This window comes from Flavobacteriales bacterium (genome assembly GCA_016124845.1).
GTDB lineage: Bacteria > Bacteroidota > Bacteroidia > UBA10329 > UBA10329 > UBA10329.
Genome location: WGMW01000022.1, coordinates 1 through 57,671 on the forward strand (window position 1 = coordinate 1; position 57,671 = coordinate 57,671).

The 57,671-nt window shown below is 47.3% G+C and carries 48 protein-coding genes and 2 pseudogenes; 29 read left to right on the plus strand and 21 right to left on the minus strand.

Annotated features, from left to right (window positions below; all coding sequences use genetic code 11):
* Positions 1–1,018: 1,018 nt before the first annotated feature.
* Complete coding sequence (locus GC178_09735; protein MBI1287848.1) at positions 1,019–1,276, plus strand: type II toxin-antitoxin system ParD family antitoxin; 258 nt, start codon at positions 1,019–1,021, stop codon at positions 1,274–1,276.
* The gene (locus tag GC178_09740; GenBank protein MBI1287849.1) at positions 1,263–1,553 is read left to right on the plus strand and encodes a hypothetical protein; all 291 of its coding nucleotides are present in this window, start codon (positions 1,263–1,265) and stop codon (positions 1,551–1,553) included. The genes GC178_09735 and GC178_09740 overlap by 14 nt, the downstream gene beginning before the upstream one ends.
* Before the next feature lie 4 nt (positions 1,554–1,557).
* On the opposite strand, the gene GC178_09745 is transcribed toward GC178_09740, so the two are convergent.
* Positions 1,558–2,079: a gamma carbonic anhydrase family protein gene (locus GC178_09745; GenBank protein ID MBI1287850.1), complete on the minus strand. Its 522-nt coding sequence runs from the start codon at positions 2,077–2,079 to the stop codon at positions 1,558–1,560.
* Positions 2,080–3,486: 1,407 nt separating this feature from the next.
* Positions 3,487–3,648 (minus strand): annotated as a pseudogene (locus GC178_09750) (DUF3494 domain-containing protein).
* Between the two features lie 643 nt (positions 3,649–4,291).
* Here GC178_09750 and GC178_09755 point away from each other — a divergent pair.
* The 3 genes and pseudogenes from GC178_09755 to GC178_09765 all read left to right on the plus strand — a co-directional run bounded on the left by GC178_09755 (position 4,292) and on the right by GC178_09765 (position 6,735).
* Positions 4,292–5,344, plus strand: a pseudogene (locus tag GC178_09755) (PKD domain-containing protein).
* 324 nt (positions 5,345–5,668) lie between these two features.
* Positions 5,669–6,274 (plus strand): NifU family protein, encoded by a 606-nt coding sequence (locus GC178_09760; GenBank protein ID MBI1287851.1) that lies wholly within the window; start codon positions 5,669–5,671, stop codon positions 6,272–6,274.
* Complete coding sequence (locus GC178_09765) at positions 6,271–6,735, plus strand: YkgJ family cysteine cluster protein (GenBank protein MBI1287852.1); 465 nt, start codon at positions 6,271–6,273, stop codon at positions 6,733–6,735. The genes GC178_09760 and GC178_09765 overlap by 4 nt, the downstream gene beginning before the upstream one ends.
* Positions 6,736–6,796: 61 nt before the next feature.
* Here the strand turns inward: GC178_09765 and odhB are convergent, their stop codons facing one another.
* The 7 genes from odhB to GC178_09800 form a co-directional block, all read right to left on the minus strand.
* Positions 6,797–8,068 (minus strand): 2-oxoglutarate dehydrogenase complex dihydrolipoyllysine-residue succinyltransferase, encoded by a 1,272-nt coding sequence (gene odhB / locus GC178_09770; GenBank protein ID MBI1287853.1) that lies wholly within the window; start codon positions 8,066–8,068, stop codon positions 6,797–6,799.
* A 173-nt stretch (positions 8,069–8,241) separates the two neighbouring features.
* Positions 8,242–10,977 (minus strand): 2-oxoglutarate dehydrogenase E1 component, encoded by a 2,736-nt coding sequence (locus GC178_09775; GenBank protein MBI1287854.1) that lies wholly within the window; start codon positions 10,975–10,977, stop codon positions 8,242–8,244.
* A 93-nt stretch (positions 10,978–11,070) separates the two neighbouring features.
* A complete protein-coding gene (locus tag GC178_09780) occupies positions 11,071–11,451 on the minus strand; it encodes a hypothetical protein (GenBank protein ID MBI1287855.1) in 381 nt (126 codons plus the stop codon).
* A gap of 51 nt (positions 11,452–11,502) precedes the next feature.
* Positions 11,503–12,468, minus strand: coding sequence for a polyprenyl synthetase family protein (locus GC178_09785; GenBank protein ID MBI1287856.1), 966 nt, complete (start codon positions 12,466–12,468; stop codon positions 11,503–11,505).
* The gene (locus GC178_09790) at positions 12,469–13,434 is read right to left on the minus strand and encodes an NAD-dependent epimerase/dehydratase family protein (GenBank protein MBI1287857.1); all 966 of its coding nucleotides are present in this window, start codon (positions 13,432–13,434) and stop codon (positions 12,469–12,471) included. It lies immediately after the preceding gene.
* Positions 13,431–14,297: a glucose-1-phosphate thymidylyltransferase RfbA gene (rfbA, locus tag GC178_09795; GenBank protein MBI1287858.1), complete on the minus strand. Its 867-nt coding sequence runs from the start codon at positions 14,295–14,297 to the stop codon at positions 13,431–13,433. Before rfbA ends, GC178_09790 begins: the two co-directional genes overlap by 4 nt.
* Positions 14,294–16,684: an MMPL family transporter gene (locus GC178_09800; GenBank protein ID MBI1287859.1), complete on the minus strand. Its 2,391-nt coding sequence runs from the start codon at positions 16,682–16,684 to the stop codon at positions 14,294–14,296. The genes rfbA and GC178_09800 overlap by 4 nt, the downstream gene beginning before the upstream one ends.
* Positions 16,685–16,834: 150 nt before the next feature.
* Here GC178_09800 and GC178_09805 point away from each other — a divergent pair, with 150 nt between their 5' ends.
* The gene (locus GC178_09805) at positions 16,835–17,884 is read left to right on the plus strand and encodes a fatty acid desaturase (GenBank protein ID MBI1287860.1); all 1,050 of its coding nucleotides are present in this window, start codon (positions 16,835–16,837) and stop codon (positions 17,882–17,884) included.
* 100 nt (positions 17,885–17,984) lie between these two features.
* Complete coding sequence (locus GC178_09810; protein ID MBI1287861.1) at positions 17,985–18,557, plus strand: hypothetical protein; 573 nt, start codon at positions 17,985–17,987, stop codon at positions 18,555–18,557.
* 224 nt (positions 18,558–18,781) lie between these two features.
* Here GC178_09810 and GC178_09815 read toward each other — a convergent pair whose 3' ends face one another.
* Entirely contained in the window at positions 18,782–19,351 is a 570-nt protein-coding gene (locus GC178_09815; GenBank protein ID MBI1287862.1) for a DUF1287 domain-containing protein, read from the minus strand.
* 26 nt (positions 19,352–19,377) lie between these two features.
* On the opposite strand from GC178_09815, the gene GC178_09820 reads away from it, so the two are divergent.
* The gene (locus GC178_09820; protein MBI1287863.1) at positions 19,378–20,286 is read left to right on the plus strand and encodes an alpha/beta fold hydrolase; all 909 of its coding nucleotides are present in this window, start codon (positions 19,378–19,380) and stop codon (positions 20,284–20,286) included.
* On the plus strand, positions 20,244–20,879 hold the full coding sequence (locus GC178_09825; GenBank protein MBI1287864.1) for a 4'-phosphopantetheinyl transferase superfamily protein: 636 nt from the start codon (positions 20,244–20,246) through the stop codon (positions 20,877–20,879). The genes GC178_09820 and GC178_09825 overlap by 43 nt, the downstream gene beginning before the upstream one ends.
* Here the strand turns inward: GC178_09825 and cysQ are convergent.
* The 6 genes from cysQ to deoC form a co-directional block, all read right to left on the minus strand.
* Positions 20,876–21,667, minus strand: coding sequence for a 3'(2'),5'-bisphosphate nucleotidase CysQ (cysQ, locus tag GC178_09830; protein ID MBI1287865.1), 792 nt, complete (start codon positions 21,665–21,667; stop codon positions 20,876–20,878). The two genes, GC178_09825 and cysQ, sit on opposite strands and share 4 nt — an antisense overlap.
* 31 nt (positions 21,668–21,698) lie before the next feature.
* Positions 21,699–23,459 (minus strand): SLC13 family permease, encoded by a 1,761-nt coding sequence (locus GC178_09835; GenBank protein ID MBI1287866.1) that lies wholly within the window; start codon positions 23,457–23,459, stop codon positions 21,699–21,701.
* A gap of 5 nt (positions 23,460–23,464) precedes the next feature.
* Positions 23,465–24,337, minus strand: a complete 873-nt coding sequence (locus GC178_09840; protein ID MBI1287867.1) for an aldehyde dehydrogenase family protein — start codon at positions 24,335–24,337, stop codon at positions 23,465–23,467.
* A 108-nt stretch (positions 24,338–24,445) separates the two neighbouring features.
* Positions 24,446–24,823, minus strand: coding sequence for a GxxExxY protein (locus GC178_09845; GenBank protein ID MBI1287868.1), 378 nt, complete (start codon positions 24,821–24,823; stop codon positions 24,446–24,448).
* A 64-nt stretch (positions 24,824–24,887) separates the two neighbouring features.
* On the minus strand, positions 24,888–26,360 hold the full coding sequence (locus GC178_09850; protein ID MBI1287869.1) for an aldehyde dehydrogenase family protein: 1,473 nt from the start codon (positions 26,358–26,360) through the stop codon (positions 24,888–24,890).
* On the minus strand, positions 26,360–27,262 hold the full coding sequence (gene deoC / locus GC178_09855) for a deoxyribose-phosphate aldolase (GenBank protein ID MBI1287870.1): 903 nt from the start codon (positions 27,260–27,262) through the stop codon (positions 26,360–26,362). The genes GC178_09850 and deoC overlap by 1 nt, the downstream gene beginning before the upstream one ends.
* A 91-nt stretch (positions 27,263–27,353) precedes the next feature.
* On the opposite strand from deoC, the gene cysC reads away from it, so the two are divergent.
* From cysC to GC178_09945, 18 genes are all read left to right on the plus strand, one after another.
* A complete protein-coding gene (gene cysC / locus GC178_09860) occupies positions 27,354–27,953 on the plus strand; it encodes an adenylyl-sulfate kinase (protein MBI1287871.1) in 600 nt (199 codons plus the stop codon).
* Positions 27,954–27,956: 3 nt separating this feature from the next.
* Positions 27,957–28,862: a sulfate adenylyltransferase subunit CysD gene (cysD, locus tag GC178_09865; GenBank protein MBI1287872.1), complete on the plus strand. Its 906-nt coding sequence runs from the start codon at positions 27,957–27,959 to the stop codon at positions 28,860–28,862.
* 87 nt (positions 28,863–28,949) lie between these two features.
* On the plus strand, positions 28,950–30,191 hold the full coding sequence (gene cysN, locus GC178_09870) for a sulfate adenylyltransferase subunit CysN (protein MBI1287873.1): 1,242 nt from the start codon (positions 28,950–28,952) through the stop codon (positions 30,189–30,191).
* Positions 30,192–30,206: 15 nt separating this feature from the next.
* Positions 30,207–31,583: a D-glycero-beta-D-manno-heptose-7-phosphate kinase gene (gene rfaE1, locus GC178_09875; protein ID MBI1287874.1), complete on the plus strand. Its 1,377-nt coding sequence runs from the start codon at positions 30,207–30,209 to the stop codon at positions 31,581–31,583.
* Positions 31,583–32,524, plus strand: a complete 942-nt coding sequence (locus tag GC178_09880; GenBank protein ID MBI1287875.1) for an NAD-dependent epimerase/dehydratase family protein — start codon at positions 31,583–31,585, stop codon at positions 32,522–32,524. Before rfaE1 ends, GC178_09880 begins: the two co-directional genes overlap by 1 nt.
* Entirely contained in the window at positions 32,517–33,581 is a 1,065-nt protein-coding gene (gene gmd / locus GC178_09885) for a GDP-mannose 4,6-dehydratase (protein MBI1287876.1), read from the plus strand. Before GC178_09880 ends, gmd begins: the two co-directional genes overlap by 8 nt.
* A 166-nt stretch (positions 33,582–33,747) precedes the next feature.
* Positions 33,748–34,785, plus strand: a complete 1,038-nt coding sequence (locus GC178_09890) for a hypothetical protein (protein ID MBI1287877.1) — start codon at positions 33,748–33,750, stop codon at positions 34,783–34,785.
* Positions 34,782–36,035: a hypothetical protein gene (locus GC178_09895; protein MBI1287878.1), complete on the plus strand. Its 1,254-nt coding sequence runs from the start codon at positions 34,782–34,784 to the stop codon at positions 36,033–36,035. The genes GC178_09890 and GC178_09895 overlap by 4 nt, the downstream gene beginning before the upstream one ends.
* Positions 36,025–37,311 carry an oligosaccharide flippase family protein gene (locus tag GC178_09900; GenBank protein ID MBI1287879.1) on the plus strand — a complete coding sequence of 429 codons (1,287 nt, stop codon included), beginning with the start codon at positions 36,025–36,027 and terminating at the stop codon, positions 37,309–37,311. Before GC178_09895 ends, GC178_09900 begins: the two co-directional genes overlap by 11 nt.
* Entirely contained in the window at positions 37,308–38,378 is a 1,071-nt protein-coding gene (locus GC178_09905; protein ID MBI1287880.1) for a glycosyltransferase, read from the plus strand. Before GC178_09900 ends, GC178_09905 begins: the two co-directional genes overlap by 4 nt.
* Positions 38,378–39,583 carry a hypothetical protein gene (locus GC178_09910; protein MBI1287881.1) on the plus strand — a complete coding sequence of 402 codons (1,206 nt, stop codon included), beginning with the start codon at positions 38,378–38,380 and terminating at the stop codon, positions 39,581–39,583. Before GC178_09905 ends, GC178_09910 begins: the two co-directional genes overlap by 1 nt.
* A complete protein-coding gene (locus tag GC178_09915) occupies positions 39,543–40,055 on the plus strand; it encodes an acyltransferase (GenBank protein ID MBI1287882.1) in 513 nt (170 codons plus the stop codon). The genes GC178_09910 and GC178_09915 overlap by 41 nt, the downstream gene beginning before the upstream one ends.
* Positions 40,055–41,905, plus strand: coding sequence for an asparagine synthase (glutamine-hydrolyzing) (gene asnB / locus GC178_09920; GenBank protein ID MBI1287883.1), 1,851 nt, complete (start codon positions 40,055–40,057; stop codon positions 41,903–41,905). The genes GC178_09915 and asnB overlap by 1 nt, the downstream gene beginning before the upstream one ends.
* Before the next feature lie 3 nt (positions 41,906–41,908).
* Positions 41,909–42,754 carry a hypothetical protein gene (locus tag GC178_09925; GenBank protein MBI1287884.1) on the plus strand — a complete coding sequence of 282 codons (846 nt, stop codon included), beginning with the start codon at positions 41,909–41,911 and terminating at the stop codon, positions 42,752–42,754.
* A gap of 2 nt (positions 42,755–42,756) precedes the next feature.
* Positions 42,757–44,067, plus strand: coding sequence for a nucleotide sugar dehydrogenase (locus GC178_09930; GenBank protein ID MBI1287885.1), 1,311 nt, complete (start codon positions 42,757–42,759; stop codon positions 44,065–44,067).
* Position 44,068: 1 nt separating this feature from the next.
* Positions 44,069–45,262, plus strand: a complete 1,194-nt coding sequence (locus GC178_09935; GenBank protein ID MBI1287886.1) for a glycosyltransferase — start codon at positions 44,069–44,071, stop codon at positions 45,260–45,262.
* A 14-nt stretch (positions 45,263–45,276) separates the two neighbouring features.
* Positions 45,277–46,692, plus strand: a complete 1,416-nt coding sequence (locus GC178_09940) for an undecaprenyl-phosphate glucose phosphotransferase (GenBank protein ID MBI1287887.1) — start codon at positions 45,277–45,279, stop codon at positions 46,690–46,692.
* A complete protein-coding gene (locus GC178_09945) occupies positions 46,692–48,368 on the plus strand; it encodes a hypothetical protein (protein ID MBI1287888.1) in 1,677 nt (558 codons plus the stop codon). Before GC178_09940 ends, GC178_09945 begins: the two co-directional genes overlap by 1 nt.
* A 22-nt stretch (positions 48,369–48,390) precedes the next feature.
* Here the strand turns inward: GC178_09945 and GC178_09950 are convergent, their stop codons facing one another.
* From GC178_09950 to aspS, 3 genes are read right to left on the minus strand one after another with little or no spacing between them, the layout of a single operon-like run.
* The gene (locus GC178_09950; protein MBI1287889.1) at positions 48,391–50,802 is read right to left on the minus strand and encodes a polysaccharide biosynthesis tyrosine autokinase; all 2,412 of its coding nucleotides are present in this window, start codon (positions 50,800–50,802) and stop codon (positions 48,391–48,393) included.
* Positions 50,803–50,811: 9 nt separating this feature from the next.
* On the minus strand, positions 50,812–51,579 hold the full coding sequence (locus GC178_09955; GenBank protein ID MBI1287890.1) for a polysaccharide export protein: 768 nt from the start codon (positions 51,577–51,579) through the stop codon (positions 50,812–50,814).
* Positions 51,580–51,606: 27 nt separating this feature from the next.
* Positions 51,607–53,370 carry an aspartate--tRNA ligase gene (gene aspS / locus GC178_09960; protein MBI1287891.1) on the minus strand — a complete coding sequence of 588 codons (1,764 nt, stop codon included), beginning with the start codon at positions 53,368–53,370 and terminating at the stop codon, positions 51,607–51,609.
* Positions 53,371–53,883: 513 nt separating this feature from the next.
* Between aspS and GC178_09965 the strand changes: the two genes are divergently transcribed.
* Both GC178_09965 and GC178_09970 read left to right on the plus strand, forming a co-directional pair.
* Complete coding sequence (locus GC178_09965; protein MBI1287892.1) at positions 53,884–54,330, plus strand: nucleoside deaminase; 447 nt, start codon at positions 53,884–53,886, stop codon at positions 54,328–54,330.
* Complete coding sequence (locus tag GC178_09970) at positions 54,281–55,894, plus strand: T9SS type B sorting domain-containing protein (protein ID MBI1287893.1); 1,614 nt, start codon at positions 54,281–54,283, stop codon at positions 55,892–55,894. The genes GC178_09965 and GC178_09970 overlap by 50 nt, the downstream gene beginning before the upstream one ends.
* A 171-nt stretch (positions 55,895–56,065) precedes the next feature.
* On the opposite strand, the gene GC178_09975 is transcribed toward GC178_09970, so the two are convergent.
* On the minus strand, positions 56,066–56,986 hold the full coding sequence (locus GC178_09975; GenBank protein MBI1287894.1) for a hypothetical protein: 921 nt from the start codon (positions 56,984–56,986) through the stop codon (positions 56,066–56,068).
* A gap of 151 nt (positions 56,987–57,137) precedes the next feature.
* The gene (locus tag GC178_09980) at positions 57,138–57,644 is read right to left on the minus strand and encodes a hypothetical protein (GenBank protein ID MBI1287895.1); all 507 of its coding nucleotides are present in this window, start codon (positions 57,642–57,644) and stop codon (positions 57,138–57,140) included.
* Between the last annotated feature and the right edge of the window lie 27 nt (positions 57,645–57,671).

Sequence of the window (57,671 nt, forward strand, 5' to 3'; positions counted from 1 at the left end):
CAACTCTGAAAAATGGGTTGCAGAAAACTATCATATTACCAAGCTGACCAACTGCCTGAACTAAAGGCGGTACGCCAAAAAAATGAACTGACCTTAAAGTATAGTTTTGAAAAAGCACGTAGGAGTTATGTTTTCGGCTTCAACGGACAGGAAAAAGAAGATGAGAGAAAGAGCTAATAAGATCAGTTCGGAAACTGATCGTACTGAACACCACACGAGTGACCCTTCGGAACACTCGGGTGAGCGGGGGAATGAGAGACAATCGCATTTTGACGAGTGCTATCTTGGAATGGGAGTATTTATCATCTGGTTTTTAGCTCTGTTTCTTTTGATGACATTTACTATGGACTCTCATGCCCAAACTCGGGACTCTATTGAAATTCGAGTCTGTGATGAGATGCACCGTAAAAAAAGGGATTCTTTGGTTGAGATAGACCTTGTCATTTGTGGAGACACGATACAGTTTCCTTGGACAAAGGAGACGAAGTATCGCAGACCTACTTGTCTTGATGGAAAGAGTGACAACATAATTCCCGTAATCTTAAAAACTTGTCGATACATATACAGTTTTGCGATTCTACCGGAAGAGTGGGATCAGTGTCGCGATTTTACTTTTTGCATCACAGGAGAAAGAGGCAGGCATGGGACCTACGGTTATCATTATTATTATTGCTATAATGTGAGTTCTGCTGGCTATTGCCTCAGAACAAGAAGGTAAAGGCGACTGGCTACTTCCCCCGCTCGCGCAAGTCTTCGGAACGATGACTTGTGTGGAACAGAACACGATCAGTCTCTGACTGATCTATAAGAATGAGAGTCGTCAACTTTCAAAAAGTTGACGACCCTGATGCACGGATCCCCCCCCCCCCAATGTATCAAGTGTTCCGAAGGGTCGCTTGGTCGGAAGCAGGTACCACCTTACATACAGCTTCCTCTGCTTTTGAAGAACAACGCAAAGCAGCCGGTTCCATATAGCACCACATTTCCGTATCTTCGTTCTATCAGATTCCAATACAGCATGGCAACTATTCGTAAATCCATCACCTTTACCGACACACTCAGCAACTGGATGCAATCGCTTGTGGCATCGGGCGAGTATGCCAACGAAAGCGAATACGTGCGAGAGCTGGTAAGAAAAGATAGGGAGAAGAACGCGAAGCTGTTGGCCTTGCGCGAGGCCATAGATGAAGGTCTGAAGAGTGGCGTGAGCCCGAGGTCGGTCACCGACATCCTCACTGCCAAGGAAGCACAATTGCGCAAGGATGGCCGCCTATAGGCTATCGGTGGCGGCAGCTACCGATCTGGAGGACATTTTCGAATACGGCATTTTCCAATTCGGGCTCGCACAGGCCAAAAGCTATGTGCAGGCCATGGAGCAGCATTTTCTGGTATTGTCAGACCATATCGGGCTGGGGCGTGGGGCGGATGAGTTGTCCAAAGGGCTGAAAAGGTTCACCTATGGTTCGCACGTTATCTTTTACATGGCCATACCCGATGGTGTTCTGGTTGTACGGGTGCTTCATCAGAGCATGGATTTTGAGCAGCATTTGTAGCAGATCACTTCCCACTCCCATACCACCCGCTGTACATCACATACTTGGCAGCAATGCCTTTGAGGGTTTCGGCAGAGGTGTCGGGGTCAAGCTGTTTCACCTTTCTGGCGGGTGTGCCCGCATAGATGGCGTTGGGTTCCAGCACTTGGTTTTCCAGCACCACGGCCCCGGCCGCCACAATGGTACCTGAGGGCACAATGGCGTTGTCCATTACAATGGCACCCATGCCTATCAGCACGTTATCGTGTATATGGCAGCCATGCACAATGGCGTTGTGGCCCACGGTCACATCATTTCCCATGCGAGTGGCACTTTTTTCAAAGGTTCCGTGCACCACGGCCCCGTCCTGTATGTTCACGCGGTCGCCCAGAATAAGGTCGTTCACATCGCCACGTAGCACGCAGTTGTACCAGAAACTACAGTTGTCACCGGCCGTAATGCGGCCAATGAGCGTAGCATTCTCGGCCACAAAACAATCCTTTCCAAGTTGGGGCGTCTTCCCGTTCAATGTCCTAATCAATCCCATATTTCGCACAACCTCGTTTACAAGTTTCCGTTAAATATGCGAAATGCCTCGTTTACTGCATGGTCGGTTACCTGTACAGAGGCATAATTTCCGTAAAATTGTCAGTCCTGTGAGAATGGCGTTGAAGACATCCCGAAATCCGATCCTTTTAGTGTTGATGCTGCTGGCTTTCAGCAGCGGTTATGCGCAGGAATGCGGCATCATTTACGTTTCGCCCACGGGCGCCACAAGCGGTGTTGCCGGCACGCGCGATACACCTGCGGAACTTCAGTACGCCTTCACCCTCGTAGACCCTACCAACAACCACATGCGGTTGGCGCATGGCGTTTACGAGCTGACAGAAACGCTCGACATTCCATCAGACCTGGTGGTTGAAGGAGGTTTTGAAGCAGGAACATGGATAAAAACGAATGCCGATACTACCATCTTCCATCGCGATGCGAGCAACTATGATGTGGTGAACAAGGCCCTCATCGGTGTGCGGATGGAGAATCAGTCCAATTTCCGTTTTCAGGACATCACTCTCAAAGTGGATGATGCACCTGCGGGTGGTGTGAGCATTTATGGTATCTACATCTCCGGATGTTCAGATTATTACATTTCGCGCTGCATGGTCTTTACTGGAAATGCTTCGGATGGGTCGCCCGGAGCCAATGGCCAGCAGGGTTTGCCCGGAGCAGACGGAGCAGACGGTGAAACAGGCGAGCAGGAAGGAAATTGCTGTCGTGCCGGTGGTGCCGGTGGTTCTGGTTCATTCTCCGGTAGTAATGCCGGAGGAGCTGGGGGCGATGGTGGCGAATGGGGCGGCTTTCAGGTAATGGAGCAGTGCGTATTGGGTTTTTGTACGTGGGTTGTAACGCCCAGTAGTGAGTACACCAATCCGGGAAATGACGGTAGCAACGGGGTCGGTCAGGGTTACGGACATGGCGGATTGCGGGGAGTTGGCCTATGTGAGTTGACCTATGCGAACACAAATTGTTCATCTACTCAATTGAATGCAGGTGGTGTAGGTACGGATGGCCTTGAAGGAATTGATGGCAATCCGGGTTCTCAGGGTGTTGCTACCTATGCAGGAGGTTTCTACGTTCCAGGCACCGGAACTACCGGTGATCCTGGACAGACAAACGGTGCCGGTGGCGGTGGCGGTGGCGGTGGCGGTGGTAAAGGTTGCGAGCCAGCTGCCATCAACGTGAGTGTGACCTCGGGATCAAGTCCTTATAATGGAGATACGGTCTACAATACTGCCGGTTCGGGAGCTGGTGGCGGTGGAGGTGGCGAAGGTGGCCAGGCCGGTGCGGGAGGTATCGGTGGCGAAGGCGGAGGAGGCATCTTCTGCGTCTTTGCGTACAATAATGGTAGCAATGGGGTCATTCAAGACTGCCGATACCTGATGGGTAATGGTGGTCAAGGAGGTGAAGGTGGAGCAGGCGGCCCTGGTGGCCCTGGAGGGCAAGGAGGCATGGGAGGTGTTTTGGGCGACAATGGCCCCAATCACAGTTGCAACAATGGCGAAGGAGGTGATGGTGGCCGAGGTGGCGATGGCGGCATTGGAGGCCCTGGCGGGAAAGGCTCGGATGGTGTGCGGAAAGGACTTTACCAACTGGATGCAACTCCTGCGCTCGACCCCAACATTTACAATCCTTGGGAGCCGGAGATCCATGTGGAGTATTTCGGTTGTACCAACTCCAACGTAAGGGTAGAAACAAATGCTACAGGGATTATCAATTGGATATTCGGTTTCGGGGCCGAACCACAGAATAGTACCGAACAGGTCGATACCGTTCAGTATTCAGGATTGCTCGGTTCAAGGAACTTGACGCTTATTGTGGACGGGGTTCCGTACTTCTATGCCAATTATATTTTGGTGGAGGAGGATTTCGACCCACCTGTCATCGATGCTTCACGCTTCACCATCTGTGCAGGAGAATCAACAGACCTTTCCACCACTTTTGTGGGTGAAACCTACGAATGGACCATTCCTGGAGGCTCCATTACATCTTCTACAGATCAGAATCCGGGAACGGTGACCTTCAATACGCCCGGTGATTATGTCATCGAACTCATCACCACCAGTTGTTGTGGAACATCGAAAGCTGTAGATACGGTTCATGTGTTGCAGCAGGTGCAGCCAGATCTTGGACCGGACCTACGCGCCTGCTTCCTTGGCGGGCTTCCGGTGCTGGATGGTGGAGGAAATGACGGTGCCACATATATGTGGTATCTCAATGGATTTCCAACAGGACTTCCTCAACAGCACCTTGAAACCACAGTTACTGGAACGTATGGAGTGGAGGTAAGCTACGGTCCGGGTTGTTCGGGAACGGATAGTGTATACGTGGAGATTTACACCATCACGCCCGTTGATCTTGGGCCCGATCAGGCCATCTGTCCGGGAAATCCGCTGCCTGTCCTTAACGCTGGAATCGATAGTGCCGATTACTCATGGACGTTGAACGGAAATCCGGTCGGAACCAACGATATAGAATTGGAGGTTAACCTTCCGGGAAACTACGCGGTTTCTGTGGTGGAACAGGATGGCTGTTCTGGGCAGGATGAGGTGGAAGTGCTGGTGAGTGAGCCCTCTGTTTTCTTGGGGGCAGATATCAACGTGTGTGCGAATGAGTCCTTTCCCGTTTTGGATGCACTGAACCAAGGTTCGACCTACGAGTGGTTTTACGAAACTCAGAGCATTCCAGGTGCCACATCGCAGACCTATCAACCTACGCAAGGTGGTACTTACGATGTGACCATCACCAATATTTACGGCTGTCAGGCTTCCGATCAGATTGATATAAACACATTCCCATCGTTGAATGCTTCGTTCTCAGGGCCGTCCACTGCCACATTAGGAGCATCGGTCTCATTTCAGGATCAGACCACGCCAGCGGTCAATTCTTGGACATGGAATTTCGGTGATGGAACTCCGTTGGTCACACAGCAGAGTCCAAGTCATGCCTTTGCTGCGGTTGGAGTGCGCCCCGTGTTCATGATCGCATCAAACGGAATCTGTTCTGATACGGCTTACAGTGAAGTGGATGTGAACTGGAACTGTCCGAACATCGGCCTTACGGCCGCATTTACTATGAACACAGATACAGTTGTGCTTTCGGGTCTTGGCAATGTGGAATTGACCAACAACAGCCAGAATGCCACCGAATACCAATGGGATTTCGGGGATGGAACGGGAACGGATCCAACGGTGAATCCGATACACGTTTACAGCAACGAAGGCACATACACCATAACGCTTACGGCCATCAACTACAACTGCACCACTACGGTTTCGCAGAGCATTGTTGTTGTTCCGTTCGGTGTTGGCATTACGGAAGTGCTTTCCGATCAGCATTTGGTGGTCTATCCCAATCCGAACACAGGCCAGTTTGCCGTAGAAGTTTCGTTGGATGCGGCTTCCGAAATGCAGGTCGAGTTGAACAATGTCTTGGGTCAGCGGGTTTATCAGACCAAACTGTCTGCCCGTTCTTATTGGAGAAAGGAATTCGATATGAGTTCGTATGTCAAAGGAATCTACGTACTCAGAATTTCAACCGACAAAGGCGTTTTGCAGCGAAGAATCGTGATTGAATAACCCATGGAAAAGACCGTCCCATACACCATTTATGCTGAAGCTACGCCCAACCCTACCACAATGAAGTTTGTGGCCAATCGGGTGCTTTTGGAAAGCGGCTTGGCCGAATACACCAGTTTTGAAGATGCCAAGGGAAGCCCATTGGCAATGAAGCTGTTCGCGTTCCCGTTCATTACAGGGGTTTTCATCCAGTACAATTTCATCACTTTGATGAAGTCTGATATGGTCGCATGGGAAGATGTGGTGATGGAACTCCGCGAGTTCGTCCGCGATTATCTGAACGGTGGTGGAACCATTGTAACCGAACTTCCTGAAGGTGCTTTGAAGACCGAAGAAGACATTGCTGCTACACGCGTACATTCTGAACCAAGTTCAGACCTCGAAGAGAAGATCATTGCCATTTTGGACAATGAGATCGCTCCTGCCGTGGCGCAAGACGGTGGCAATATCACCTTTAAAGGCTATGAGAACGGAGTGGTGAACGTGGTACTCCGTGGAGCTTGTAGCGGCTGTCCTTCCTCAACGGTAACGTTGAAGAATGGTATCGAAACCTTGCTAAAGAACCGGCTTCCGGGAGAAGTTAGGGAGGTTGTGGCCATTAACGGGTGATTTCCGCCCGCGTGACTATAGAACGGAAGAAACTAATTCAACGGCTTAAAAAGGTCAATCCACGCCAGTTGGATGCACTTTTTCATGAGGCACATGAGAAAGCGTTTTCGTGTATCGATTGCTTGCAATGCGCCAATTGCTGTACAACCACTGGCCCACTTTTAACAGACACCGACATCAAGCGAGTTTCTAAGCACCTTCGGATGAAAGATGCCGAGTTTGTGGAGCAATACGTTCGTGTGGATGAGTATGGCGACCAAGTTTTCAAATCAATGCCATGCCCATTTTTAGGTGCGGATAATTACTGTTCCATTTATGAACATCGGCCAAAGGCTTGTAGAGAATACCCGCACACCGACCGTGTAAAGCAGCACCAATTACTGAAGCTGCATTTGAAGAACGCGGAAATATGTCCTGCGGTTGAGCAGGTTTTGGAGGATGTTTCCAAAAACCTTTCGTAGCATGTCATGCTGAACTTGGTTCAGCATCCAGTAGACCCTGAAACAAGTTCAGGGTGACCAATCAAAGTCCTAAAAGAACTTCTTCGCCCGTCTTACCACCGAATAGCATGGTTGCAGGGTTTTCGAGCATGTTCTTCACTTTCACCAAGAACGAAACAGACTCTTTTCCATCAATGATGCGGTGGTCATAGCTCAACGCCAGGTACATCATCGGACGAGCAACGACCTGACCGTCTTCCACAACCGCGCGCTCTACGATATTGTGCATTCCAAGAATGGCGCTCTGTGGTGGGTTCAGAATCGGGGTGCTCATCATCGAACCGAAAACTCCACCATTCGTTATGGTGAATGTTCCGCCAGTCATTTCCTCTACCGTGATCTTTCCATCGCGCGCTTTGATGGCCAAACGCTTGATCTCAGCCTCAATTTCGGCCAAGCTCATCTGCTCTGCATTGCGCACAACTGGAACCATCAGTCCTTTCGGAGAACTTACTGCAATACCGATGTCGCAGTAATCGTGGAACACCAATTCCTGACCATCGATCATGGCATTCACCGCAGGGAAATGATACAAGGCTTCAGTCACCGCTTTGGTGAAGAAGCTCATGAAACCAAGGTTCACTCCGTGAGAATCGGCAAACTGGTTCTTGTACTTGTTGCGCAGATCCATTATCGGCTTCATGTTCACCTCGTTGAACGTGGTGAGCATGGCCGTTTCGTTCTTCACAGAAACCAAACGCTCCGCCACTTTCCTGCGCAGCATGCTCATTTTCTCTCTGCGTTCTTCGCGACCACCAGCCCAACTCTGACCTGCATCGCCCAACGCAAATCCTGAAGACATCGCAGCCAGCACATCTTGCTTGGTAATGCGACCATCTTTTCCAGTGGCTTTCACCTGGTTGGCACCAATTCCGTTCTCACTCATCAGTTTCTTAGCCGCTGGAGAAGGCGTTCCGCTTGCATACGAATCAGCTTTGGCGGCAGCAACAGGTGCTTTCTTTTCTTCCTTAGCTGCGGGTGGCGCCTCTTGCTTCGCAGGTGCAGGATCTGGAGCTTTTTCTTCTTTCGGAGCTTCGCTACCAGCAGGTGCCTCGGCATCGGTGTCGATGGTGGCGATCACACCGCCAACAGGCACCGCATCGCCTTCCGCAACTTTCCAAGTAATGGTTCCTGCCTTCTCGGCTGGAATGGCCAATGTGGCCTTGTCTGAATCAACTTCACAGATCTCCTCGTCAAGGAAAACGTAATCGCCATCTTCCTTCAGAAGTGTTGCGATTTCAACTTCGGTGATCGACTCTCCAGGACTCGGAACGGTAATTTCTACAACTGGCATTTTGTGGTGTTTGCTGATTTGATACTGTGATGATTCGCTTTTGTACAATACTCTAAAAGAGACATTTTTTGGCCACACTAACACAGATTTTCTGTGAAAACCTCTGTGTTTTCTGCGTCTCTGTGGCTATTTCATGTTCCTTGTTCATACAGGCGAACTATCATATTTTGATTTTAAGCCGTGACCTTCAGGTTGGCGAATGCTTGATCCAATAGTTTTGCCTGCTCGGCTCGATGTCGCTGCCCGGAGCCTGTGGCTGGCGCACCAGAAGACGGACGCGAAACAAGTTCAAGGTCAACTTGGCGAAGCTTGCGCAACAGATGCGCCCAAGCGCCCATGTTGGCCGACTCTTCCTGAACCCAAACCCATTTGGCTTTTCCGTATTTCTCCTGAAGCTTAGCGATCTGCGTACGTGGTAGAGGGTCCAATTGCTCCAAACGAACGATGGCTACCTCTTCCGCGTTCAATTCCTCTTTCTTCTCAAGAAGGTCATAGTAAACCTTTCCCGTACACATGATCACGCGCTCCACTTTCTTCGGATCTGCAGTTGCATCATCGATCACTTCTTGGAAACGGCCAGAGGCCAATTCCTTCAGCGATGAAGTACAACGTGGATGGCGCAACAGGCTTTTCGGTGTGAACACGACCAACGGCTTGCGGAACTCACGCTTCATCTGTCTTCGAAGCACATGGAAGAAATTGGCTGGCGTGGTGCAGTTCACCATTTGCATGTTATCGTCTGCGCAAAGCATGAGGAAACGCTCCACGCGCGCGCTGCTGTGCTCTGCGCCCATGCCTTCGTAGCCGTGCGGCAACAGCATCACAATGCCGTTCATGCCTTTCCATTTCTCTTCAGCAGAGGAAATGAACTGGTCGATGATGATCTGCGCACCGTTGTTGAAATCACCGAACTGCGCTTCCCAGATGGTCAGGCAATTCGGGCAACCGAAGGCGTAACCGTAGTCGAAACCGAGCACGGCATATTCAGAAAGGAACGAGTTGTAAATGTTGAATTCTCCTTGGCCTTCGCCCAAGTGATCCAACGGCACATATTCCGCTCCTGAATCTTCAATTTTAAGTACGGCATGGCGGTGTGAGAACGTTCCGCGCTCCACATCCTGACCAGAAATACGCACTTCGTGACCTTCTTTCAGAACGGAGCCATAAGCCAACAGTTCGGCCATGCCCCAATCCAATTTGTCGGTTTCAAAGACCATATTCTCACGATCTTTCAGGATCTTCTGCATTTTGCGGAACACCTTCACATCCTTCGGAATCGTGGTCAGCACCTTCGAAATTTCCTTCAGTGTGTTCTCCTCAACTCCCGTTTCGGGAGACACTTCAAAATCTTCCTTTTTCGCAAAGCGATAACCTTTCCACGTGTCTTCGAGGAACTGCGTTACTGTAGCTTTCTGCACTTCTTTCGACTCATCCAAACGCTCTTGCAGCATCTTGCTGAAATCGGCTTCCATGTGTTTTACAAGATCGGCACCTACCACGCCAGATGAGGTCAATTGCTGGCTGTAAATGGCCAACGGATTCGGGTGCTTCGCGATGATGTCGTAAAGTTGAGGCTGTGTGAAACGAGGCTCATCGCCTTCGTTGTGGCCGTACTTGCGGTAGCAAAGCAGGTCCACAAACACATCGCTTTTGTATTTCTGACGGAACTTCATGGCCATACGAACCGTGTGAGCTACCGCTTCCACGTCATCTCCGTTCACGTGGAACACAGGAGAATGCGTCACTTTGGCCACATCCGTACAGTAAATGCTCGAGCGGCCATCCAGATAGTTGGTGGTAAAACCAACCTGGTTGTTGATGACGATATGAATGGTTCCGCCCGCTTGGTAGCCATCGAGCTTGGCCATCTGAACTACTTCGTAAACCACGCCTTGTCCAGCCACGGCAGCATCGCCATGGATCAAGATCGGGCAAAGTCGGCTGTTATCACCTTTGAATTTTCGGTCGATCTTCGCTCTTGAAAGTCCTTCAACCACAGGGTCAACCGCCTCTAAGTGCGAAGGGTTGGGGCAAAGGTTCAACTTCACCTTTTTGCCATTGTCGCAGGTCATGTACGAAGTGTAACCCATGTGGTATTTCACATCGCCTTCGATGTCTGCGTCTTCGTAATCTTTCCCTTCAAATTCGGTGAAGATCTCTTTGTAGGTCTTGTTGAGAATGTTGGCCAACACGTTCAAACGACCGCGGTGCGCCATGCCCATTACGAATTCCTCTATTCCGAGCACGGCTCCTTCTTCCACAACCATGTCCAAAGCTGGAATGAGCGATTCGGCTCCTTCCAACGAGAAACGTTTCTGGCCTGTGAACTTCTTACCAAGAAACTCCTCAAAAAGTACTGCTTGACTGAGTTTTTTAAGCACTTGCTTCTTTTCCTCAAGCGAGAAATTCGGTTGGTTCTGGTTGCTTTCCAGCATCTTTTGCATCCACTCCAAAACCTCTGGTTTGCGGATGTACATGTACTCCACGCCAATGCTCTCGCAGTAGGTTTTCTCCAGATGCTGAATGATCTCTTTCAGGGTGGCTGCTCCGATACCGATCATCGTTCCCGCACGGAACGTTGTGTTGAGGTCATCATCGGTCAGCTCAAAGTTCTCTTTGGCCAACGTGGGCGAGTATTTTCTACGCTCACGAACGGGGTTGGTACGCGTAAAAAGGTGTCCGTTCTTTCGGTATGCATCGATCAGGTTGATGACATCGAACTCCTTCTTGACGTTGGCTGGAATGCCAAAGGTCGCATCATCCTGGTCGTAAAGCTCTTGCGCAAAGTCGAAACCAGCGAAGAACTGTCGCCAGTCTTCTGATACGGATTCAGGGTCGGATTTGAACGATTGGTAAAGATGTTCCACAGCGGAAACATCCATGTTTGAGAGGTAGGAAAATTGATCCATTTACTCGGGGACGGTGCCTGTTCTTTTTTGTTGTGGCAAAAGTACGATTCTCAAAGCGGGTTAAGAATACGTTACCTTGACAAAACGCGAATTTCAGGGAAGTTGTTTACCTGAATAGTAATAACGGATCACGACCTTTTGCAATTCGCGTTTCAGAATCAGGTCGGTGAGTTCGCGGATGGCGTCAAGGTTTTCATCATTACCGAACAGAATGCGTCTTACCTTGCTTTCGCTCAGATCAATACCGTAGATCAGATTCCAAAAGGTTTCGGTCTGGTTTTCGAGCATGTATTCGATCACAGGTTTGAGCTGATCGGTGAGTTCTTGGTAGGCGGTTTCGCCTTCGCCAGAAAATTCCACATCGAAACCCTGTAAGCGGAAATCCTTGTTGATCTGCGCCACAACTTCCTGTAGGAGGCCAACGCTCCGTTCGTAGCGGTCGAAATCGGTTTTGGATAATGGCAGGTTTTCCATTCTTTGGCTGAGACCTTCAAGGTTTCCGAAACCTTGAAGGAAGGTCTGAGATTATGATTCGCGGTGCATCAGCGCGTGGGTAAACCCTTTCAAAGTGGCGATCCACTCTTGGTTTCCATTCACTTTTTCGAGGTTTTCAATTCCTGAATTGTAGAACTGCCACATGCGTTCTTCGGCCAATTGGCGGATGTTGAGTTTGTGGTAAATGGCCGTCACCGCCTCAACTTTTCCTTCATTACTTGAAGCAAGCCAATTCTTGAGTTCCAACGCATCGTTTCCTTCGGCCAATTCCATGGCTTTCAGCAGCAGGAAAGTCTTTTTGTTGGCGATGATGTCGCCTCCTTTCTGCTTTCCGACCTTGTTGCTTTCGCCATACACATCCAGAATGTCGTCCTGCAATTGGAAGGCGATTCCTGTGTTCAGTCCGAAATCGTACAGTAACTGCGATTGCTCTTCATTCGCACCACCAATGGTTGCACCGACTTTCAAACAAGCTGCTAAAAGCACAGCGGTTTTCAGTCGGATCATATTCAGATAATCATCGATGGAGACACGCTCCATTTGCTCAAAGTCCATGTCGAGTTGCTGCCCGTCACAAACCTCCAAAGCTGTACTGTTGAATACTCGAAGGATCGTTGCCAGCGCATCTTGCTTGGTCTCCAGCACATGCTGATACGCTTGGATCATCATGGCATCGCCAGAAAGAATGGCCACGTTGGCGTTCCATTTCCGATGCACGGTGGGTTTGCCTCTGCGCAGTGGCGCATCGTCCATAATATCGTCATGCAGCAGCGTGAAGTTGTGGAACAGCTCCATGCCAATGGCCGGGTGAACGGCATTCTCAATGGATTCGCTGAAGATCTTGCAGCCGAGCAGTACCAACAGCGGTCGCATGCGCTTGCCGCTGTTGGCAAGTGTGTACGAAATGGGTTGGTAAAGATTTTTCGGCTCCGCAGGCATTTCCAGGCTGTTGATGACCTGTTCGATGCGCGATCTAAGCTCTTCGAGTTTCTGCATTTACTTGATCAGCGAAATGAACTGACCGCGTTGGATCACTTCTTTCAAGCCCTCTTTGAGCGGGGTCACCTCACGGTCGAGCAACACTTTCATCTTGCTTGTGTCGGGCAGTCTACGCGTCATATCACCTTCTTCCAAAGCAGGCAAATGAATCACCTTGGAACTGGAACCGGTTACATCAATAATGATGTTGGCGAGTTCGAGGATCGGCACTTCGATGTTGCCACCGATGTTCACCACATCATTCACGTACATGTCTTTGTAGAATGCGCCCACGCATGCATCCACGTTATCGTTGATGTAGCAGAACGTTCGTGTTTGCGAACCATCGCCATAGATGGTGATGTCCTGATTCTGCAATGCCATGGAAAGAAACCGTGAGATGACGAATTCCTTGCTCTGTTTCGGTCCGTAGGTATTGAAGAATCGGAAAATGGTGTACTCCAAACCGTATTCGCGGTGGAATGACTTCAAGTAAGCCTCGCCCACGTTCTTCACAATGGCGTACGGAAGCCGCGAGTTGAGCGGAGTGGTCTCTTCATTCTGCGGGAATTCAACAGGTTCTCCATAAACCTCAGAAGAACTTGAATAATACACGCGCTTTACGCCAGTATTCTTGCTCAGAGAAAGAATGTTGTTGATGCCCGTAATGTCATTCAGCACCATTACAGGATTCTGCAACGTGCGCTTTACACCAACCACAGCAGCATAGTGGAACACGTAATCGAACGTGTAAGCGTAAAAGACACTCGAAATGTCCTTGTGGTCGTTCACATCGCACTTGATGAAACGGATGTTGTTGTGATCTGATTCGGGAACCTTTTTGATCGATCCTGTGAGCAGATTATCGACAATGACCACGTAATTCTCGGGGTCTTTGGCCAATTTTTCCGCCACAGCGCTACCAATGAAACCAGCACCGCCCGTTACCAGGATCTTGTTCTTGATGTTTGCGGGATATCTCATTTCTGCTTGAGCAATTTCATCAGGTAATCTCCGTAACCACTTTTCTGTAGCGGCTCGGCAATGGTTTTCAATTGATCGGCCGTAATGAATTTCTGCCGATAGGCAACTTCTTCGATACAGCCAATGGCCAATCCCTGTCTCTCTTCAATTGTCTGAACGTACTGTCCTGCTTGCATCAGCGAAGCGAATGTTCCTGTATCCAACCAAGCAGTTCCACGGCCCAACAGGCCGACCTTCAGTTTGCCTTCAGCCAAATAGTGTTTGTTCACATCCGTGATCTCGTACTCGCCACGTGCACTCGGCTTCAGGTTCTTAGCTACTTCCACAACCGAATTATCGTAGAAATACAGTCCTGGAACGGCATAGTTCGACTTCGGCTCTTTCGGCTTTTCCTCAATTGTAAGGGCATTGAATTCCTTGTCGAATTCAACTACTCCGTAACGCTCAGGGTCACTTACGTGATAGGCGAAAACCACCCCACCATCGGGGTCATTCACAGATTTGAGCGTTTGCTCCAGTCCATGTCCGTAGAAGATGTTGTCGCCCAAAACCAGCGCTACTTTATCGTCTCCAATAAATTCCTCGCCAATTACAAATGCTTGGGCGAGGCCGTTCGGAACTTCCTGCACCTTATAGCTGAATTTGCAGCCGATCTGTTCTCCCGAACCAAGCAGTCTTTCAAAGTTTGGAAGATCCTGCGGAGTCGAGATGATGAGAATTTCACGGATTCCCGCCAGCATCAATACGCTGAGCGGATAGTAGATCATGGGTTTGTTGTAAACAGGCATCAGTTGCTTGCTCACCGCCAAGGTCAGCGGATGAAGCCTGGTGCCCGAGCCACCAGCGAGTATAATTCCTTTCATGCAGAGTGGTTTTGAACGCTCAATTCTTTTTCAGGGTCATCTTCTGGGTCGTAAGAATCCAGATCTGCGTTTTTGAAGTATTTGATGGTCATCGACCGTTCCAAAGTTAGCAATAGAGACGGTAGAAGGATGAGATTTGAGAACATCGCGACTAACAGCGTAATTGATACCAGAAGCCCCAATGCCTTTGTTCCACCGAAGGTGCTCATGTTGAAGATGGAGAACCCGAAAAACAGCACAATGGATGTGTACGCCATGCTGATGCCAACTTCTCGCAAAGCAAGTATTACGCTACGCTTGATCTTCCAATTGTTGGCCTCCAGTTCCTGACGGTATTTCGCCAAGAAGTGAATGGTGTCATCCACCGAAATGCCGAACGCAATGCTGAAAACCAAGATGGTGGATGGCTTGATGGTGATGCCCAAGAAACCCATCAATGCGCCTGTAAGAATGAGGGGAATGATGTTCGGGATGAGCGAAACCGCCACCATGCGCCAACTGCGGAACATGTACGCCATCAGCAAGGAGATGAGCACTACGGCAATTCCCAAACTCACAAATAGGTTTTTGACCAGATACTCGGTGCCGCGCAGGTAAACCACCGATGTTCCTGTGATGAGCGTTTTGTACTTCTCGGGATTGAAAATGCTGTCAACCTTGGGTTGAATTTCAGCCAGCAGATTCTCCAATTTTTCAGTTCCCACATCCTTCATCTGAAAGCTGACACGCGTAACCTGCTGTGCGCTGTCGATGAAACTGTTCAGCAGTTCACGACCATTTCCAGTGTTACCGTTATTGGCGTACGAAAGGATGAACCCGCGTTCGCTACCGTTCGGGAGGCTGTATTTGCTTGGCAGACCACCGTAATAGGCCTGTTTCAGCGATTTCACGATCTCGGCAATGCTCACCGCCCGCGAAAATTCGGGGTATTCGGCCATCGCTTCTTCCAATTGGTCAATGCGCTTCAGCGTAGCTGGAGAAATCGCCTTTCCTGGTTTCAGAGCGTTGATCTCGATCTCGAACGGCATCACTCCATTCAGGTGATCCTCAAAGAAGGCAAGGTCTTCCAACACGTGGTGACCTTTCGGAAAATCGTCCACGATCTTGCCATCCGAAGTAATGAGTGTGATGCCGTAGATGCCCACAACCACCAGCGTTCCGAAGAACCAGTAAACACGCGTTCGGTAGGAGAGGACGATCTCAATGATCTTGGAAATGAAGGTCTGTGAATACTTTCGGTCCAAGTGCTTCACGTGGCGCGCTTTCGGTCCTTTCAGGAAGCTGAAAACGATCGGCACCAACAGCAGCGAAAGCACGAAAATGCACATGATGGAAGCTGCGGCCACCACTCCGAATTCCTTCATCACCGAACTTTCCACAACCGTAAAAGTGGCGAAGCCTGCGGCCGTGGTGGCGTTGGTCAAAAGCGTGGCCTTACCCACCTTTCGCACCACGCGTTGCAGTCCTTTTATCTTGTTTCCGTGCAAGCGGTATTCTGTGTGGTATTTGTTCAGCAGGAAGATGCAATTGGCCACACCGATCACAATGATCAGCGGTGGAACAAGTCCCGTAAGAATGGATAGCTGAAAGCCGAGAATGGACACAAAACCGATGGACCACAGCGAGCCGATGGCCACCACCAGCATGGCCACCATCACCACTTTGAACGAGCGGAAGAAAATGAACATGATAAGCGCGGTGACAAGCAGCGCGTACAGAATGAACAGGAACATTTCCGACTCCACGATCTTGGCCAGCAGACTGCGGATGTACGGCATGCCCGAATAGCGCAATTTCGCTCCTAACCGACCTTCGTATTTCTCGCCTGTTTTGATGATCTGGTTGGTGAGCCCAACGCGCTTCTTGCTGTCCAGCACTTTGGCGTTCATCGTTATCGCCATCACCGAGATGTGCGATTCATCATCCCAAAGCATTTTGTCGTAGAACTTGAGATCGATGATCTGCTGTTTGATGGAGTCCAATTCCGCCTGTGAGGTTGCTTCACCGTCTTTCAGCAACTTGAAATCGAAGCGTTTCAGACTATCATTCCTAACCAAATGATAACATCGGGCAGAGGAGATCACCTGCTCAATTCCATCCAGATTGCGGATGTCCTCGCCCAGTTCGTACCACGCATTGTAGATGTCTTTGGTAAAGAGTTTCTCCTGCTGAATGCCGATCACCAGCACATCGCCATCCTCTCCGAACTGCTTCTTAAAAGCCTTGTAATTGATCAGCGTGCTGTCCGTAGCAGGTAGCAGCGCAGCAAAATCATAGCGGATCTTGACCGAAGTGGCCATGTATCCCATCAAAACCGTGATGAGGCCGATAACCACCAGAATGGCTATGCGGTTCTTAAGAATGATGTGCGCTACACGCTCCCACATTTTCGCTACTGAAACTCAGTCTGTTGGTGGATTTTTTGGGGTTGCGAAGCTAAGAAAATCACGTAGCCAACGCAACGGATCTTGTCACACGAAAGACCGAACTGAAACTGCCTTTAACCGAGGAAAGTCAATTCCTTACCTTCGCGGCCAATGCGCCACGTTTCCGAAATAGCCTTCACCGATCCGGTTTTCAAAGACCGTTCGGGTTCTGGTTTCACCAAGTTCATGATGCGCTACATCCGCGATGAGCGCGATATCGTGTTCATTCACCTCATTCTCAAGATTCTGTTGGTGATCGTTCCGATCGCGGTGTATCTGTATCTGCCAGGAAGGTTCAATTGGTGGATTGCCTCGGCTTATTTGGCCATCAACTGGGCGTTCTTCACACCGCCCTACATTCTCATGCTTCATTGCACCAGCCACCGGCCGCTGTTTCAGCGCAAGTACGATTGGATGAACAAGATCATTCCGTGGTTCTTGGGTCCGTTCTTTGGCGAAACGCCCGAAACGTATTTCGGCCATCACATGGGCATGCATCATCCAGAAAATAACCTGCGCGAAGACCTCAGTAGCACCATCGAGTACCAGCGCGACAGTTTTGGTGATTTCATGAAGTATTTCCTACGGTTCTTCACCTTGGGAATGATTGATCTGACCAATTATTTCACACGGAAAAAGCGGTTCAAACTGCGCAAGAACACGGTGCTTGGCGAATTGAGCTGGTACGCGTTTGTAATTGCGATGAGTTTCGTGAACTGGCAAGCGACCTTGGCCGTTTTCATCATCCCGTTCGTATTCACGCGTTTTATGATGATGGCAGGAAACTGGGGACAGCACGCCTTTGTGGATGCCGATGCACCCGCGAACTGCTACCGCAACAGCATTACGTGCATTGAGGTCTCATACAACAAGCGGTGCTTCAACGATGGGTATCACATCATCCATCACATAAAACCCAGCATGCATTACACCGAAATGGCCAAGGAGTTCCGCGACCATTTGGATGACTATGCCCGCGAAAAGGCCATCGTGTTCGAAGGCATCGATTTCTTCATTGTGTGGTTCTTTCTTATGACGCACAATTACAAGGCGCTGGCCAAGCGGTTCGTTCGGTTGGATGATTCGCTGAAGACCGATGAAGACGTCATCGCCTTTCTGAAAAGCAGAACGAAGCGGCTGCCAGAAGATAAGTTGGTGTAAGCCTCATTTCAGAATTCATTAATTCTTCACGGAAAACTGTAACACTCGTTGGTTGGCTTTGCCGTAAGATTGCATGACACAATCCTAAAAGAATGAAGCCATGAAGAATGTGATCTTACTATTCAGCGTAGCCATTGCGCTCACTTTTTTGAATTCCTGCAAGAAGGATGAAACGGCCACAGGCGATTTCACGCTGACGAGCATTGCCGTTTCCAACGGAGAACTTTTGGACGATTACAAGTGTGAGCAAAAAGTGAACGACATTGAGGCTTCGATTCCGCTTTCGTGGTCGAATGTTCCAGAAGGAACAGGCTCGTTGGCGGTATCGATGGTCCATTATCCCAACCCGAACGACCTTGCGCATCCGAACAGCTACCTCGTGCTTTGGGACATCGATCCATCGGTCACTTCTATCGCGCATGGCGCTGCCGATGATGGCCCGTGGTTCATGGGTTCGAACAAGGATGGTACGGCCATTTCCTACACTTCGCCCTGTTCGCCAGATGCTGGTTCGCACGAATACACCATTACCATCTACGCACTTTCGGAAACGCCTGCAAGTCTTCCATCCAACAGTAGCATCGATGTGACGTACAACGTGCTGATGGACGCGATTTCAACCGTGACCATCGTGGATCAGGCTTCGCTCACATTTGTAAGCATCACGGAGTAAGCGAAGTCGATCGATTCACCTTTTTGAGGTATTGCTTACCGCAGTTGGCACAGATATTTTTGGTCTGTGCAATCGAAACCGCAGCAAATAGATGAGGTACGGGAACCGTTCGCGTTCACGGATTTTCATGTTTTCGAGTTCAAGAAGAAGAAAAAGAAGCAGTGCTGCGAGAAGTACAAGCGCAAAGGCAAGCGTTGCGGTTCGTGTCCGCTGAAGAGTTGTGCTTAGTCGCTGTAGCTGTAATGACCTGTTATCTGGAAGTTGAAAAGGCAATCTTCCAGCACTTGGCCTGCGCCAATGTTGTGAACGACCATTGGCCGCTTGCCGTCTGACGAATGCTGGTCTACCACAATTCCAATGTGCGTGATACCTCCGCCCAAATTCCAAGTAACGATGTCGCCTGCTTGGTAATCGGCAGCGTTTTTGGAAACGGCTTTCACCGTTCCGTGACGTTCAAAGAACTTCATCAAGTTCGGAACCCTTCGGTGATCGATGTTCGAATCGGTGGATTTCAGTCCCCAATTTTTCGGGTAGAGGTTGAAATTGGCTTTCATGTCTTCATGAACCAATTTCTGCAGGTCGATGCCAAGTTTTCGGTAAGCGCGAATGACCACATCGGTGCAAACGCCCTTGTCGCGCGGAACATCCCCGTTAGGATAATCGATCTTGAAATAACTCGGGTCGTAGGTCACTTTCTGTTTGGTGAGTTCGGTGGCTGCGGCTGAAAGACGTGCATTTTGGGCAGAGATTGCCAAACTCGAAAGCGCAAGAAAAAGGGTAAAGAATATTCGCATCGATTGAATAACGTAGTATTGTATGAATGAAACGACTTTTGGTTTTTCTGGTCGTTCTGACCACAACTTTCAACGCCATGGCTACCATCAATATTGTAAACAAGGAAGTAAACGGATTCACCTTTAAGTGCCGTGTGGCTGGAGACACTTCGGGCGAGCCTGTGATTCTCTTGCATGGTTTTCCAGAAACATCCCACATGTGGATTCCGTTGATGGAACGTCTTTCAGAAAATGGCTACTACTGCATTGCACCCGATCAGCGTGGTTACAGTCCGCAGGCCAGACCAACGGATGTAAAAGCATACGAGATAGAGGAACTGGTTTCGGATGTGGTGGGATTAGCTGATGCTTTCGGTTTCGAGAAGTTCCAACTTATTGGGCACGATTGGGGTTCGGCTGTTGGTTGGGGAGTGGTGGCCTATCATCCCGATAGGGTAAAGAGCTGGACTGCACTTTCTGTTCCGCACTTAAAAGCTTTTAGCGATGCAGTTCGGTTCGATAAGAAACAGAAGAAGATGAGCCAGTACATGGGCTTTTTCCAACTGCGCGGAATTCCAGAGTGGTTCATGCTTCGGAAAGACCGCAAAATGCTGAAAGGAACATGGCGTTCAAGTTCAGAAGAAGAAAAGCTAGATTACTTGGATGTGATCGGCAACAAACCTGGACTGAAAGCTGCTCTGGCCTGGTATCGTGCCAATTATAAAGTCCTTAAAAAAGGGCAGAAAATGGATAATTATCTGGAAGTAAAAACACCAACATTATTGCTTTGGGGCAAGAAGGATTTTGCCATTGGGCCTGTTGGTGTGGAAGGAACTGCCCAGTACATGAAAGGCGAGTACAAGCGGGTTGATCTGGATGCGAGTCATTGGTTGATCCAAGAAGATTTTGAAGGATGTGCAGTTCCCATTTTGGAGCATCTGAACAGCCACAAGTAATGCCGCTTATCGAAGACAAACAGGTTGGAAACAACCGCCTTGGCCTGTGGCGAATAGATGGCTCGGAAATCCGATTTGAAAAAGATTTTCCCGAATTGGCTATGCAACTTTCCGTCCGCCATCCAAGAACGCAATTGCAGCGTTATGCTTCGCGATTACTTATTGCTGAAATGCTGGGCGAAATGCCCGAAGTTTCAAAAGATGAGAACGGCAAACCGCTGCTGCCGAATCATGCTTTGGAGATTTCCATTTCGCACACCGAAGGTTATGCGGCTGTTCTACTTGGGACGGGAAAATTGGGCGTAGATGTGCAGCACTACAAACCCAATGTGATGAAAGTGCGCGACCGTTTTCTCGATGAAAATGAACTCGGAATGGCGCAGGACATCGAAACCACCACGCTTTTCTGGGCCGCCAAAGAGGCGGTTTACAAATACAACGCAAAGCCTGGTCTGGATTTCCGTGACCCGATCAAGGTGCATTCCATCGAACCAGAAATTCTACCCAGCAGTTTTGTTTATGATGGTGTTGAAACGAAGATCGATCTTGGGTGGAAGAAACTGGACGGAGCGATGCTTGTCTGGACGACTTAGCGCTTAATGATGAACCATGGGTTCAGCAGATTCTCTTTATTGTAGCGAAGCGGAGTAACCTCATCCTTTTCGGTTACAACGCAGCCAGCGTTTCTAGCAATGGCATCGCCTGCGCCCGTGTCCCATTCCATGGTCGGAGCAAAACGTGGGTAAACATCCGCAACGCCTTCCGCAACTAAGCAAAGTTTCAGCGAACTTCCCATCGAGACCATTTCAACGTCTCCGTGTTCGGCTTTCATTTTGTCGAAATACTCCAACGTCTCATCGCTCATGTGAGAACGGCTTCCGACCATAGAGAAGGTTTTTCTGTTGGATGCGATCGGAAGTTTATCTCCTTTTGAAAGCAGATCGTTCAGGTCAGTATGAGAAGCATGGATCTTTGAATAATCATTGATTTTGAAAGCACCTTTTCCCTTGATTCCGAGGTACATTTCATCCTTCACAGGAACGTAGATCACGCCCGAAACAGGAACGCCATCCTCAATCAGAGCAATATTCACCGTGAACTCACCATTGCGCTTCACAAACTCCTTGGTGCCATCCAACGGATCGACCAACCAGAACCGTTTCCAGTCTTTTCTTTCAGCGAATGGAATGTCTTTTCCTTCCTCACTCAACACAGGAATACCAGTGTCTTTCAGGTATTCCATGATCTTCAGATGGGCGCGTCTGTCGGCTTCAGTCAGCGGACTTTTGTCCTCTTTCACATCAACGGTGAACTCCGTTCCGTAAACTTCAAGTATTTCCAATCCGCCTTCGAAGGCACCTTTAATAGCCTGTTCAATCATGGCCGCGAAAGTAGGGTTTGATACGCTAATGCTACATTAGATCGTATTTCCAGACAAGCAAAAGTGTACCAAGTGCTATGTAGATCAGCGTAAGCGGTAGGCCGATTTTCATGAAATCTTTGAAGGTGTATCCGCCCGAACCGTATACCATGAGGTTGGTCTGGTAGCCAATAGGCGTGATGAAACTGGCCGCGCCTCCGAACGCCACAACCAGCACAAAAGGTTCAACAGGTAAATTCATGCTGTGCGCCAAACTCACCGAGATCGGGAAGATGAGGGCAACGGCCGCTTTGTTCGTCATGTAGGCGCCAAGAATGTTGGTCACCGCGAAAATTCCTGCTATTACGGCAATTGGCCCCAGGTTCTTGCCAACGTTTAGGACTGTTTCGGCAATGATGTCAGCAGCACCGCTGTTGATCAGTGCTTTTCCCAATGCAAGCCCGAAAGCCATGATGGCCAACAGGTTCACATCCAACCCCTTGCGCACTTCGGTAGCCGTAAGAATACCTCCAAGGAGTGTTCCCGCAAGAACGATCAACAAGCAAGTGAACAGCGGAACGGGAGTAGTTGCGGAAACAATAATGGAGGCCAATACACCAAGAATGACGTAAAGTGCTTTTCGCCCCTGAACGCGCACATTCTGCTTCCGCGAAATGGTGTAGAACGCATTTTCCGTGGCACGTTTGTAGAAATCGCGACCCGCGAAAAGAAGCAACGCATCGCCTGCCTGGAGTTCAATATCGCCCAGTTTGCCCGATAGTTTTTCGCCATTTCGGTGAACGGCTACAATGGCCGCATCATATTTACCTCGGAAATCCGAATCCTTCACGGTTTTACCGATGAGTGAACTGTTGTACGAGATAACCACTTCCACCACATCCGAGAGGTTGTCGCCTTCGCAGGTTTTTGGCAGACTCAAACCCATTTCGGCTTTCACCATGTCTTGAATCGTGTCCAAACCACCCGTGAAGATCAGTCGGTCGTAAGAACGCAGAACGTGCGTAGGCGAAACGGGTGTGATGATGCGCTCATTGCGCACGATCTCAACCAAGAAATTGCCTTTCAGATTCCGTAATCCTGCCTGTTGGATGGTTTTTCCAATAAGTGATGAGGTTTGCCCGACCTCCGTTTCCACGAAATACTCGCGCCAATCCTCGCTGAATTCATCCACCGCATCCTTATGGTCGGGAAGCAACCGATTGGAGAAAAAGAACATATAAATGCCTCCAACGATCGCCAGCGGCAAGCCGATCCACGTGAAATCGAAAATGTCGAGGCCTGGAAGTCCCGCATCCACAGCCATACCGTTGACGATCAGGTTGGTGCTGGTTCCGACCAACGTCATACAACCACCCACAATGGTCACATACGAAAGCGGGATGAGCAGTTTTGCGGGCGACATGCCATTGCGCTTCGACCAGCTATGCACGTACGGCATCATCATCGCCACAAGTGGAGTATTATTGAAGAATGCCGAGGCTGGCGCAATGAAAAGCATCATCCGCCCAACGAACGACCGCTGACTTTTCGTTCCCTTGAAAAGACGGTTGAATAGCGCGTCCATCACGTTCGTTTTTCGGATGGTATCGCTAAGAATCAGCAGAAGAATGATGACTGCTAACTGCTCATTGGCGAAACCGCTGATGGCCTCTTTCGGGGTGAGTACACCTAAAACCGTTAGGAACATCACAGCCGAGAAAAAGGCTACTTCCGCCCGTATTTTCCCTGAGTAAAGGGCTACAAGCAGAAATAGGACCGAGATCCCGACCAATATGGGCGCGAATTCAGGCATTTACATTAATATCCCGATTTCGCTCCCGCGATGTTCTCGATCGGATGCCAAGTGGTTTTCACTTCCTGAGTTTCGAGAAGAAGGTAAGGGTCTTCGCCCTGTCTGTTCCAATCGTATTTGGCCCAATTGAGCACACGTTTTACGTTGAGTGCTCCGTTCTCTTGGATTTTTTTCAAGTGCTTTTCACGGCAGTAAATGGTGGCATTCACATCCATGTGGCTACTGAAATGCTCGGCCAATTCATCCTCTTTTCCTGTGAGAATGTTGACCGCGCCACCTGGAACGTCTGACGAATTCAATACCTCGGCAAACGTTACCGCCACGTGTGGTGAATTCTCTGAAGCAAGTACTACGCAGGTGTTCCCACCAGCGATGACAGGCATGATACAACTCACCAACCCAAGCAATGATGGAGTTTCAGGTGCGATGATGGTCACAACACCCGTTGGTTCGTGAACGCTGAAGTTGAAATGGGAGGATGAAACGGGGTTTACACTTCCGAAAGCCTGTGTGAACTTATCGCACCAACCCGCGAAATAAACGCAGCGGTCGATGGAGGTTTCGACCTCTTTCGTTGCAGCAGCTCGCGAAGCACCAACGGCCACCAATTCCTCAACGAATTGTGCTTTTCTTCCTTCAAGCATTTCGGCAATGCGATACAGAATTTGGCTTCGGTTAAAAGCCGCTCTGCTGCTCCACCCTTCGAAGGCATTTCGCGCAGCAACAACTGCGTTGCGGAGGTCTTTTCTACTGCTAAGGCAGATGTTGGTCACCGTGCCGTCTTTCAACTCAACGGGATAAAAACGACCACTTTCCGTTCTCGGAAACTGCCCCCCGATGTAGATCTTGTATGTTTTGAGTACTTCCAATCTGCACATGTTTTTTCTTTTACCGCGGAGACGCGGAGTTTTCGCAGAGAGCGCGGAGTTTTCCGTTAATAATTCCTTGCGCTCTTCGCGCAGTCTCAGCGTCTTTGCGGTTAAATATCATAGCCCATTTACAACTCGTTGTATTCCTTTCTTCAACACGGAAACGTTGAAATTCATCAACAGACCCAATTTACATCCGCTTAGCTTCAGGTAAGTAAGCGTTTGAGCCATATGAACGTCCATTAGCCTTTCAACCGCTTTTAACTCAATAATCAGTTTGCCTTCCACCAACAGATCAATTCTGTAGCCACAATCCATTTCAACTTCCTCATAAACTAACGGCATCGGCTTTTGAACCTCGACCCGAAAACCAGATTGACGTAACTCATATGCGAGGCATTGTTCGTAGGCACTTTCCAGCAATCCAGGCCCCAAAGCACGATGAACGGCAATTGCACATCCAATGACCTCTGTCGCCAGCTCATTTTCAGTCATTGTATTTAGTTCGTTCACCATAATCTCTTTGCGCCCTTTGCGAAAACTCTCCGCGTCTTTGCGGTTAAACCAAATTCACGTAAGGCAATAATCCATGCAGCCCGCCTTCCCTTCCAAAACCACTTTCCTTGTAACCACCGAATGGCGATGTCGGGTCAAATTTGTTGTAGGTGTTCGCCCAAACCACACCCGCGCGAAGTTTGGTCGTCAGGTTGAAAATCTTTGACCCTTTATCTGTCCAAACCCCGGCCGAAAGCCCGAAAGGCGTGTTGTTCGCCTTGTCAATCACCTCATCAACCGTACGGAACGTTTGCACCGTTAGGACCGGTCCAAAAATCTCTTCCTGCACAATGCGGTGGCTTTGCGAAGTCTCGCAGAAAAGTGTTGGCGGACACCAATTCCCTTTTTTCGGTAGCGAGCATTTCGGCTGATAGATCTCCGCGCCTTCTTCTTGGCCGATCTTCAAATATTTATTGATGGTGTTCAGCTGCTCCTTCGAGTTGATGGCACCCACATCCGTGTTCTTGTCAAGCGGGTCACCAACGATCAGAGAACTCATGCGATCTTTCAGTTTTCGGAGCACTTCATCTTTCACATTTTCCTGAACGAAAAGCCTTGATCCCGCACAGCAAACATGCCCTTGATTGAAGAAAATACCGTTGACGATGCCTTCAACCGCTTGGTCGATAGGTGCATCATCAAAAATGATGTTGGCCGCTTTTCCGCCCAGTTCCAGCGTGGCTTTCTTATATGTTCCAGCAATCGCTTTCTGAATGATCTTTCCAACTCCCGTTGAACCTGTGAACGCGATCTTATCCACATCAGGGTGATTGACGATGGCAGCACCCGTAGCACCTGCGCCCGTCACCACATTCACCACGCCAGCAGGCAGTCCGCTATCGTGAATGAGTTCGGCCAATTTCATGGCTGTGAGTGGAGTGGTTTCCGCTGGTTTCAGCACAACGGTGTTTCCGCAGGCCAAAGCTGGCGCGAGTTTCCAAGCGGCCATTAGCAATGGGAAATTCCATGGAATGATCTGCCCAGCCACGCCAACGGGCTCGATTTTCTTTCCTGGGAAAGCGTATTCCAATTTATCGGCCCAGCCAGCGTAGTAGAAAAAATGGTTGGCCGCCAGCGGAATATCAATATCACGGCTCTCGCGGATCGGCTTGCCGCCATCCATGCTTTCCAACACGGCAAACTCACGCGCGCGTTCCTGTATCAACCGCGCAATGCGGAAAATATACTTGGCGCGCTCCTTCGCAGGCATCACGCTCCAAACTTCCTTGTAAGCCTTTCGCGCGGCCTTCACCGCCTTGTCCACATCCTTGTCAGACGCTTCCGCGAAATGGGCAATGCGCTGGTCGTTGCTCGGGTTGATGGAAGCGAACTTCTTGCCGCCCTCGGCCTTCACAAATTTGCCGTTGATGTACAGTCCGTATTCTTCCTTGATGGTGGCGTGGTCGGCACTTTCAGGTGCAGCCGCGTATTCCCATTTTGAACCGAAATCGAGTTTGTTTTCTGTCTTTTTTGCCATCAGTCTTTACTGAAATAATCCAATCCTTGATATCGGCCCTCGGCCTGTTTCACAAGCTGCATCAGCACATCGTTGGCAAGGCTGCTGGCCCCAAAACGGAACCATTCGTTGCTCAGCCAAGCATCGCCCAACGTCTCCTTCACCATTACCAGATAATGAAGCGCCAACTTGGCTTTGCTGATGCCGCCCGCGGGCTTCATGCCCACCATTTTTCCTGTGGCGTAATAGTGATCGCGAATGGCTTCCAGCATCACCAACGTCACAGGCATCGTAGCCGCTGGACTGATCTTTCCTGTGGAGGTTTTGATGAAATCGGCTCCCGCCAAAATCGCGATGTCGCTGGCGTGGCGCACGTTATCCAATGTGGAAAGTTCGCCTGTTTCCAAAATCACTTTTAAGCGCGCTTTACCACAGGCTTCTTTAATGGCCGCAATCTCATCGAACACGAAACTGAAGTTCCCAGAAAGGAATTCACCCCGCGAGATGACCATATCCACTTCGTCCGCTCCAGCATCAACCGCAATCTTGGTATCGGCCAATTTTATTTCTCTCGATGAATTTCCCGAAGGAAAGGCCGTTGCCACCGAGGCCACTTTGATACCCGTTCCTTTCAGCGCATCGACCGCTGTCGCCACATAAGTCGGATACACACAAACGGCCGCAACCGTTGGCAGGTCGGGTAGCGCATCATGCAAATGGGCCGCCTTGTAGCACATCTGCCGCACCTTTCCTTCCGTGTCCTTGCCCTCAAGCGTGGTCAGATCGATCATGTTCAAGGCCATTTTCAGCCCTTGAATCTTTGTCGCATTCTTGATGCTCCGTGTCTGAAAACGGGCCGTTCTTTCCTCCACTCCAACTTGGTCGATGGAGCGTTTCAGACCTACCAATTCGTTGTTCGTCATCCTACAGATTGATGGTGCTAATGTACAATTTCGGCTGTTCGGGGCGCTGATTCGGTAAAGCGAAACCAAATACGTACCTTCGCGCGCCCAAATGAGCACGCCCGAAAACATTCATACTACCTTCGACCGCATCCTTCAGCGAGAGGATAAGGAAAGCCTTCTGAACCAGAAGGGTTTGGTGATTTGGATGACGGGACTTTCGGGTTCTGGCAAGACCACCATCGCAGCAGCAGCCGAAAAACTTTTTGCTGAAGAAGGAATTCTGACGCAGGTTTTGGATGGCGACAATATCCGTTCGGGGATTAACAACAATCTTGGGTTTTCGGAGGAAGACCGAAAAGAGAACATCCGCAGAATTGCTGAGGTATCGAAGCTGTTTGTGAACTGCGGAATTGTGACCTTGAACTGTTTCGTGAGCCCGACCAAAGACATCCGCCAACAGGCGAAGGACATTTTGGGAGATGACATGCTGGAAGTGTTCGTGAACACGCCATTTGAAGAATGTGAGAAACGCGATGTGAAAGGGCTTTACGCCAAGGCGCGTGCTGGTCAGATCAAGAATTTCACGGGATTGGATGCTCCCTTCGAAGCACCAGAAAATCCGTTTTTGGATGTAAAAACAGTAGGCCGTTCGGTTGACGAATGTGCCCAACAGATATTTGATGCGGTTCTGCCGCTTATCAAAAAGTAGAATATGGAATCATACAAATTATCACACCTAAGAGAGCTGGAATCGGAGTCGATGTTCGTGTTGCGCGAAGTTGCCGCCCAGTTCGAAAACCCTGTCCTTTTATTTTCAGGAGGAAAGGACTCGATCGTTGTAGCCCATTTGGCCCGAAAGGCTTTTTGGCCAGCCAAGATTCCGTTCCCGATGATGCATGTTGACACAGGTCACAACTTCCCAGAAACCATCGAGTTTCGTGACAGGTACATGGAGAAATTGGGAGCGAATCTGATCGTGGCTTCGGTTCAGGATAGCATCGATCAAGGAAAAGTTGTGGAGGAAACAGGCTTCAACGCAAGTCGAAACGGTTTGCAGACCGTGACCCTTTTGGAGGCCATCGAAACGGGCAAGTTTGATTGTGCCATCGGTGGTGCAAGACGTGATGAGGAAAAGGCTCGTGCGAAAGAGCGTTTCTTCTCTCACCGAGATGATTTCGGACAATGGGATCCGAAGAATCAGCGGCCAGAGCTTTGGAACATTTTCAATGGAAAGAAGCACATGGGCGAGCATTTCCGTGTGTTCCCGATCAGCAACTGGACGGAAATGGACATCTGGCAGTATATCCTTTTGGAGGGAATTGAGCTCCCAAGCCTGTATTTCAGTCACAAACGCGAGTGTTTCATGCGTGATGGAATGATTCTCGGAAAGACCGATTTCATTCAGACACGGGACAGCGAAGAGGTAAAGGAAATGCAGATCCGTTTCAGAACGATCGGTGATGCCACGTGTACGGGAGCCGTTCTTTCTGATGCGTCAACGCTCGAAGCCATTATTGATGAAGTGGCTTCAACACGCGTAACCGAGCGTGGTGGTCGTGCGGACGACAAGCGTTCGGAGGCTGCAATGGAAGACAGGAAGAAACAAGGTTATTTCTGATCAGGGAATTAGAGATTAGGTAATTAGTGAATTAGGATAAACATGGCTGAAGTAGCAGAAAAATACGATAGCAAAGGATACCTGAACATGGAGCTTTTGCGCTTCACCACTGCTGGTAGCGTGGATGACGGAAAGAGCACACTCATCGGTCGATTGCTGTACGATAGCAAGTCGATCTTCGAGGATCAGATGGAAGCTATTGAGTCGGTAAGCAAAAGAAAAGGCGAGGAGCATGTGAATCTTGCGCTTCTGACAGACGGACTTCGTGCTGAGCGTGAACAAGGAATCACCATTGACGTGGCTTATCGCTACTTCGCAACGCCAAAGCGTAAGTTCATCATTGCCGACACTCCAGGACACATTCAGTACACCAGAAACATGGTCACGGGTGCGTCAACCGCCAATTTGGCCATCATACTTGTTGATGCCAGAAATGGCGTGATCGAGCAGACCAAGCGTCATGCTTACATCGCCTCGTTATTGCAGATTCCACACGTGGTTGTTTGTGTGAACAAGATGGATCTTGTGGATTTCGATGAGAAGGCATTCGAAAAAGTACACAACGATTTTGAGGACTTCTCAGCCAAATTGGCCATCAAGGATGTCCGCTTCGTGCCGATCAGTGCTTTGATGGGCGATAACGTGGTTGACCGTTCCAAGAAAATGGATTGGTATCAAGGCCCAACGTTGATGCACATTTTGGAGAACGTTCACATCGGAAGCGATCAGAACCATATCGATCCTCGTTTCCCAGTTCAGTACGTAGTGCGTCCGATGACAACCGAGTACCACGATTATCGCGGTTATGCGGGTCGCGTGGCTGGTGGTGTCTTCCGTGCAGGAGAGGAGATTTCGGTTCTTCCTTCAGGATTCACCTCCAAGATCAAATCCATCGACACCATGAATGGCCCTGTAAAAGAGGCATTCCCGCCAATGAGTGTGACAATGACCTTGGAGGATGACATCGACATTAGTCGTGGTGACATGATCGTGAAGGTGAACAATCAGCCAGAGGCTAAGCAGGAATTTGATGTAATGATATGCTGGTTGAATGAGAAACCGATGCAGATCGGTGGTAAGTACGCCTTAAAACACACGTCACGCGATGCGCGTTGCATCATCAAGGATGTGAAGTACAAGATGAACATCAATACACTTCACAAGATCGAAGATGATAAGACCATCGGCTTGAACGACATTGGCCGAATCACGCTGCGAACAACCGTTCCGATCTTCTTGGACGGATACCGCAAAAACCGCAACACGGGGTCGATGATTCTTATTGACGAAGCAACCAACAATACCGTTGGTGCGTGTATGGTTGTGTAAATTCAACCTCAATTTATGGGAGCTCAACCGCGCATATTGGTAATTGGCGACATCATGCTCGACCAGTATGTGGCAGGAAACGTGACGCGCATAAGCCCTGAAGCTCCAGTTCCCGTAGTGAAAGTTAACCGTGAATGGTCAACGCTTGGTGGTGCTGGAAACGTGGCTGCGAATGTGGCTTCGTTGGGTGGAAAAGCAACGCTTCTCGGACTGGTCGGAAATGATGCGGCTTCAGCTACAATTCTCGATTCTTGCACTAATGTTGGGATTACTTCTGCTTTGATTCAAGGAAGCCAACCAACGATTGTGAAAACACGCGTGGTCTCTGGTCAGCAGATCGTTCGTTTCGATAGAGAAGAGGAACTTGTTTGGAATGATGCGCAGTTGGCGGAATTCTCTACAAAATTGGAGGCTATAATTCCTGATTCAGATGTAATTCTGCTGTCAGATTATGCCAAGGGAACACTTTCTGATCAGGTCTTGAAATTGATTTTCGAATTGGCCTCAGCTAACGGTAAACGAGTTCTGATTGATCCGAAACGGGCTGATTGGTCAGCTTACAGCGGAGCATTTCTTATCACTCCGAATTTGGCCGAACTGGCCATGACCGGAGCTGGAAAAAGCATCAAGAATGACGATAATCTGGTTGTGAGTGCTTGTCAGAAATTGCGTAATCAGTTTGCCATTGAAAATATCGTTGCTACGCGATCCAGTTATGGAATGACGGTGGTTTCTGACAGGAAAGTTCTCAACATTCCAACGCGCGCATTAGAGGTTTTCGATGTGAGCGGTGCTGGAGACACGGTCCTTGCCGCATTCGGCATGAGTTTGGCCGAAGGAAAAACGGTCACCGAAAGCGCATTCGTTGCCAATGCGGCAGCTGGAATTGTGGTCAGTAAGCGCGGAACGGCCGTGGTTCATCATTCAGAATTGGAAACTTTTCTGAAAGGCGGTTTCAAAGAAGTTTCCCGAACGCAGGTTGAAGATTTCAAGCAGACCAATGCTGGAAGAAAAATGGTTTTCACCAACGGCTGTTTCGATGTGCTGCATCAAGGTCACAGAAAACTGTTGCAGGAAGCCCGCGAGTTGGGCGATCTGCTTGTGGTCGGTCTCAATTCCGATGATTCCATCAAACGCCTAAAAGGAGAATCACGACCAATAAACATGGTTGACCAGCGCGTTGAAGCATTAGCTGCATTGCCATTTATTGATGCCATTATTGTCTTTGAAGAAGACACGCCTTACGAACTCCTTACGCAGTTGCAACCCAAGATTCTTGTAAAAGGAGGCGATTACGAACCGAAGGATGTCGTAGGAGCGGATCTGGTGGACGAAGTGGTGATCATTCCATTGGTTCAAGGCGTTTCTACAACTGATCTGCTTGGCCAATGATGCAGCCCGATTCCAAGATCTATGTGGCTGGCCACAATGGAATGGTCGGTTCTTCCATGGTGCGATTGCTGGGAAAATCGGGGTTTACAAACATCATCGCCCGAAGCTCCTCGGAGCTTGATCTTCGAAATCAGGTTTTGGTGAATGAATTCTTCGAAAACGAAAAACCTGAATTTGTGTTTTTGGCGGCCGCCAAGGTCGGTGGCATTCTTGCCAACGACACCTACCGTGCTGATTTCATCTACGATAACTTGATGATCGAGGCCAATGTGATTCATGCTGCGTATCAGTACCAGGTCAAGAAGCTGCTGTTTTTGGGGTCATCCTGCATCTATCCGAAAATGGCCGATCAGCCCATCAAGGAAGAATATCTCCTGTCAGGCGCTTTGGAACCGACCAACGAACCGTATGCCATTGCCAAGATCGCAGGAATCAAACTATGTGAGAATTACCGAAAGCAGTACGGTTGCAACTTCGTTAGTGCGATGCCGACAAACCTTTATGGCGTTGGCGACAACTACCATCCGCAGAACTCGCATGTGTTGCCAGCGCTCATCCGCAAGTTCCATTTGGCAAAAGAGAATGGAGATGCTACAGTGGAACTTTGGGGTTCTGGAACGCCAAAACGAGAGTTCCTTTATATTGACGACCTTGCTTCTGCATGTTTGTTCATGATGCAGAATTACAATGAAGCCGCGTTCTTGAATGTCGGTGTTGGCGAGGACATCTCCATTGCCGAACTGGCCGAAACCATCAAAGGAATTATCGGTTTTGAGGGGGAAATAAAATGGAATACCGAAATGCCAGATGGCACGCCCAGAAAACTGCTGGATGTAAGTAAATTGGCCGCTATGGGCTGGAAACCGACCATCGGATTAGATGAAGGCATCAAATTGGCGTATGCCGATTTTCTGAACAGAAAGGACCAGTTGAATGGCTAAGAAGGTTGCGCTGATAACGGGTGTCACAGGACAGGACGGTGCTTACCTATCCGAACTTTTGCTGAGCAAAGGCTATGAAGTTCACGGCATCAAGCGAAGAAGTTCGCTTTTCAATACCGAGCGTGTCGATCACTTGTATCAGGATCCGCACGAGAAGGATATTCGTTTCAAGTTGCATTATGGCGATCTGACCGATTCCAATTGCATCACCCGTATTATTCAAGAAGTGCAGCCTGATGAGATCTATAATCTCGGAGCGATGAGCCATGTACAGGTCAGTTTCGAAATTCCTGAGTACACCGCAGATGCAGATGGAATTGGCGCATTGCGGGTTCTGGAAGCAGTTCGATTGCTTGGCCTGAAGGACAAGACAAAAGTCTATCAGGCATCAACGTCCGAACTGTTCGGCATGGCAAAGGAATTTCCGCAGAATGAGAACACACCGTTCCATCCGCGTTCACCATATGGAGTGGCAAAATTGTACGCCTATTGGATCGCGGTCAATTACCGCGAAGCACACGGAATCTTTACCTGTAACGGAATTCTGTACAATCACGAATCGCCATTACGTGGTGAGACATTCGTCACCAGAAAAGTGACGCGTGCGGTTGCCAATATCGTGGCAGGAAAACAGGATGTTCTCTTTTTGGGAAATCTCAACGCCAAACGCGACTGGGGTCACGCCAAGGATTTTGTAGAGGCCATGTGGCTCATGTTGCAGCAAGATGAACCTGAGGATTTTGTGATCGCGACAGGTGTCAGCACATCTGTTAGGGATTTCACAAGGATGGCATTTGCCGAAGCAGGAGTAGAACTCGAATTCAAAGGTACAGGACAGCATGAGGTTGGGGTTATTTCCGGTCTTTCCGTGCAGCATGAGCAGTTGAAGATCGGACAGGAAGTGGTAAAGATCGATCCGAACTATTTCCGCCCTGCGGAGGTGGATACGTTAATAGGTGACGCATCCAAAGCAAAAGAAACATTGGGATGGCAGCCGAAAATCACTTTGAAAGAACTGGTTTCTGAGATGGTCCGTAATGATGTTTCCAGATTTTGACCTTGTATACTCTGAGAATAAATGAGAGGTCGCAATCGTCATCAAATGGCTTTAGTAGCTTTGCATGGCCAATATTATTGTAAGGGTGTTGACCACGGAAAAACCTTATTGGGATGAAGAGAAAGTCTCGGATTGAAATTTATTGACGGTATTGACAAACCTACAAATGAATAATCTTAACTCGAATGCACTTAAGGTGGGACTGATTCTTTATGACAGTCGGTCGGGGTCAACATTTTTGTCATCACTTTTGGATCGTTATTCGGGGATTCTTGTTCTTCCGGAAACAAGCCTGCTTTATAATATACTGTTAGACGGGAATCAGGTTTATGACAGTATCGAGAAAATAGATGCTCTTCTGCATCGTCTATATGAGGAAAAGCAATTTGAGGAGTTGTCAATGGATAGGTCGGTGCTTCGACAGGCCATTCTATCAGGTGGAGAATTGAAAATTGAAGTTTTCTATTCCATCCTGTGCGTTTACTTCGGCATGGATCGACTTGACGATCATGTGGTTGTTATGAAAATCCCAAGAGCACATGAGCGACTGGAGCATTTTAATAGATTCTTGCCCGATTTTCGTGTAGTGCATTTGATAAGGGATGGACGGGCGGTTTTTTACTCCAAAATGAAGTCAAGATCGCTCACAAAAAGGGTCTTTGAGAAAAATCTAATTGTAGCGGCCTTAGGTTGGAGGTCAAAGATAAGGTCTTCGACATCTTACGGGGATGAGATTATTACGGTTCGCTACGAAGACATTCTTGCTGATGAGGAATCCAATGTGCAGAAAATCTTAGATTTTCTGCACATTTCTGAAAAGGGGCGAGTCATAAGCAATGACGCCTCCAACTATTTAAGGAAAATTGGCAAGGAGCAACAGAAATTTCACCGTAACATAGGTAAAAAACCAAAAGAGTTGAACCCGAACCGGTATCTGGAAGAATTGTCATCAGCACAGATTTCTCTTTATGAGTGTATTGCTGGAGATATCTTGCGAAAACACGGATATACGGCCCACAGGAATGAAATGAGTCTGTATGAACGTTTCATCGGGCCATTCTTTCTTTTGGGATTTTATTGTCTCCAGTTCGTTGGCTCAAGGTCTATGATTGTTATGCATTCTGTTTTTGAGGGTACGTTTAAAGAAAAGGTGCGCAATAAGCTGATTGACCTTGGTCTCTTAAAGATCAAAGTGTCGACATGAATTATTTCACCCCTTCATACAAAAGCCTGCTCAAGATAGCATTAATGGCTCCGTTTGCGACACTTGTTCTGCACGCGGAAACAAAGGCAAGTACCGCTAACCTCGGTTTTCTTTTCAAACTAATAATCATGCTTTTTTTTGTTTTTGGGGCGCTATGGAAGGTCCGAAACAAAAGGCTTCCGGACTTCTTTGTGTTGGGCGTACTATTCCTTATCAAAGGGATAATCATTGTGCCCGACAAAGTCATATATCTGGAAACGGCAGTAAAGGTCAGTTTCATAGCATTCATTTTACCGTTGACCGTTCTGTACGCTTTGAAAAGTCCAATCGCAAAAATTGATAAGTACATATTTTACCTATGCGCATTATTGATTTCTAGTACAGTTCCATATCATTTGGGTCTGCTTCAGAATGATTTGGCAATCGAGGTGGGTAAGTATGATATGAGGAAGTATAGTGCTGAAGGTGTGCTGTTCACTGGACCGTTCGAAAATATCCACAATGCAGCCATTACGCTCACGTTTTGTTCGATAGGCACCCTCAAGTTCTTTCGTGCTACAAGGAAATTGGGTGTTAAACTGATTCTTCTTCTTCTGGTACTGGTTGGATTACTCGGTGTTTACTTGACCTATGTCCGGACAGCATGGGTCATGCTGCTTTTCGGTGGCGTGGTTATGCTCTTCTACAACCAAAGGACGTTGAAGAAAAAAATCCGGAACTATGCCTTGGCAGTTTTGACGGTCATTTGTGTTCTTTGGGTTTATTCACAGTCTGAGGTTGTGCAAATGCGGCTAAACAATACGAATGCTTACGGTGGTGAGGCATTGTCTGAAGGCTCTGGACGATTGGTTTTCTGGGGAACGATGATTCAGTATTTGGGAGAACTCGACCTGTTTCGTCTTGCGTTTGGTACAGGCAGAGAGAGTGGAATGGATTACATGTATGAGAAAATCAACCGTAGGCTCTTTTCCCACAATGGATTTTTGGATATTTTGGTTTCTACCGGTGTTATTGGATTGTTGCTGTTCTTGGCAATGATTGGCAAAATCGGGGTAAAAATTATCCAACCTTTTCATTTGTCTCAACGAACAAGACACCACAATCTCAGCATTGTTTTCAGCATCATGCTCATGGTCAGTATTTTCTTTCAGTCTCATCAGATGTTTTGGGCGTTGATTTTGGTGGGGTTGCTGGTAGGAATGAACATGCACGAGGTGAGACAACTGGAACTGACAAAAAATGGTAGATAAACCCGCTCAATTTGAGAAACGGAAAATACTGTTCCAGTCCTTTCTGGCGTTGATTACCCGTACGTTTGCGGCTGGAATATCATTCTTACTTACAGTAGTTGTAACAAACTCATTGAGTCAGGTCGATAGTGGCTTGTTTTTCATTTCGCTTACAATGTTTAATGTGCTTTCAGTCGTTTTTACTTTGGGGTTTGACACCGTTCTCTTGAAAAAAATGAGCTTTGTTGAAAATGATGAGGCGGTAAAACAGGACGTTTTCGCTTCCTTGTTCTTGAGTTTTGTAGTTTCTGGACTTGTTGCTTTAGCACTGACCGCGACTTCCGGATGGATGTCGCTGGTAGTATTCAATAAACCAGAGCTCAATAACGCCCTATTTTTCATGATTATTTGTTTCCCGTTCCAAGCGGGTTTACAGATAATCTCAAATATGTTACAGGCGCTACAAAAAACAGTTCTTGCGATTTCCGTTGTCAAGTTAATTATTCCGACAATGGTGGTTTTAGTCGTTTTTCTTGCAGGAGTTTCAGATTTGAGGTTGCTGGTCGGGCTGTACCTTTTGGTCACGGCTATCACCTTCACTTTCTCCGTATTTCTTATAAGGAATTATCTCATTGTCTCATCTGGTTCACTGAGACGGTTTGCAAACCTTTTTCGAGAAGCAAGGAATTTCTGGATGATAACCGTATTCCAACAAATTTCAATTTGGGCAGGACAATTGGTTGTAGGTGTTTACCTACCAGCTGAGGATGCCGCCATTTATGCAGTTTGCAGAAACACAACCATGATGATGAGCTTTCTGCTTGTGGCGGTCAATTTTGTGAGTGCACCCCGGTTTGCAAAGTTTTTTGAAGAAGGGCGTCACGAATCGTTGCGCGAACATTTCATCTTCACCAATAAGATTCTTCTGACCGTTTCGGTTCCTGTTATGATCGTAATGGTTTTTGGCGCTGATTTCATTCTCAGTTTATTTGGAAGCGGATACAGTAGTGAAGTCTCAAAACAAACCCTTATCATTCTGTCCATAGGGCAATTTGTCAATGTTGTTTCTGGCTCCGTAGGATATATGCTCTTAATGACCGGAAACGAGCGCTACTACAGAAATGGAGTTGTTATTAACGGCATTCTTGCGATAGGACTTTCATTTCTTCTCGTTCCGAATTATGGCGTTATTGGCAGCGCTCTTGCAACGGTTATATCCATGATTTTCGTCAATGGCTATAATGCATATTTCGTGAACCTAAAGTTGGGCATTCCAGCACTGGTCTTCAGAAAATGAAAAAAGTACTACTCATTATACCCCACCGATCAGGTAAAGGTGGCGTTGCCAGTTACTGGAATGGTCTTATTCCCCACCTCGAAGAAAAGGAGTTGGATCTAACAATTTTTGAAATGGGGGGGCAGACAGGTGGTGGAATCTTGCACTACTTTACCGACCAATTTAAGCTCTGGAAACTTCTCATTTCAGAGAATTTTGATCTTGCGCATTTGAACCCATCGTTAGATGTAAGGAGTTTTATTCGTGAATTATTGTTCATTGCGGCACTCAGAATTCGGGTTGTTCCTTTTATGATAACATTTCATGGTTGGGAAGTGCCATTAGCTACAAAAATTCAAAACCACTTTAAATGGCTAGTACGGATTACTTATCTGAAGGCACGGTTGATCAATGTGCTGTCTACACAGTTTGTAGAGCCGATAAAAGAGTGGGGTTACCAAGGGGTGATACAAGTTCATACAACCTGTGTGGACACAAATTTGGTTCAGAGTGTTTCTGTACGTGCAAAAATATTGACACCCGATTCTAGAATAAGATTGTTGTACATTTCAAGAATAGTTAAATCCAAGGGTGTACTTGAGGCCATTAAAGCTGTTGAGCCCTTAGTGTCAAAGTATAATGTAGAGCTTACTATTGCTGGTGATGGCCCATTCTATGATGAGATGGAACAATATGTGACGAGCAATAAACTGAGCTTCGTTAGATTAATGGGGTATGTTACTGGAGAGCAAAAAATGCAACTTTTCGCTACACACCATCTTCTTTGCTTTCCGACCTATTACCCAGAGGGCTTACCGGTTTCAATTCTGGAGGGGATATCAACTGGTTGCGTATTGGTATGCACAGCAGTTGGAGGTATTTCCGATGTGTTCTTGGACGGAAAAATGGGGTCAATCTGCACTCCAGACATCGAGGATATTTTCAATAAACTGGAACACTGGGTAAAGGATGTGAACGCCATGAATAGGGTTATGGACTTCAACTATGAGTACGGCAAAAACCACTTCGGATCGGATGTTATAGCCTCGTCCATATACAAACAGTATACGTCTGACCTATGTGGGTGATGAGCGAAGTGGATTTCAATAGTTTCTTGTTCAGGCCAACTTTAGTAAGTCGCGACCCCAAGGATCTGTGGTTTTCATCCATAGGCAGGCAACTTCGTACACTGTATTTTAAAAATAGAATACTTGGGGTTTTGCCTGTTGGGCTAGCGGTGGTTTTAGATCATCTTGCTGGTTCAATTCTTCCATATTCCGCAAGGGCCTATCCAATTTCCCACGCGTTTAACATTATGGTTTGCATCGCCAGGTTTGTTGTGACAGGTGATATACGCAATAAGGAGTCCGCAACAAATTCTTTGGATTGGTTACTTAATAATTCCTGTTCTGGGTATTCTGGCTATTGCTGGGGAACAGGAAATCCTCGGGTAACAAAGAATGCAACCTATGACGAGAATGTGCCTTATGCAACCATTACGCCATACGTGGTTGAAGCATTACTCTTGTATCGACACTTTTTTGATGATAAACGGATTGATGCGGTGCTCCAAACTACCTATAAATTTTTTGTAGAAGATCTGGTTGTGCTCAATGAAACCTCTTCGAACTTGGTTTTATCCTACGCGCCAACGGATGAACGCTTGCAAGTGTACAACTCCAATTCTTATTGCCTCTATATGCACGCACTTTTTCTGCGTAATGGTATTGGCAGTGAGGAGGTCAATCGAATCAGGGTGAATAAGCTTTTTAACGCACTGAAGGAAGGTCAGCAACCAGACGGTTTTTGGTACTATTACACAGACGTTGACTTTCAGGGTAACTTCATAGATTGTTTTCACACCGTTTTCATACTTAAGAATTTGTGGAAGACATCTAAACTGACAGAACTAGCGGGTGTGGATAAGCTCATAGATTCGGGCCATCTTTTTTTGAGGAACTTCCAGGAAAAAAATGGTCTCTATAAACAGTTCTATAAGTCAGACAAATACTCACTGCTGAAGTTTGACCTTTATGACCAAGCAGAAATGCTTAATTGGCATTTGCTGAGGGGAGAATTAGTTGAGTTTGATAAACTTGACGCTACAGTGATAAGTGCTTTTGGTGGCCGTTCGGATGAGATTTATTCTCACATTGATCTATTCGGCTTTAAGAAGAATCGGAACACTCTCCGATGGGCAGTTTTCCCATATTTGCATGCCGTTAGCCAACGTCAGTTAATCGCAACCGGAAATGAAGAAAGTACTTTACATGCTGTATTACTTGGTTGTTGATAAGCTGCCAAATTCAAGATACCTTTCCTTAACACGCAAATTCAGGGTTTTCTACACCAAAAATATCCTTGGGGTATCTAAAGGTGGCAGCAACGCTTATTTTGAAGAAAATGTATACATCGGTTCTCCTGGAAAGGTCCTGATAGGAATTGATTGTCAGATCAATGAAAATGTTTTCATCCAATCTGCCGAAATTGGAGATCATGTAATGATCGCTCCGGGAGTGGCAATCATTTCAACTTCTCACGATTATCAGAGAGTTGATATCCCAATGGCTTTGCAGGGCAAATTGCAGGAGCGGAAGGTAATTGTTGAAAATGATGTTTGGATAGGTCGAAACGCCATCATTATGCCAGGTCTAAAGATTGGTAGAGGCTCAATTATAGGTGCTGGAGCAGTGGTGACGAAAAATGTTGAGCCGTTCAGCGTTGTTGGGGGAGTGCCTGCAAAAACAATTAGAACAAGACGATAATGTGCGGAATACTTGGTAGCGTGAATTTTGAATTGACCGATTCTGAACTGAATCTGTTGAAGCATCGTGGCCCCGAGTATCAACGCTTAGACAGGTTTAACTGCAATGATGTTCCTGTTTGCCTGGGACACACCAGATTAGCAATTGTTGATGTCTCAGAATCTGGAAATCAACCGATGAGTAATGAATCGGTTGGAAGTAAGCTGGTTTTCAACGGAGAGATATACAACCACATGGATCTACGGCCATTGCATACTCAATTTGAGTATCACAGCCATTCAGATTCAGAAACGTTGCTCAAAGCGTTCGACCAGTCAAATGTGGCGATTCTCAATAAACTCAATGGCATCTTTGCCTTTTGCCACTACAATCCGACCGCACAAGAACTGGTGTTGGCACGAGACCCGTTCGGGGTTAAACCAATCTACTATTTCTGGGATGGTAAACGGTTTATTTTCTCCTCTGAACTGAAAGTGATCAGGTCAGCGGTCAAGGATCTGGAACTGCAACAAGAGAACTTAGAGACGTTTCTTAAGCTTAGATATAATCCTTCGCCTGAAACACTGTTCAAGAACGTTTTCAAGTTAAGACCTGGTCATTACATCAAGTTCGACCTGAAATCCAACCGACTTTCCGGCCAGATTTTCTACAGCTACAGGCCTAAAAAGGCTGATTACAGTGTAGAAGAAGCACTCGAAGCGTACGAACAGAAGCTGGTTAAGGCTGTTGAGCGGCAGTTGCTAAGCGATGTTCCTATTTCAATTATGTTGAGTGGCGGTGTTGACTCGGCCTTAGTAGCTCAGATTGCTAAAAATATCACAGGTGAAAGCTATAATTCTTATACGGCCGGTTTTGATGATGTTACTGAGATAGACGAGGTCAAAAGTGCGGCTCGAAGTGCCCAGATCATTGGACTGAATCATGTTCCTGTTATTATACCTAAGTCCAACTTCGTTGAAGATCTGGCAAAGTTTATCAAGATAATTGAAGAGCCGCTTGGTTCTCAGTCAATCACACCCATGTTCCATTTGGCCAAGAACATACACCAAGATGGATATAAGGTAGTATTGAGCGGCCAAGGTGTTGATGAGCCTTGGGGCGGATATCCCAAGTACAACTTGCAGAACCTTATGGGTAAGATGCCAAATCTTCCTTACAGCTCTGTTCCTTTTGTTTTCGAGGTGTTGAAAGGTGACAAAAGCCGTAGGGCATTGAACACCATGTCAAAAAAGTCTCGCAGTGAGCGATTCATCGAAACCTGTTCTGTGCTGGATGACCGATTTCTTGGCAAATTAGTGAATGAATATCATCCAGAAAGGACCAAAGCAAACCTGACTGCGCACTTCGAATATGCACTGGATACGTACGGTCTAAACAAGATGACGGAAGCAGATGCATTAATGGCATTTGACGCACGAATGAACCTGAGTGATGATCTTCTTCTCTACACGGACAAGATAGCAATGTACCATTCGTTAGAAGTGCGGGTGCCTTTCTTGGACATTGAGTTGATGGAGTTTGCCGAATCAGTCAAGTCAGCACTTAAGGTCTCGTTAAAGAAGAATAAGTTGCTCCATAAGCGATTTGCAGAAAAGTACCTGCCAAGCGAAATCGTACATCGAAAGAAGCAGCACTTTGCAACCCCACGTAAAAAGTGGTTGAAGGAAGAGACCGGCAAGCAAATAGAATCGTTGCTGATGAATGACAACGGTTTCTTCGGAAACTACTTCAACAAGAAGGAACTGGCCCAACTTTTTGCACATCATCGTAATGGAAAACAGAACTACGAAAAACAGCTTTACCAGCTCATTTCCATGTACTTTTGGATGAAGAGTTTTGTAGATAAGTAGAGCTTGGAGATCATTTATATTATTGGGGCTGGCCGTAGCGGCACCACGCTTTTGGATATTCTTCTCGGAAACCAGCATGAGGTGTTTTCGGCTGGGGAACTCAATCGGTTTTTAAAGCGCAATGGGGTGCCTCATTCCGCAAGAGATAAAGAGGTGGCAGATTTGTGGTCTGACGTTCGAAATTGCGTTGGTCTTCTTTCTGAACAACTGAAGAAAACTGCGGAAAAGTTGGAATATCACAGCGGTTTCTTTTACAAGTACGTTGTTGGAAGGAAGCAGATGGAAGCCTACGAAATCTTCAATCAACAACTGTTTGCAGCAATTGACGAAAGATCGGGAGGTTGTTCGATAATTATCGACTCGTCAAAATATCCAATGCGTGCAGAGCATCTGTCTAAGATTTTCGGAGACAAGATCAGCTTTGTTTATCTGCAAAGAAATCCGGGCGATGTGGTCAATTCATTTGGCAAAAAGGATGTTGAGCAACCGGCAAAGTCTGCATTTTCTGCACACGTCTATTTATTTGTGGTTAACGTGCTTGCCAGGTATGTTCTTTACGGCCTCAAAAAATCGCATCGATGCTCTACAATAAGTTACGACCAACTGGTGTCTGAACCTGAAAAACTCTTTAACCAACTCTCTGAAGATCTGAACGTGGATTTAAGCCACGTACTGTCTATGCTGAGCAACCAAGAAAAATTCAAGGTAGGGATGCTGTTTGACGGGAACAGGCTGCGGTCAAAGTCAGAGGTAGAACTTAAACTTAAAGGAAAGGACAAAAAAGAGGGCGGGTCTGTGCTAAATTCCATTCTTTTGCCGATTCATAGATTTTTTTGGTACCAGTTTTAAATATGAGAGTAAGCATTTTCGGATTAGGCTATGTGGGCTGTGTAAGCTTGGGATGTTTGGCAAAGAACGGATTCAAGGTTATAGGGGTTGATGTAAACCAGGATAAGGTCAATCAGATAAATCAAGGCATTGCCACAATTGTAGAAAAGGATATTGATGCGATAATTGAGAATGGAGTGAAAAGTGGCTTGGTCAGTGCCACTATCGACTCTAAAGAGGCAGTTCTTAATTCGGATACATCCATTATCTGTGTTGGCACCCCTTCTACAGAGAAAGGACACCTGAATCTTGACTACATATTCAAGGTTGCTGAGAATATTGGCAAAGCGATCAAAGAAAAACAAGAATACCACGTAGTGGCCGTAAGATCAACTATTCTGCCAGGTACCTGCGAAAAGGTAGGGCGCATAATAGAGTCCGTTTCAGGTAAAAAAGAAGGAAAGGATTTCGATATTGTGGATAATCCGGAGTTCCTTCGAGAAGGTTCAGCTGTCCATGATTACTTCAATCCACCGCTTACGCTCATTGGTGGCGGATCAGAAAAAGCCTTGGATATGGTGGGAAAACTCTATGCTTCGTTATCTGCCCCTCTTGTAAGGGTCGATACCCGTACTGCAGAGATAATGAAGTATATAAACAACACCTTTCATGCACTCAAAATATCCTTTGCCAATGAGGTGGGCAACATCTGTAGTGAGCTGAACATTGATTCTAAGCAGGTGATGGACATTCTCTGTATGGACACGCAGCTCAACATTTCACCATATTACATGAAGCCTGGATTTGCCTATGGCGGCTCATGTCTTCCAAAAGACTTAGGTGGTCTCCAAACCTTAGCACATGACCTCTATCTTGATGTTCCGCTGATAGACAGTATCAATCGAACCAATGAAATTCAAGTACAAAGAGCCATAAAGAAATTGAGCAAGTACTTTGGCAAACGGATCCTTTTTCTTGGAATCAGCTTCAAGGCAGGAACAGACGACTTACGGAACAGCCCAAACGTTGAGGTTGTGGAAAGTCTGTTGGGGCGCGGGTTTGACATCGGTATTTATGATAAGAACATCAACTTGGCACGCCTGACGGGTAAAAATCTGGACTTTATCAACCGGAAAATTCCTCATCTCACAGAACTCATGTTGGACGGAGACCTGAAGGACGAAATCGATACCGCTGATGTTATTGTACTCTGCAACAAGGAATCTTATTTCGTGTCTGCAATCGAAAAATGTGAAAATAAAGTGATTTTGGACATGGTGGGAATAGCAGACCGCATTAAGGATTCCAATCAATACATGGGCATCAACTGGTAGAATGAGACCTTTCGAAGGGAAACATATTCTGATCATTGTTGAGAACCTTCCTCTTCCATTTGACCGAAGAGTTTGGCAAGAGGCCAATACCTTAAAGGAAAATGGAGCCAAGGTCAGCATCATTTGCCCTGTAATGAAAGGATATACGAAAAGACATGAGACTCTTAACGGTATTGATATTTATCGCCATCCACTTCCATTTGAGGCCGATGGGGCCATCGGATACCTGCTCGAATATTCCACGGCTCTTTTCTGGGAATGGTGGCTTGCTTGGAAAGTATATTTCAAGCATCGGTTCGATATTATCCACGGTTGTAACCCACCGGATCTCATCTTCCTTGTTGCTTTGTGGTTCAGGCTACTCGGGGTGAAGTTCGTCTTCGACCATCATGACATCAATCCCGAATTATATATCGCCAAGTATAATAAGAAGGGCGTATTTTACCATCTTATGATGGTACTTGAAAAGCTGACATTCTTAACTGCCAGCTACAGCATTGCCACAAACGAATCTTACAAGGAGATAGCCATACGGAGAGGAGGAATAGACCCTGATAAGGTTCAGGTTGTGCGTAGTGGTCCGAAACTGGAAAGGCTCAGTCTGATAAATCCTATCCCAAAATACAAGAAAGGAAAGAGGTTTCTGGTTGGATATGTTGGTGTGATAGGAGCACAGGAAGGGATTGACCTTCTACTTGAGAGTTTCAAGATGCTGCTCGAAATACGTGATGACGTGCAATTAGCAATTATTGGAGACGGAACATCTTTACAACCGATGAAATCCTATTGCGACAAACTCGGAATCAGAGATAATGTAGATTTTTATGGAAGGGTTGACGACCGAACCCTAATCGAAGTGCTCAACACATCGGATATCTGCGTAAATCCAGATCGTCCCACAGAAATGAACAATCTCAGCACGATGAACAAAATAATGGAGTACATGGCACTGAAAAAGCCGATTGTCCAGTTCGATTTGAAGGAAGGGAAATTCTCGGCCCGCGAAGCATCTCTGTATGCCGTGGATGTAAATGATTTCGCATTAAAGATGAACGAGTTATTGGAATATGATGAGAGGAGGGCTGAAATGGGAAACTATGGATATGAGAGGGTCGTCAAAGAACTGTCATGGGAGCATGAGTCTCAAAAGCTGATAGCTTTTTACAGGCGCGTCTTTAACTTAGGGCCGAGATAATCCAACCTACCAGGATGTCATTGCTTAGACTCCTCGCTTCTTACAGATTCTCCCGTTATGTGAAGTTAACGGTGTTGCTGTGGGATTTGGTATTGCTGAATGCGGGATTCCTTACTTCGCTTTACCTCCGTCATGGCAACACGTCACGATTGGCCGAATCGGAAACACGTACCATCTGGTTACTGGCAAACGTACTTTGGATAGCCTTAGTGCTGTACATGGACGCCTATGCTTTGCTACGCGTTGACAGAATTGAAAAGTTACTGATGAGGACCATAAGAATGCTACTCATCCACATCATGTCTGTTGCGCTATTCCTGCTTATGTTAGACTACGACCATCTCTCGAGGTTGCACCTGTTTTTCTTTTACTTGGCATTCGGTGCGAGTGTGGCCATTTCAAGAGTACTTTTTCTGAAGTCCCTCAAGTATGCGCGTTCCAAGGGCTACAACTTCAGGAGAATTGTAGTGATAGGTACTGGAAATATGGCCGTAAAGATCGCGGAGGTGTTGGAGTCTGATATTTCGTTCGGGTTCAGACTTCTGGGGTTTTTCGGAGACAGAAACGTGGCTGAGGTCGATTTGGCTCGAATCATCGGTCCAATAGCAGAATTGGAGCCGTTTCTCCAACACAATAAGGTACATGAGATCTATATGGCACTTCGGTCGGATAGACCAGAGATCATCAGGCAGACCATTTTTCTGGCAGAGAAATACATGGTTCGGATCAAGTTCATACCCAACTTTTACTCCTACACCAAGGGAAGACATGTGAATATTGACTTTTACGGCCATATCCCGGTAATGATGGTTCGGAAAGAACCTTTGGAACTGCCCATGAACAGGCTACTGAAAAAGCTTTTCGACATGGCATTTTCATTGGCTGTCATTGTCCTCATATTCTCCTGGTTGTTCCCCATTCTCATCGTATTGGTCAAGATGAGTTCCCGAGGGCCTGTTTTTTTCCGGCAACTGCGTACGGGGGAGGATAATCATGAATTCATATGCATGAAGTTCCGTACAATGAGAGTCAACGATCTTTCGGATGAACTACAGGCAACATCGGCCGATCCACGGATAACAACTGTTGGAAAATTGATGCGGAAGACCAATCTTGATGAGCTTCCGCAATTTTTCAATGTTCTTACAGGAAGCATGTCAGTGGTTGGGCCGCGGCCTCATATGCTGAAACATACAGAGCAGTACTCTGCCCTGATTGACAATTACCTCGTTCGCCATTTTGCCAAACCCGGCATAACGGGGTGGGCACAGGTAAATGGTTACCGAGGAGAAACCAAGGAACTTATCGACATGGAGAAGAGGGTAGAATATGATATCTGGTATATTGAAAATTGGTCGTTTCTGTTAGACCTGAAAATCATTTGGAGAACGGTGTGGAACATGGTTCGAGGTGAGAAAAACGCAGTATGATGAAGAGAATCTTCTTACTTGTGGTCAGTCTGACTGTTCTTTCTTTTTCATCAATAAGCGTGCATGCACAGTATATTCCGTATCACACAGATCATGAGGATGTGTATAATTTTCTCTCGGAACTGCGAATCTTGGGCATTGTAGAGTACAACCCGGCCGTAAAACCGCTTTCCAGAAAGGAAATTGCCACCATGCTTTGGGCTGCGGATTCCTCCGCCAGACTGAATAAGGTACAGCGGGCAGAATTGGATTTTTGGAAACAGGAATTCGGTAAAGACCTGGGAACCGGTAAGGTGCATCGAACAGGCAAATTCTTCAAACGAAGAACCTTTGATGAACACGGCATTAAGAAACGCTTGGACCTGCTCTATTTCGCCAATGATCTGTTTCAGGTAACCGTAAACCCGATAATCACAGGTGTGGGGATGATAAATACAGACCGAGACCTGAGGCGATTTCAGAATTGGGGTGGAGAAGTGTTTGGCAGAATAGGCAAAGGGTTCGGGTTTTATTTCAGTGCCAGAGACTACCTCGATCAGCCCAATTGGAACTCATTGCCCAATCTGAGTCCGGATCTTGGAGGGGTTTCACGTAAAAGCGCAACCGTCCAAAACGCCAAAGAGTATTATGAGATCCGTGGTGGCGTAACCTATGGATGGAAGTGGGGACAGGTGGGAATACTGAAAGACCATCTACAGTTAGGTTCTGCTCCGCAGGATCAGATAATACTATCGAAACGTGCTCCGAGTTTTCCTCGTTTCCATCTACAGCTGAAGCCCATCAAGTGGGCGGAGCTTACGTACACCTTCGGTTGGTTAAGCTCCGATATTGTAGACTCTACAAGGTCCTACATGACCGGAAATGGAGTGTATAGGGAGGTTTATCACCCGAAGTTCTTTGTGGCCAACCTTATTACGGTACGGCCATGGAAGTATCTGACTTTTAGTTTAGGAAGCTCGGTCATCGTATCAGACAATAACATCAATGCTGGTCATTTTATCCCGATCATGTTCTACAATGCACTTGATCAGAGTTTCAACGGACAGGTGAACAATGCCGGTCAGAACAGCCAAGTATATGCCGACCTCAATTTCGACCTCTTCAGCTGGGGGCAACTTTATGCGAGCATCCTTATAGACGAGATAAGACTCTCAACCATGTTCAAACCGAACGAACAGCGCAATTCATTGGGATATCAGGTGGGAATCCGTTCGCGTCCATTTACCGGATGGAACTTGAAAGCTTATGCAAGTTATACGCGCATACGTCCTGGCGTTTATGCCCACTATATTCCCACAACTACTTACGCACATGCAAATTATGGGCTGGGTTATTTTCTCGGTGAAAACTCTGATGCGTGGGTCGGTGGCGTGCAAATGAGACCTCTTCCCAAGTTCAGGATAATAATCGAATACCAACGTTGGCGCAGGGGACCCGATGTGGTTTTCAATTCGACTCCGGCTATCCTTACCGGTGCAAAGTTCATGACAAGTACTGTAACTGCATCCGACCGCTTGAATTTCCGCGTACGCTACCAGGTAATAAATGATGTATCTGTACAGTTAACGGTTGACTATCTGAAAGGATATACAGACGGGAAACATCTATTTCCAGGTATTTCCTCTGGGAATGTTTCCAGTTTGTGGTTCGGTTTCGGCCTCAATATCGGACATTGATATTGTCGACATAGAAAAAGTGTCAGCTTCTTTTGAATGGAGATAGTACGCGATCAAAGATGCTTTTCGGTTTTTCCTGATGGTAGGATCCGTATCCATAACCATATCCATAGCCGTAACCGAAACGGGAGGCTTTCACGTCATTGAGAATGACAGAGATGCTCTTGATCTTCCCAGATTGATAGATGTCGTTGATATATCTGAGCGAATGAAAGCTCGTGACATTCTGCCGTACAACATAAATGGTTGTAATGGCATGTTCTGCAATGATGAGGCTATCCGTTACGAGACCGATTGGCGGAGTATCGAGTATCACATAATCATATTCTTCGCTCAGTTCCGAAAGGATATCCTTCAATTTAGAGCTCATAAGCAACTCAGCCGGATTGGGCGGAACCGGTCCGGCTACCAACACATCCATGTTTTTCACCTGTGTTTTGCAGATGGTATCATTTAGCACACTAAGGCCTGCAAGCACCGAACTTACCCCGGTATCGTTGGACAGGTTGAAATACTCAGCAAGTTTCGGTTTTCGAAGGTCCAGCCCCACAACAATGGTCTTTGAACCGCCTAATGCCATGGATGCCGCCAGATTGATTGACGAGAAGGATTTTCCCTCAGATCCCATCGCGGAGGTCAACTGAATGATTTTGGTAGAAGCGTTGGAATCATGTTCCTGCCCGACAATAAAGCTAAGATTAGTACGGATGGAGCGGAACGCTTCTGCCACTGGTGAATTGACGTTGGAACCCACCACGATATACCCTTCCTCATTGTGGTGGGGAATGATGCCCAAAAATGGGATGTTGGTGGCTCTTTTCAATTCCTCTATATCTTTGATTCTGCTATCGAAAATGGAAACGAGAAGGACATAAATCACTGGCAATCCGCCTCCCAAGGCCAGCCCCATCAGATAGACCAGCATTTTCTTTGGTGCTATTGGTTCGTCTGAGCTTCTTGCGTTATCAATAATGGTGTTATCTGATACCGTTGAGGCAAGAACGATAGCATTCTCAGATTTCTTCTCAAGCAGTAGCAGATAAAGGCTTTCTTTGATAGAGTACTGGCGTTGCAGTGCCAGAAGTTCATATTCCGCCTTGGGCAATCCCTTCACCTTTGATTCAACAGCATCCAGTTGTGTCTGAACTTCGGATTTTGATGCCAACAGCCCACTTCTGATACTGGCAATGTTCTTTCTCAACGATTCCTTGGTTTCGGAGATCTGTATGTCGATGGAATTCACTACCGGGTTGTCAACTTTGGTGAATCGTAAACTGTTTGCCCTTTCGGCAGCAAGCTCGCTCAGTTTTACGATGAGTTCCTGAAGAAGAGGATCCTCGATTCCTAAACTCGATGGAGACGCATTAAGAAGGTCCTTGTCGCTATTTATATACTCCTCCAAGTAGTTGATGATACTAAGTTGCACATCAATTTTCGATATGGTCTGATCCAAACCTGCAACCTGCGTTAAGAAGAACTCCGCTTCAGAACTTACGTCAGATACACCACTGGTCGTTTTAAAGGACTTGATTCCTTCCTCAAGTTCTCCAAGGTCCGCTGTTATCTGATCAAGCTGGCGGTCGATGAACTTCAGCGAATTGGCTGCCAGCTGATTCTTCTTCTCAATATTATTTTCAATATATACTTCCAGCAGCATATTGATAATATCAACGCCTCTGCTTGGAACCTCATCTTCCAGCTTAATACGCAGAATGCTGGCACCATCGCGCGCCTCGGCTACGTTGAGTGCATCCATATAGGTACTGGCAAGCGCATCTACATCTCTGTAAGTAAGCGTAAAACTTTTGCTTACTGCAGAGTCTCCCGATGTGAACTTATCGAAGGACTCGGCCTTTCTTATCTTGAACTTTCCAAGTCGGTTCTCAAACGATTCTTCCAAAGCAACGGATTCTGAAAACTCCACTATATCCCCGGAAGGGGTTGGCACCTCATAATCCAGAGATGCCGAGTTCCCATCTTCTGATACCTCAACGTGTATGACGAAAGAAGAAGGCGCGGCATAGGACGCTTTGTAATCCAACGCTATAGGATTGTTCTGGTAAAGGACCCGTTTTCTCAATCCCATGTCCACCTGATATGAGATGCCAAGGTCGAGTTTCCGCATGGCTTGTTCCATATACGAACGAGAGGAGAGCAATGCAATCTCGTTCTCGATGTTTCTTTTCTTACTCAAGAATCCGACCTCATCAAGAATGTTCTGGGAGATGTCATTTCCTTCATCTTCGGCAAGAACTGTTGCCTGCATTACATACGTGGGCTGCGAGTACCACACGAAGGCATAACTGACCAAAATTCCAAGAAATATGAAAATCGCGAACAGATACCATTTGTCCGCAGCTATGTTCAGAATTCTACGGATGTCGATCTCCTCGTCATCCGGGTATTGATTGGCAAAATTCGGTAGGTCGCTCATAGAGGAAGATCAAAAGGTTATGCCAGCCCTCCCAAGGAATAGCCCTAAGGCCGTCAGACCGCTGAACACGATCGGAAGAATCTTATACCAAGCATCTGCAGACGCGAACTTTCCTTTTCCCGGTTCCACGTAAATAATGTCGTTGCTGTGCAGATAGTAGTAGTCCGATTCGAAGAATTCTTTGGATGTGAGGTCAAGTTTTACAAATTCCCTTTGCCCCCGGTCCTCTCTTATAAGAAGTACATTCACCCGCTTGGCAAAGATTGTCATATCGCCAGCCAGACCCAGCGCTTCCATCAAGGTGATCTTCTCATTGGGAATGGTATAAACCCCAGGTTGAGCCACCTCTCCAAGAACGGTGACCTTGAAGTTTCGGATTCGAATATTGACCGTAGGATCTACAAGATACTTGTCCAAATGCTGTTTAAGGCTGTCTCTGGCTACCTGAGTAGTGAGGTTGCTTACATGGATCAGACCAATAAGCGGCATTTCTATGTTGCCATCAGCATCAACCAAATAGGTGTTGGCCACCTGTTGATCGGTTGTTTCTCCAACAACATTGAAGAAGCTGCTGGCCTCTTTGCTCAAACTGGAAACATGTACCGAGAGGATATCGCCTGATTGAATAACCGCTTCAAAGCCTTTTGAGATTTTTTGCGTACTCAGAGAATCCGAAACATCTTGAAAATAAGAGATGTCTTTTCTTGTGATACACGATTCGTTCAGTATCAGAACAGAAAATAAGAATAACAGCAGAACCGCTGGTCTGAATTTCATGGCCGCAAATATAATTCTTAAAACTACCTAAGACGACACGTCTTTTGTGCTTAGAACGCCAATACTGAGTTCATCCAACTGCGCCTTGTCAATCACAGAAGGCGAATCGATCATCATATCGCGGCCAGCGTTGTTCTTTGGGAAGGCAATGAAGTCGCGGATGTCCTTCTGGCCACCGAAAATGGCCGAAAGCCTGTCGAAACCGAAGGCGATACCACCATGCGGAGGTGCCCCGAATTCAAAGGCGTCCATCAAAAAGCCGAACTGGTTCTTGGCCTCTTCTTCGGTGAACCCGAGCAGGTCGAACATCCGCTTCTGTTGCTGCTTATCGTGAATACGGATAGAGCCTCCGCCCAACTCGGTGCCGTTGATCACCATGTCATACGCATTGGCGCGAACGTTGCCCGGGTCGGTCTCCATCAGATGAAGGTCTTCCGGTTTGGCCGATGTGAACGGGTGGTGCATGGCATGGAAACGGTTGGTCTCCTCATCCCACTCCAACAGCGGGAAATTGACCACCCACAACGGTGCAAACTCGTTCGGATTCATCAATCCTTGTTCTGCGGCCACATGCAAGCGCAGTTCCGACAATTGCTTGCGCACCTTATCGGTCTGTCCGGCAAGCACCAGCATCAGGTCTCCGGCCTCCGATTCGAACGCACGGCTCCAATCGGCCAGTTTGTCTTCGGTAAAGAATTTATCCACCGAACTCTTGAAAGTTCCGTCCTCATTGTGGCGACAGTAGATCAATCCTGTGGCACCGATCTGCGGACGCTTCACAAAATCGGTCAGCGCATCTATCTGCTTGCGGGTGAAAGCATTTCCGCCTTTTACGTTGATGCCCACAACCAATTCGGCATTGTCGAACACACCGAAACCTTGGTTCTTCACCACCTCATTCAGTTCTACGAACTGCATACCGAAACGCAGGTCTGGTTTGTCCGAACCGTACAAACGCATGGCATCGGCATATTCCATGCGTGGAAAGCTGTTCAGTTCCACACCTTTCACGGTTTTGAAAAGGTGGCGCACCAACGCTTCGAACATGTTCAGAATGTCTTCCTGCTCAATGAACGCCATTTCGCAGTCCAACTGAGTAAACTCAGGCTGGCGGTCGGCACGAAGGTCCTCATCGCGGAAGCAACGCACGATCTGGTAATACTTATCGAAGCCTGAGACCATCAGCAATTGCTTGAAGGTCTGCGGACTCTGGGGCAGTGCATAGAACTCGCCCTGATTCATACGCGAAGGCACCACGAAATCGCGCGCGCCTTCGGGGGTGCTCTTGATGAGGTAAGGCGTTTCCACTTCCAAGAATCCCTGCTCGTCCATGAACTTGCGGGTTTCGATGGAAAGGCGGTGACGCAGTTCCAAGTTGCTGCGCATCTTCTTTCTGCGAAGGTCCAGGTAGCGGTATTTCATGCGGATCTCCTCGCCACCGTCCGTATCGTCCTCAATGGTGAACGGAGGTGTTTTGGCCGCATTCAGCACTTCGAGTTTCGAAACAATGATCTCCACATCGCCCGTGGGCATGTTCCTGTTCTTGCTCTCGCGTTCGGCCACTTTGCCCGTTGCTTTTATCACGAACTCACGCCCAAGCGAACGCGCTTTGAGGCACAGCTCCTTGTTCACTTCCAGGTTGAAGGCCAACTGCGTGATGCCGTATCGGTCGCGGAGGTCGATGAAGGTCATTCCACCAAGGTCGCGGCCACGTTGGACCCAGCCGCTCAATGTCACTTCTTGGCCGATGTTCTCGGCACGCAGTTCTCCGCAGGTATGTGTACGATGCATCTGTACTTGATTTTGAGGCCGCCAAGGTAGGAATTTCGAAGCCTTGCGACCACCCGGCCATTGAGGGGTTTTCTGCCACCTTTTCTGTCAGTACCCTGAGGGCTTTTTGCAATGAGATGAGGAACTCTCTCAGACCGTTCAGACCCTCTTGCAGCATTTTTTGGAGACCCGAACGGACCTTCAAGCACCCCGAAGCGGTCTTCTATGGAACATTGGCCGCCTTCTATGGAAACGAAGCGGCTTTCTATGGCCGCGAAGCGGTCTGCAAGGGCTCTTTACGGCTCTGAACGGACGCGTAACGGCTTTTCAAAGACCTCAATGGGCTCTGCAAAGCAATCTAATGGAGCTGCAAAGCCTTCTCACGGCTCTGCAAAGCAACATAGCGGAATATACGGACACGTAGCGCCTTATTCCGCCCGGTAGAGGCGGTCATGTTCATCGGTTCGGGATGTGAACGCACGGCAAATGGAAGTTGCAGGATTGAACTTTATACTTGTAGCTCAATTTAGCGGCATGGAACTCAGCGTTTTTTCGGACGAGCATTTTATGAAGGAGGCCCTGAAGGAGGCGAACAAGGCCTTCGATAAGGACGAGGTGCCTGTTGGGGTGGTGGTAGTGGCCAACAAGCGCGTCATTGCGCGGGCGCACAACCTTACCGAAGCGTTGAATGATGTAACGGCCCATGCCGAGATGCAGGCCATTACCTCGGCAGCCGATTTTATCGGTGGCAAGTACCTGAAGGGGTGCACGGTTTATGTAACGTTGGAGCCCTGCGTGATGTGTGCAGGTGCGCTTTTCTGGAGCCAAGCGGACCGCGTGGTGTATGGTGCCAGCGATGACAAACGGGGTTTTTCAACGGTAGGGAATCTGCTGCATCCCAAAACCAAAGTGACGGCTGGTGTGATGGCCGATGACTGTGCCGACCTGCTTAAGCTGTTCTTCAGCAAGAAGCGGAAGTGATCACAACCGAAAAGCGTTGTCAACTTTCAAAAAGTTGACAACGCTAATCTACAGGTCGCCATTCAGAAGATTTGAGCGGGTGTTTTTTTTCGTCACTCATTGCTTTATCAAGGCCATTTATCAATTGATTCCTCACCGTTCATCAATTGGGACAAGAAGGTTGTTGGTTTATTGGGTATGTTTGGGATGGATGAAGTTGGTTATGAGGTTCTTACTGTATATAATGGCAATTGTCCCAAGTCTGAGCTGCGCACAGATATGCTCAAATTCAATTGTACCTCCTGCAACCATCAATGGGGTTGATGTCACAGCAACCTATAGTGGCTCCGTTTCCTTTTTCGGTACCAGTTATTCATCTTGCGGACTGTTGTACACCACGCCTCCTGGTTCAATTCATATTGGTGAAGGTGGTGCTTATGAATACACGTTCAATTTCAGCATACAGGTCAATGATATAGATTTTGTGTTAACTGCGACAGGAAATGATGCGAACGAAGTTTTTACGTTCACTACCAATGCAGGTATACCTACAATAATCGATCATGGCTCTTGTTTCACGACTGTATCAGCTAACGTGATCACGTCTGGATTAGGTGCTCCGAGTTCCAGTGGAGGCGGAGGCGGGATTTTTACGGTGACCAACTCCGAGCCATTCAGCTCTTTGACGGTGTCCGGAGATGGTGGTTCTGCAGGAAGTTTACTGGCAGTTTGTTCTTCTTCTATTGTTCCAGCTGTGCAGACAGTAGAAATCTGTACCGGAGACAGTATGCTACTTGCTGGAATGTATCAATACGAAACCGGTCTTTACTCAGATACAATTCACGGTGGAAGTGTAAATGGTAATGACAGTATTGCAATAACTTACTTGGTGGTTAACCCCGTGCCGTCTGTTAACTTGGGACAGGACACTTCATTGTGTATAGGTGATAGTTTGGCCATTGATGCAATGACAAATGGCGCAACTTACGTTTGGCAAGACGGGTCTGAAAATGCATTCTTCGAAGTTACCCACCAAGGAACATACTGGGTTGAGGTTACTATCGAAAATTGCAGTTCGGTCGATACCCTGAATGTAGCTTATAATGAGTTGCCTACAGATGTACTTGGAAACGATACCGTGGTCTGCTTGGGTAAGGAATTTCTTCTTGATGCAACCATCCCAGGAGCGACCTACCTGTGGCAGGATAACTCGATGAATCCAACTTTGGTAGCGGTCGAGGATGGGGTCTATTGGGTCGAACTCAGTTTGAACAACTGTAGTGTAAGTGATACGGTAACGGTCCATCATGAAATATGTGATCCAATTCTATTGATTCCCAACGTTTTCACACCCAACAAAGATGGTATAAATGAACTTTTCACCCCAGAAACCAACTTAGGGATTGCAGAAATGAGAACCGCGATCTACAATAGATGGGGGAGATCGGTTTTTAAGTCAAATGACCTTACAATAGATTGGAATGGAGATAATGTAGATGCAGGAACTTATTTCTACATTATCACCTACGTTGACTTTCTGCAGAACGTAGGACATGCGACCGGTTATGTGACAATCGTTAAATGAAAATCCTGCGCCCGCGAGTGTTCAGAAGAGACATTATCATGGTACTGAACACCACCAATTACAGATTGGTCCATATCCTCCATGCCGATGAAGCATGAATGAAAAGTAAACAAAAAGCCCCGCCAAGCAATTCGCTTGGCGGGGCTTTCAGCGTTGACCGCATCAGCAACCTCATGGTAGCAAACTGTGGATGAAAGCGTGCAGTAAGATAATGTCGTTGCGGCTCTTTTTATTCTTCCGGTCTTCGTACAGATGGCATACATCTGCAATGATGTAATTGGAATATTCCTGTTGGTTTCGATACTCCAATAGCCATGGGTCGCCCGTTATACACGCAACAGGTTCGGTGGGAATGGCGCTCAATCGTTTCCGTATGCGTTTCAAGCTGTTCGCGTCTATTGTAAAGGATTCTCTGCGGGTTACACGGAAACCGTTGAAGTCGATGGATTCACCTTCAATTCGTGTGCAAATGGCCGAGTCTTTTCCAAAAACAATTTTCTCTACCAAAAAGGTTGGATGCTTCTGGAAGCTACCTGGGAAATAATCTACTGTACGAAGTGCAATGATGTCTTCATCAAGAGGGTGCTCATCTGCAGATTGCAGGATCTCTGAAAACCGCATGTCATCATACAATGCCGAATTGAAATAGTGAACGCCTTTGACCACCACGTCCGAAAAGGTCGTGTCATAGTTCACATTCGCGCTCTTTCGGTAACTGTAGATGGTGTCGACCTGAGGGTTGAACGCGGGTTCGAGCCTGTAGACAGAACCATCAGCGGTGAAAACAAGATCGGGGTCTATCGTGTGGGTTGAATCGGCAAAACCAACCTGAAAATACATGTACCCGTTTTCTTCCGTGAATCGGGTAAATCGATAAACGGTGTCGCTTGCCATAAAACAAACCCGGTTGAATTCGATGGTGTACGGAATCTGTTGTTTTGGAAGTTCAGCCGCCCGCGAATCTTTGTTCAACGTTTGACCAGCTACCTCCATGAAGCCAAGGACCAAAGCGGAGAAAAGAAGCGTGACGTGTCTTGAAGTTACCATCGGGTGTTCTTCTTCATCAATGCAAAAGGCCGAACGGGTTTTCAATAAACTTATTCTAGGATGGGCAGCACTTCTTTTCTCAACCCATTGAAAAGTAAACAAAAAGCTGCCGATGCCGCGCATTGTAAGGGCGTGGCCTGTTTGCTTGTGTACCTACGAACGGGTCACGGACGCGCCTGAGCTGGAAGTCATTATGCTATCTCTCCAAAATGACTTCCGAGTCCCATGTGCAATCTTCCTTAAGAAAGTATCGAATCGTCCAAATTCTGTTGAGGGCTCCAATAGATGATCTGCCCTTCTTGAAGAAGTTCTTGTCAAGAGGAAAAGCGACATCGCGCATTACAAATACAATTTCATTTGGCGCACTACTTTTAACCATTACACTTCTGGTGCTCAAGGTATTTCCAGTCCGATTCAGGCCGTATGCTCTTGCCAATTCCCTACCTTGAAACAGGTTGATCTGGATACCATTTATTATGGTATCCCTCAAATCGAACATTTTTATCAATTCTGAACTGATGTAATATGGCATCCTACCCCTGTTCTCGGAATGAGAGATGTAAAATGAACATGTTGTTTTATTCGAAAACTCGAAAAATATATTGGCCTTTAAATCAAAAAGCTGACCATAACCAAGATAGGGTGAAATGAGAAGAACAGCGGTTACCAATGTGCGTGTCAGTATGATTTTTCTGTTTTTCATTTTTCACAATCGTGTTGATTAGTATCG

What these genes read in the sequence shown, in the direction of transcription:
- GC178_09735 (MBI1287848.1), top strand. Translation starts at nt 1,019, where the DNA reads ATGGCAACTATTCGTAAATCCATCACCTTTACCGACACACTCAGCAAC.
- GC178_09740 (MBI1287849.1), top strand. Translation starts at nt 1,263, where the DNA reads ATGGCCGCCTATAGGCTATCGGTGGCGGCAGCTACCGATCTGGAGGAC.
- GC178_09745 (MBI1287850.1), bottom strand. Translation starts at nt 2,079, where the DNA reads ATGGGATTGATTAGGACATTGAACGGGAAGACGCCCCAACTTGGAAAG.
- GC178_09760 (MBI1287851.1), top strand. Translation starts at nt 5,669, where the DNA reads ATGGAAAAGACCGTCCCATACACCATTTATGCTGAAGCTACGCCCAAC.
- odhB (MBI1287853.1), bottom strand. Translation starts at nt 8,068, where the DNA reads ATGCCAGTTGTAGAAATTACCGTTCCGAGTCCTGGAGAGTCGATCACC.
- GC178_09775 (MBI1287854.1), bottom strand. Translation starts at nt 10,977, where the DNA reads ATGGATCAATTTTCCTACCTCTCAAACATGGATGTTTCCGCTGTGGAA.
- GC178_09780 (MBI1287855.1), bottom strand. Translation starts at nt 11,451, where the DNA reads ATGGAAAACCTGCCATTATCCAAAACCGATTTCGACCGCTACGAACGG.
- GC178_09785 (MBI1287856.1), bottom strand. Translation starts at nt 12,468, where the DNA reads ATGCAGAAACTCGAAGAGCTTAGATCGCGCATCGAACAGGTCATCAAC.
- GC178_09790 (MBI1287857.1), bottom strand. Translation starts at nt 13,434, where the DNA reads ATGAGATATCCCGCAAACATCAAGAACAAGATCCTGGTAACGGGCGGT.
- rfbA (MBI1287858.1), bottom strand. Translation starts at nt 14,297, where the DNA reads ATGAAAGGAATTATACTCGCTGGTGGCTCGGGCACCAGGCTTCATCCG.
- GC178_09800 (MBI1287859.1), bottom strand. Translation starts at nt 16,684, where the DNA reads ATGTGGGAGCGTGTAGCGCACATCATTCTTAAGAACCGCATAGCCATT.
- GC178_09805 (MBI1287860.1), top strand. Translation starts at nt 16,835, where the DNA reads ATGCGCCACGTTTCCGAAATAGCCTTCACCGATCCGGTTTTCAAAGAC.
- GC178_09810 (MBI1287861.1), top strand. Translation starts at nt 17,985, where the DNA reads ATGAAGAATGTGATCTTACTATTCAGCGTAGCCATTGCGCTCACTTTT.
- GC178_09815 (MBI1287862.1), bottom strand. Translation starts at nt 19,351, where the DNA reads ATGCGAATATTCTTTACCCTTTTTCTTGCGCTTTCGAGTTTGGCAATC.
- GC178_09820 (MBI1287863.1), top strand. Translation starts at nt 19,378, where the DNA reads ATGAAACGACTTTTGGTTTTTCTGGTCGTTCTGACCACAACTTTCAAC.
- GC178_09825 (MBI1287864.1), top strand. Translation starts at nt 20,244, where the DNA reads ATGTGCAGTTCCCATTTTGGAGCATCTGAACAGCCACAAGTAATGCCG.
- cysQ (MBI1287865.1), bottom strand. Translation starts at nt 21,667, where the DNA reads ATGATTGAACAGGCTATTAAAGGTGCCTTCGAAGGCGGATTGGAAATA.
- GC178_09835 (MBI1287866.1), bottom strand. Translation starts at nt 23,459, where the DNA reads ATGCCTGAATTCGCGCCCATATTGGTCGGGATCTCGGTCCTATTTCTG.
- GC178_09840 (MBI1287867.1), bottom strand. Translation starts at nt 24,337, where the DNA reads ATGTGCAGATTGGAAGTACTCAAAACATACAAGATCTACATCGGGGGG.
- GC178_09845 (MBI1287868.1), bottom strand. Translation starts at nt 24,823, where the DNA reads ATGACTGAAAATGAGCTGGCGACAGAGGTCATTGGATGTGCAATTGCC.
- GC178_09850 (MBI1287869.1), bottom strand. Translation starts at nt 26,360, where the DNA reads ATGGCAAAAAAGACAGAAAACAAACTCGATTTCGGTTCAAAATGGGAA.
- deoC (MBI1287870.1), bottom strand. Translation starts at nt 27,262, where the DNA reads ATGACGAACAACGAATTGGTAGGTCTGAAACGCTCCATCGACCAAGTT.
- cysC (MBI1287871.1), top strand. Translation starts at nt 27,354, where the DNA reads ATGAGCACGCCCGAAAACATTCATACTACCTTCGACCGCATCCTTCAG.
- cysD (MBI1287872.1), top strand. Translation starts at nt 27,957, where the DNA reads ATGGAATCATACAAATTATCACACCTAAGAGAGCTGGAATCGGAGTCG.
- cysN (MBI1287873.1), top strand. Translation starts at nt 28,950, where the DNA reads ATGGAGCTTTTGCGCTTCACCACTGCTGGTAGCGTGGATGACGGAAAG.
- rfaE1 (MBI1287874.1), top strand. Translation starts at nt 30,207, where the DNA reads ATGGGAGCTCAACCGCGCATATTGGTAATTGGCGACATCATGCTCGAC.
- GC178_09880 (MBI1287875.1), top strand. Translation starts at nt 31,583, where the DNA reads ATGCAGCCCGATTCCAAGATCTATGTGGCTGGCCACAATGGAATGGTC.
- gmd (MBI1287876.1), top strand. Translation starts at nt 32,517, where the DNA reads ATGGCTAAGAAGGTTGCGCTGATAACGGGTGTCACAGGACAGGACGGT.
- GC178_09890 (MBI1287877.1), top strand. Translation starts at nt 33,748, where the DNA reads ATGAATAATCTTAACTCGAATGCACTTAAGGTGGGACTGATTCTTTAT.
- GC178_09895 (MBI1287878.1), top strand. Translation starts at nt 34,782, where the DNA reads ATGAATTATTTCACCCCTTCATACAAAAGCCTGCTCAAGATAGCATTA.
- GC178_09900 (MBI1287879.1), top strand. Translation starts at nt 36,025, where the DNA reads ATGGTAGATAAACCCGCTCAATTTGAGAAACGGAAAATACTGTTCCAG.
- GC178_09905 (MBI1287880.1), top strand. Translation starts at nt 37,308, where the DNA reads ATGAAAAAAGTACTACTCATTATACCCCACCGATCAGGTAAAGGTGGC.
- GC178_09910 (MBI1287881.1), top strand. Translation starts at nt 38,378, where the DNA reads ATGAGCGAAGTGGATTTCAATAGTTTCTTGTTCAGGCCAACTTTAGTA.
- GC178_09915 (MBI1287882.1), top strand. Translation starts at nt 39,543, where the DNA reads ATGAAGAAAGTACTTTACATGCTGTATTACTTGGTTGTTGATAAGCTG.
- asnB (MBI1287883.1), top strand. Translation starts at nt 40,055, where the DNA reads ATGTGCGGAATACTTGGTAGCGTGAATTTTGAATTGACCGATTCTGAA.
- GC178_09930 (MBI1287885.1), top strand. Translation starts at nt 42,757, where the DNA reads ATGAGAGTAAGCATTTTCGGATTAGGCTATGTGGGCTGTGTAAGCTTG.
- GC178_09935 (MBI1287886.1), top strand. Translation starts at nt 44,069, where the DNA reads ATGAGACCTTTCGAAGGGAAACATATTCTGATCATTGTTGAGAACCTT.
- GC178_09940 (MBI1287887.1), top strand. Translation starts at nt 45,277, where the DNA reads ATGTCATTGCTTAGACTCCTCGCTTCTTACAGATTCTCCCGTTATGTG.
- GC178_09945 (MBI1287888.1), top strand. Translation starts at nt 46,692, where the DNA reads ATGAAGAGAATCTTCTTACTTGTGGTCAGTCTGACTGTTCTTTCTTTT.
- GC178_09950 (MBI1287889.1), bottom strand. Translation starts at nt 50,802, where the DNA reads ATGAGCGACCTACCGAATTTTGCCAATCAATACCCGGATGACGAGGAG.
- GC178_09955 (MBI1287890.1), bottom strand. Translation starts at nt 51,579, where the DNA reads ATGAAATTCAGACCAGCGGTTCTGCTGTTATTCTTATTTTCTGTTCTG.
- aspS (MBI1287891.1), bottom strand. Translation starts at nt 53,370, where the DNA reads ATGCATCGTACACATACCTGCGGAGAACTGCGTGCCGAGAACATCGGC.
- GC178_09965 (MBI1287892.1), top strand. Translation starts at nt 53,884, where the DNA reads ATGGAACTCAGCGTTTTTTCGGACGAGCATTTTATGAAGGAGGCCCTG.
- GC178_09970 (MBI1287893.1), top strand. Translation starts at nt 54,281, where the DNA reads ATGACTGTGCCGACCTGCTTAAGCTGTTCTTCAGCAAGAAGCGGAAGT.
- GC178_09980 (MBI1287895.1), bottom strand. Translation starts at nt 57,644, where the DNA reads ATGAAAAACAGAAAAATCATACTGACACGCACATTGGTAACCGCTGTT.